Consider the following 57,671-nt stretch of genomic DNA (forward strand, 5'->3'; position numbering starts at 1 on the left):
CTGACCTTGTCAAACGAGGCAATCGCTATCTCCGTTATTACTTAGTTGAAGCCGCCAACTCGGTGAGGCGCTATGATGACGAATACAAAGCCTTTTACAAGAAGAAGTATCAAGAAGTTCCTAAACACCAACACAAACGAGCCATCGTCTTAACCGCTAGAAAATTTGTGCGTCTGGTGGATGCGCTACTACGCAACCGCCAACTCTATACGCCACCAAGGAGGCCTATGCAAGATAGCTAGTATCTGCACATGTCCTTGGTCAAGCTAGTGAAAAATGTCATTTTTCGCTAGGTGTTTTTAGTGCACCCTAGTTTACTGAAAGTTAACTAAAGTTTTGACAACTTTATCTTGACTTTTTACCACTAGACTTTTTTAATAATATTTTAGGAAAAAAATTGACTATCTGCCAGCAAATATGAAGCAGGATAAGTAAAATTTAGGCTACTAGCAGTTGCCTATTATTGTAAAAACGTTACTTTATCAACATTCTTAGGGTTGCGAAAGAACTTTCTTTAATTTATACTCAAAATCATGCCGGCTCATCATAACAACATGTTCACAATTAGTGCATTTGATTTTTATATCGGCTCCGATTCGTATGATTTCCCATTTATTTGCCTTTTTTCCAGTTGCTTTCACTGTACAGGCATGGGGCTTTTTCATTTCAACTAAACTGCCAATTTCGTAGCTAGACATTTATTTTACTCCTTCATTAAGATTGACTCAGGTCAAAATAAGGCAAAGGACAGGATCCTCTTTACCTTTTATAAATAAATATAGCGTTTTTGAGCTTTTAAAGTTATCTTTTCGGTAGTGACTATTTCGCCATCAATTTCAATCAAGGTATCTTTTGGCATCTTTAAAGACACTTCTTCTATTTTTTCATGATGAAGATAAGGGGATTTTTGATGTTTTTTCAAAACAAGGGCTAACAAAATTCGGATACGTCGGCTAAAAGTCTCACCTCTAGCATAAATAAAATCCAATTTTTTGTCAAAAACACTGGCAGTCGGCCAAATCATAATTCCCCCGCCAAAGTAAGTGTTGTTAGCCAGCGAGAAGAAAAAACTTTTATTATAATGCTTAATGCTGCCACAGCAAGGTAAGTTAATCTGCCTAAACGATATTTATTAAGAATTGTTTTTAATGCTGATCCTTCAGCTTTGTGGATAACTCGGGCTGCAAAACCGACATCCAAACTATTTAACAAAAGACCCTTTTCATATACAAATACTGTCATCTCTCTTACGCTTCTACTTTGAATTAAGGTAAGCATAGAATTTAAATTAGATGGTATAGCTAAGGCACGCGCAAAATCATTTCCTGAGCCAGTCGGATAATAAGCAAAGGGGATATTCTCAGGCAAATAGTAAAGCACCTTTGAAAGTGTCCCATCTCCCCCAATAATCAAAAGAAAGTCTTTTTCCTGAAAGTCTTGAAGAATTGTGTTTACCTGTCTGCGCTCATCATCTTTATAGCGTGTATAAAAACTTTTTATATCTTGCGCTGATGACAGCTCCTTGATCTGCTCAACAATTAATCTGGCCTGATGGCAGCCCGCATGAGGATTAGCAATAATATAGATTGTCATAATAATTGTTATTATAACAAAAAAACTCCCATTAGGGAGCCTCTTAATTTGTACGCACAGGCGTAATCAGCTGAACAAAATCTTCTTTGTTATCTGTAGGGGTTAAGGTAAAGGGACGGACAGGAGAGATAAAGCGAATAAGGACTTCTTCACTTTTAAGAGCTTTTAGTGCCTCAATTAAGTAAGTTGGATTAAAGCTGATTGTCAAATCACTTCCTGACTGGCTGACAGTATCTAACTCTTCATTGACCTTACCGACTTCAGGTGAATTTACATGGGCTGAAACGCTATTATCCACGATTTCAAGTTTTACTGTTCCGTTTTGAGTAGCATTTGAAATAAGATGGGCCCGTTCCATAGCAGAGCGCAAATCAGCGGTATTAAAAGTAACTTCTGTTTCAAATGTTTTTACTAACAGCCGGTCAGTATCTGGGTAATTTCCTTCAAGCAGACGTGTATAAAAACTGATATGTTCACTTCTGAAAAGTATCTGACTGGCTGAAAAGAAAACTTCTACAGTTTCAATATCATCAGTGAAAACTCCGGCAAACTCACGTAATGACTTACTTGGGATAACGACATCAAAATCACTGGCTGCATTATCTAACGTAACCTGACGCTGACTCATGCGATGTGAATCTGTAGCAACAGCTTTAAATACTTTATTATTGAGCATAATATGCACACCGGTTAAAATAGGCCGGCTTTCCTGCAGACTGGCTGCAAAAGCTGTTTCAGAAATAATTGACTTCAGCAATTTTGTCTCTAAAACAAGAGGATTGTCAGTAGCTATTTCTTGAAGGCGCGGATATTGTTCCACATCTTTCCCTTTGAGTGTAATTTCTGATTTTCCGCTGGTCAGAACAACCTGATGGTGGTCAATTTCTCTAAATTCTAAAGTTAGATCCGGCAAGCTAGAAATAATGTTAATAAAAAAGTTTGCCTCTAAGAGGACAGCCCCTGGTGAAGTAATTAACAGACCAGCATTCTCATCTGAAACCGGAATAGTATTTTCAATTGAGATTTGTCCATTTGAGCCTGTTAATGTGATATCGTGAGTATTGACTTCAATTTTTACAGTGGAGAGGATAGGAATAGCATTTTTTGAGGCTATAGCTCTTTTTGTAGCATTTAGAGCTTGAAGAAAAAGAGTTTTATTTATTGAGAAATTTATCATGAGAACTCCTTTATTTTATAAGTATTAATTTAGTAGTAGTAGTAGTAGGTCCTGTGTATATAGTGCATAAAGCAGGTAAATAGAGTTGTTTCTAAGGATAAAACTTGTTCACAACTTGTGGAAAAAACAAGCAGAACCAAGTCCTTTATCCACTGCTATTTTATTTTGTTCTTTATCGTTTCAATCTCAATGCGCAGGCCGTCATCTTGGGAAATCATATTTTTTATTTTGTTATAGGCATGGAGCACAGTTGAGTGATCCCGTCCGCCAAACTCTTTGCCAATTTTCGGAAGGCTGTTGTCAGTCATCTCACGGGCAAGAAACATAGCTACCTGACGGGCCAAGACAATATCCTGAGTCCGTTTCGTTGCTTTAATTTCTTTTACAGTAACCCCATAAAATTTACCAACTTGGCTTTGGATTTCTTCAATCGGTATGACAGTGATTCTGTTAGGACTGTCCTGTTTACGCGCTCTGATGGCTTCTGCAGCAATATCAACAGTTATTGTATCAATCTGTTTAAAGTTTGCTACTAGACTGATATCCTTCAGGGCACCTTCCAAATCTCGAACATTGGAATCGAACTGTCCTGCCAAATATTCGATAGTATCTTGAGGAAATATGAAATTATATTCTTGAATTTTATTAGTTAAAATAGCTACACGCGTTTCAAAATCAGGAGGAGTGATATTCACTGTCAGTCCCCATTTAAAGCGCGTGACAAGCCTCTGCTCCAAATCATTGAGGTGATCAGGTGTGCGATCGCTTGTCAAAACAATTTGTTTATTATGGTTATGAAGAGTATTAAAGGTATTAAAGAATTCTTCCTGTGTTCCCGATAATGTTTTTTTGGCCAGTGACTGAATATCATCAATCAGAAGGATATCAAGATTTCGAAATTTTTCTTTTAATTCATCCATTGTGTCCAAACGAATATGAACAACAAATTCATTGATAAAATTTTCCGCTGTAATATATTTTATGCGAGCATTTGGCTTATCCTGCAAAACAGAATTTCCAATCGCATTCAGCAGATGAGTTTTCCCAAGACCCGGCCCTCCCCATATAAAGAGAGGGTTATAGGTTGTTCCCGGAGTATTTGCGACAGCAATCGAAGCAGCCACCGCCCAGCGGTTTTCATCTCCCTGAATAAAATTGTCAAATGTATATTTTGGATTTAAGTCTGATTGGATAGGTGCTAAAGTAGCTGGCGCAGAATAACTTCTGCTCTGCTCTGAAACAGGCTGCTCTTCTTGAATGGCTGCTTGCTCATCGTAAACATATTCGACCGAGATTTCAGCGTTAAAAATTTCAAAACCGGCTGTTAAAATAACAGGCTTGAGATTTTTTTCCCAAAATAGCTCTTTCATGCGGTCAAGATAAATAATGGCAACTTGATTTTCAATTTTTATTAACTTAGCGTCCAAAACAAAAAATTCATAAGTTGCCTGTTTTAATTGACTTTTAGCCAGTTCTAAGATCCTATTCCAAAAAATTTGTTCATTTTCAGTTTCAGTCATTATAGGTTCCTCTTGCGACTCATTCTCCCTTCATTCTATCACAAAAAAATAAAGTTTTCCACAAGCTGCTAAAAAAGAATGCACAATGTCAATAAAAGTTATCCACAGAATGTGGAAAAGGAGCTGATATCAGGTGATAAAAGCATTTAAAGGTTTGTTATACTGTGGATAGATCTGTCATTATAGCCTTCTCTATTCACACACTAAGAAAGGCTGTCTATAATTCTGTTGAATTCTTCTTCTGACTGAAAATAGATTTTTAAAACACCTGCTTCTTTTTTTTGCATTGAGAGAGAGACCTTTGTTCCCAGTAATTGAGACAGTTCTTCTTCTTTATTTTTTATGAAAAGGTCTTTTTCAACTTGTTTTTGTTTTTTTGTAGATTTAAGTGCTTTTTCGATTTGTCTGACACTTAAGCTTTGTTTGATAATTTTCTCAAACCACTCATTTTGTAATTCAGCATTTTCGACTGTTAACAAGACTCTGGCATGCCCCTGAGATAATTCTTTTTTTTCTACAGCCTCAATTATCTGTTCAGGAAGATTTAACAATCGAATTGTATTAGTAATATAGGGCCGTGATTTTCCCATTAAACGAGCCAGTTCATCGTGGGTCATTCCGTCTTTTTCGATTAATTGCTGATAGGCCTTAGCTTCTTCGATTGGATTAAGATCGGAACGCTGCAGATTTTCAATAACAGCCTGCTGCATGCTTTCATTATCAGAAATTATTTTCACAATTACCGGAACTTTTGATAAATGTGCTAATTTAGCAGCTTTCAGCCGCCGTTCCCCAGCAATCAGTTCATAACCGAATATCTTTGATTTTCGAACAATAAGAGGCTGGATAAGCCCATTTGCTTTTATAGAAGCTGAAAGTTCTAGCAATTCTTTTTCATCGAAATGAATCCTTGGTTGATACGGATTTGGGATAATATCATCAATAGCAACCCATTCTAACTTTTCAGTCATAGCACTCCTCAATATCAAATAAAAAAGTGGGAAGCTGAAGCAATGTAAACAATGACTTCTTCCCACCCACAATTACTGTTTATTTTTAATTAAAATGAACCGCAGTCTATCGCGAAGTTTTCTCTTAATTATGACAAATCCTGAGTGGTTTTTGTCAGGTCAATTGTTACAGTCTTCTTATCGTTTCCGCGATAGAAGGTTACTTTGACAGAATCACCAATCTCATGATCGTAAAGAATACTTTGAAGGTCACTGGTAGAAGTAACTTCTTGTCCGTCAATTTCAGTGATAACATCGTACTGCTCTAATTTGCCGCTGGCTGGCATGTCAGATTGCACAGAACCAACCACAATGCCGTTTGTTACACTTTCAGGAATATTCAGCTTATTAATAACACTAGTTGATAAATCACTTAAATTAGCCATAGAGATACCTAGAGCCGGACGAACAACTTCACCGTTTTCTTCAAGCTGATTAATAATTTTTACAACATCATTGGAAGGAATAGCAAATCCCATCCCTTCAACAGATTCACTGTTTGATGTTGAGGAAATCTTGCTTGAATTGATACCGATAACCTGTCCTTCAATATTAATCAAAGCACCGCCGGAATTACCTGGATTAATCGCTGCATCTGTTTGAATAGCATTTGTCGAAATTGTTTCACCACTATCGTTAGTAAGTGTTACAGTACGGCTCAGACTGGATACAATTCCTTGAGTAACAGAATTAGCATAGTCTGTACCTAATGGGCTGCCAATAGCAATAGCAATTTCTCCGACATTAATTTTAGAAGAGTCGGCAAAATCGGCTACAGTCGTTACATTTTCAGAAGAGATTTGAACAACTGCTAAATCAGAGTAGGTATCTGCACCAACCAGTTTTCCTACCACTTTTGTTCCGTCAGCCAAAAGGATTTCAATCTGCTCTGCTCCGTCAATAACGTGATTATTGGTGACAACGTAGGCTGAATCTCCGTCTTTTTTATAAATGACACCGGAACCTTCACTGAAAACTTGCAAATCTGAATCATTGTCTGATGCTGAGTTGCTGTCTCCGCCAAATATATCACTGTACATATCTGAAGAAGATGCTTTTTGGTAGTTAACTACAGAAACTACAGCATTTTGGATTGTTTTAACAGCCTCTGTTGTGTCAGTAGTATTATTGTAAGTCACATTGCTTGTTTTTGTTGTAGTGCTTACCGGGTGATTGTTGAGATAATTTGTAACAGTTGCTCCTAAAATTCCACCAATAATTCCGGCTATTATAATCAGTAATGGAAGCAACCAGAACTTTATTTTTTTCACTTTTATACCTCCGCCTCTCTAATATGGACTTAAAAAATATCAAAACTGGCTTAATTATACCTTAAAAAAGCGAAAAAAGAAAGTATCCACAAGTTGTGGATAACTTTTTATTAATGTTAATTTTTAGCGATAAAACAACCAAAACAAATCCCAGTCGGCACATTAAGCAGTGTGGATAAGATGTGAAAAGTTCAGTAGTATGCTAAAATAGACTCATGAAAATAAAATTGATTACCGTTGGCAAGTTAAAAGAAACTTATCTAAAAGATGGAATGGCTGAGTACCTAAAACGCTTAAAGTCCCATACCAAAGTTGAAATAATAGAACTGCCTGATGAACCGATTGGCAATAAGACCAGTCCGGCTGAAAAACAAAAGATTTTAGAAAAAGAAGCAGAAAGAATTATTTTAAAACTAGGTGCGCGTGATTATGTCATCGCTCTGGCTATAGAAGGTCAAGAGCTTTCTTCCGAGGATTTCAGCCAGCTTTTTAAAGATATTGCTTTTAAAGGTTATTCAGATATTACTTTTATTATCGGCGGCAGTTTAGGTTTAGCTCCTGTTATTAAGAAAAGAGCTGATTTTTTGATGAGTTTCGGCTTGCTCACTTTGCCGCACCAGCTGATGCGGTTGGTACTGACAGAACAAATTTATCGTGCTTTTATGATTCAGCAGGGAAGTCCTTATCACAAATAGCAAAAAATGTTTCACGTGAAACATTTTTTATGCTGTAAAATAGAACCGCAAAAAGCAAATTTATAGTTAATGACTTTCTCTTTTTCCCGATTCTTAAGCCTTAGCTGAATAAGTATATCATGGTTGCCGCACGATCTAAGCAGATTTTTACAATTAAACAGGACATAATCTACTGGGGATTTAAAAACCAAAAGGTTCGGAACATGAGTTCCGAACCTCTTTTTGATCTCAGCAGGATTCGAACCTGCGACCGTTCGCTTAGAAGGCGAATGCTCTATCCAGCTGAGCTATGAGACCCTCAGCTTGTATATTTTACCAAACTATCAGCTCCTGTGTCAACAAAAAGAAAAAATTTATAAAAAGTATAGACAAATCATTTTATTTTGATATAATAGTAAGAGTGTTGAGGAAAAACACTTTTAAAAATTTGGTCCGTTGGTCAAGGGGTTAAGACACCGCCTTTTCACGGCGGTAACACGGGTTCGAATCCCGTACGGACTATCGAAAGAATACTGCGGGGCAGTTTTTCTTTATCCGGCATAGCTCAGTTGGTAGTAGCGCATGACTGTTAATCATGATGTCGTAGGTTCGAGTCCTACTGCCGGAGTGATAAGACAAGCCAAGTAGTAACTACTGGTTTTATATAAAAGAGTTAGGTGAAATCAATCACCTAACTCTTTTTTTAAAATATAAATGCTGTTAAGAAATAAAGCAAATAGAAATCTGCTTTTGCTAGGAGGGGCAGAAGGCCTGCGTAGCTCATTTGCAAAATCATACTTAAAAATTGCTTTTTGAACCGTTTCTAGGTCCTGTGCGATTGTGCTTTTTGATTAGGAACGCATACAGCACAAATCCGATTAAGCCAAGGCAAGAAAGCCCCAGCCCTTCTTTAAAGCCATTTGGAATAAAGGATAAGGTTACGGTCCCTTGTCCTTTTGAAACATTAACTTTCATAAAACCATTTTGTGCTTTGGAAAGTTTTACTTTTTTCCCGTTTTGGATGGCAGTCCAGCCTTTATCATAAGGAATAGTAAACAATAATGAGCTGTCTTGGTCTGCTGAATATCTTGCTGTAACTTTATTTGCCTTTGTTGTCACATGGACTTTTTGATCATTGATAATAGTCATTGCTTCTTGATAATTGTTAAGGTTTAAGGCGTAAAAGTTAGGATGATCAAAAGAAACTTGTTTATTTTCTGGGAAAGTAAAGCTGATGTCCACACTCTGTTCATTTGCAAAGGCTCCGATATCAAAAAAACTGTAAGCATTATCGGTTGTATAGTAATAGGATCTGTCATTAACATTAATTATCACAGTGTCACTGCTGTCATTTACAAAATCAATATTGGGCATGCTGACATAAAGCTGACTCTGTTCAGGAACATTGACTCTGTAGGTAATTGTCGTCATTTGATTTTCACTAGAAACGGTTATTCTGTTTCCAAGACTGTTTCCCTGTCCTATCATTTGTGCCGGAAGCCGGTTGAAATAATGATAAGAAAGACCAGTAAGGCGATTGAGTAATTTGGTTTGATTATCTAAGGTATTGACAGTAAAAGAAATATTCTTATAAGGTTCTTGCGTTAAAAAGGCCAGCTGGGCTGCGAATGCATTCTCGTATAAAAACACACCGTCTTTTTCAGTCAGTAAGGTAAACCCAAATTTGTTGATAAGATTTTCAGAAAGGTTATACTTAACGCCTAAAAGACTGTCCATAATCAATGTGTTATTTTGGTAGCGAAGGTTAAGATTGGTCCCATCAGATTTGTAACCTAAGCGGTCCAAGGTTGAACTGGAAGCCCGGTTGCGGATAGAAGAAAACTGTGAAATGCCGTTATAATTAAACTTCATACTGTCATTTCCAGTTTGCGGAAGAAGTCTTTCCATACGAAAGAAAGTGTTGTTCTGCTCTTCTGCGTAGTTTACAAGACTGTCAATGCCAGAGCTGTTTTTTTGATAGCCTTCACGTGAAGGAAAGACCCACTCATTTCCTAAAGCATTAATTTGATAGTAAGTGTTTAAAGAAATTTCAAAAATTGTAAACAAAAGTGTAAAGCTGAGCATTAAGGGGTAAGGGAGCTGTTTTTTTGAAAAACTTATCAAAATAATAGCATAAGCTGTGAGAAAAGCTAAGGTTAAAATGAAATGAATAGGCTGTAAAAAATCGTAACGACTGCTGAAAAAAAGAGTTGCTCCGAAGCCAGCCGCTAGAAAAACAAGAGGGAAAAGATAGTGTTTAAAGGTAATTTCAGAAATTCTGGAAAGACTTTCTGCTGCCAATAGAACAATAAAAAACGATAACAGCCAAGCATACCGATGTAAAAACATATTAGGAGCATGCATTCCCTGCCATAATAAATCTAAAGGTTCTAAATAAAAGCTGATGATAAAAAAGAAGAATAAAGCAGCATAGGCTACTCGTACTGATTTTTTGATAGATTTTATGGTAAAAAAGAGAAGAGCAAATATGAGTGGAAATAGCCCTACATAGATCATAGGGATAGCTCCAAACTTAGTAGTATCATATGCGCCAACGATATTTTTAGCAAAGAAGTCCAAATACCAAGAATTATCTGTCAACCATTTTGTCAAACTGCTGTACTCTTCACCATGCGTTGACAGGTCTAAATAGGTAGGCAGCAGCATTAATGAACTTGACAAGGTTGACAAGATTGACACAACTGTAAAGTCTCTGATTTTTCTTAGGACAGGTTTAGCTTGAAGCTGCCAAGTCAGCTGAACTAAAAAATAGAGAGTCAGAAAGATAGCGACCATATAGCCAAAATAGTAATTTTGAATAAATAAAATGGTCAGACTGACATAGTAAAGAAGACATTTTCTTTTTTCCATCAAACGATTCAGTCCGAGAATAATAAGTGGCAGCAGCATAAAAACATCCAGCCACATGATAATCTCAGTTTGACTGACAGCAAAACTCATTAAGGCATAAGAAGTGGATAAAATTAAGCTGATGATTTTTTTATTTTTAGGGTAAAGTCTGATTAAACTAAAGTAACTGCTTAAACCGATTAGGCCAAATTTAATGATAGTAAAAAGGTAAATGGCATCTGCCATATTTTCTAAATTAAAGAAGTAAACAAAGGGGGACAGAAAACTGCCTAGATAATAACTCATCAAAGCATAAAAGTTAAGCCCCAAACCACTGGTAAATGTATAAAAAATACTGTCTTTTCCATGCAAAATGTTTCGCAGATTCTGAGCAAAAATAACATATTGGTGAAAGCCATCGCTTGCTAAAATAGTTGTCTCACTCCCCCAAAAAATATTTTGACTGAGCAGAACCAAAACTATAATGGAAAAAGGAAGTAAGAAACTGGCTGAATAATAAAGAACAGTACTGTATTTTTTTAAAATAGTCATCATATCCTTTCCTTATCCTACATTACTGCGATTTTAGGAGAAATGCTCTTGCTGCTATTTGATGAATCAGGCTGACTGTTTGCATCCAAAAACTGTTTTTTTAATTACAGAGGAAAATAATTCTTACTTCCAAAGAGTTTTTATTCTATTTTGCAGTTCAGTGTTTTCAAGAAATTCGTCATAACTTTCATCAACACGGTCTATGCTGCCGTTTTTGGAAATAACGACGATATGGTTAGCTAAGGTTTGAATGAATTCATGGTCATGGCTGGTAAAAATAATGGATTCTTTAAAATCTTTGAGACCATCATTGAGGCTCGAAATAGATTCCAAATCTAAATGGTTTGTTGGGTCATCAAGTACAAGAACATTAGCTTTTAGAAGCATTAATTTTGCCAACATCACGCGCACTTTTTCTCCCCCTGAAAGGACATTAACAGATTTGTTAACTTCATCTCCAGAAAAAAGCATGCGTCCCAGAAAACCACGAAGAAAAGTGTTATCATTCTCTTCTTTGTCAGCAAATTGCCGAAGCCACTCAAGAATCGTTTCATCAGAAGCAAAAATTTTTGAATTATCTTTTGGTAAATAGGAGCGGCTGGTAGTAATCCCCCACTTTACAGTTCCTTCATAGTCAATATCATCCATTAAAGCACGCAGAAGAGCTGTAGTTTGTATGTCATTTTGGCCAATTATAGCTGTTTTGTCTCCAGGCCGAAGAATAAAACTGATATTATCAATGACTGTTTCACCATCCATTTTGACAGAAAGATTCTCAACAGTCAGTAAATCATTGCCTATTTCACGTTCGGACTGGAATTTGATAAATGGGTATTTACGGCTTGAAGGTACAATTTCTTCCAGTTCAATTTTATCCAGCATCTTTTTACGGGATGTCGCTTGTTTGGATTTTGACGCATTAGCAGAAAAACGTGCAATAAATTCCTGCAGCTCTTTAATTTTTTCTTCTGCTTTTGCGTTACGGTCAGCCTGAAGGCGAGCAGCAAGTTCTGAAGACTCTTTCCAGAAATCATAATTGCCGACAAAAATTTGAATTTTTCCAAAATCGAGATCAGCCATATGTGTACAAACTTTGTTGAGGAAATGGCGATCATGGGATACCACAATAACAGTGTTTTCAAAATCGATAAGGAAATCTTCCAGCCAAGTGATAGATTGAATATCGAGCCCGTTTGTAGGTTCGTCAAGCAAGAGCACATCAGGTTTGCCAAAAAGAGCTTTTGCCAGCAATACTTTTACTTTATCACTGTTTGAAAGTTCACTCATATTTTGATAATGCAGTTCTTCTTTAATATTAAGATTTTGCAAAAGCTGAGCAGCTTCATTTTCAGCTTCCCAGCCGCCGGCTTCTGCAAACTGTTCCTCTAACTCAGCAGCACGGACACCATCTTCTTCAGAAAAATCACCCTTTAGATAGATAGCATCTTTTTCTTTCATAATTTTATAAAGCTGTTCATTTCCCATAATGACAACGTCAATTGCACGTTCGTCTTCATAGTCAAAATGATTTTGCCGAAGTACAGACAGTCGCTCGTTGGGATCCAGTATAACTTGCCCTGTTGTTGGTTCCACATCTCCGGCCAAAATCTTTAAAAACGTCGATTTTCCGGCCCCATTAGCACCAATCAGTCCGTAAGTATTCCCCGCTGTAAAATTAATATTGACTTTATCGAATAATGTTCTGTCACTGAATCGCAGTGACACATCTGATACTGCTAACAATTTTTCACCTCTTATTTCTTTTATCTTATATCTTATCCATTCTACAGAAAAAGATTAGCTTTTTCAAGATTTCCGCGTTTTTGCTGTATTTTTGTGTTTATACAAATGTAATATGTACTGCTCTATTTCATTTTATAAATGTTGGCCTAACATCTCAGCCAGGTTATGTTATAATATTACTATTAGAGCTTAGGAGTATATCATGACAAAACCTATTATTCTTACGGGGGACCGTCCGACAGGGAAATTACATTTAGGCCATTATGTTGGCAGTCTTAAAAATCGTGTGCTTTTGCAAAATGAAGATAAATATGAGATGTTTGTTTTTTTAGCTGACCAGCAAGCTTTGACGGATCATGCAAAAAATGCAGAAAAAATTCGAGAATCTATCGGCAGTGTTGCTTTAGATTATTTATCTGTCGGTCTTGAACCGGATAAATCGACGATTTTTATTCAAAGCCAAATACCAGAATTAGCTGAATTAACTATGTATTATATGAATCTGGTTTCATTAGCGCGGCTGGAACGCAATCCGACAGTAAAATCTGAAATAGCGCAAAAAGGTTTTGGTGAATCTATTCCGACAGGTTTTTTGGTTTATCCTATCTCTCAAGCAGCAGATATTACTGCCTTTAAAGCAAATTATGTTCCTGTTGGAAATGATCAGAAACCAATGATTGAGCAAACACGTGAAATTGTACGCAGCTTTAACCACACTTATCAAACTGATGTTTTGGTTGAACCAGAAGGTATTTTCCCTGAAAATGAATCTGCCGGCCGTTTGCCTGGCCTTGATGGCAATGCCAAGATGTCTAAATCGCTGGGAAATGGGATTTATCTTAGTGATGATGCCGATACCCTTAGAAAAAAAGTGATGAGTATGTATACTGATCCCCAGCATATTCATGTTGAAGATCCTGGAAAAATTGAAGGAAATATGGTTTTTCATTATTTGGATATTTTTGCTCCAGAGGAAAACAAAGCAGAAATTGGATCAATGAAAGAACATTACCAAAGAGGAGGGCTTGGTGATGTTAAGACAAAGCGCTATTTGCTTGAAATTTTAGAAGCCGAGCTAGCTCCTATACGTAAACGCCGGTTGGATTATGCTAAAGATATGGGAGAAGTCTTTAATATGCTTAAAAAAGGAAGTGAAAAAGCCCGGTCCGTTGCAGGTCAGACTTTATCTGAAGTGAAAGCGGCAATGGGGATTAATTATTTTTAAAAACAGTTTTTAATGGGACGAGGCCAAAAATCGGTAGATATCAGAAACTGATTTTCGGCCTTTTCTTATTTTCAGGTTTGGGATAAAATCATTTGCTGGCTTATTTTATTAAGGGTTCGCTCCTGTTTTTTAGGGTAAAAATTGAGGGTGACAGTTAAAAAATATGTTGAAAAAGGTTGGACATCTTTTATTTCAGGTTTTTAATTACAATACTAGGTAATTTATCCTTTTGAAGAATTTGATTATATCTTTAAAAAGTGTTGACAAATCATTTTAGCGTGTTATGATAGTAGCAATAAAAAAGGCTGTTCTAGCCTAAATACAGAAGAAAAGAGGATTGTTAAATGTCAAATTGGGACACAAAATTTTTAAAAAAAGGGTATACATTTGATGATGTTTTGCTTATTCCAGCTGAAAGCCATGTTCTTCCAAATGAAGTCAGCTTGCAGACCCAGCTTGCAGATAATTTGACATTAAATATTCCTATTATCACAGCAGCCATGGACACAGTCACTGATAGCAAAATGGCTATTGCTATTGCTCGTGCCGGAGGTCTTGGCGTTATTCATAAAAATATGTCTATTGAGCAGCAAGCAGAGGAAATACGAAAGGTTAAGCGCTCGGAAAATGGTGTTATTATTGACCCATTCTTTTTGACTCCTGACAATACGGTTGCTGAAGCAGAAGAACTAATGCAGCGTTACCGTATCAGCGGTGTTCCGATAGTTGAAACGCTTGACAATCGTAAACTGGTTGGTATCATTACCAATCGTGACATGCGTTTTATTTCTGATTATGCACAACTGATCTCGCAGCATATGACAAGTGAAGCGCTCGTTACTGCACCAGTAGGGACCGATCTTGAAACAGCAGAGCGTATTCTTCATGAACACCGAATTGAAAAACTGCCTTTGGTTGATGAAAATGGCCGTTTATCAGGCCTGATTACTATTAAAGATATCGAAAAAGTTATAGAATTTCCGCATGCTGCTAAAGATGAATTCGGCCGACTTTTGGTTGCTGGAGCGGTGGGCGTCACTTCTGATACTTTTGAAAGGGCAGAGGCCTTGTTTGAAGCCGGTGCTGATGCGATTGTAATTGATACAGCCCACGGGCATTCGGCTGGTGTGCTTCGTAAAATTGCTGAAATTCGTGCAACTTTCCCTGATAAGACTTTAATAGCAGGAAATATTGCTACTGCTGATGGAGCCCGTGCCCTGTATGATGCCGGAGTTGATGTTGTTAAGGTAGGTATTGGTCCCGGTTCAATTTGTACAACACGGGTAGTTGCTGGTGTAGGTGTTCCTCAGATAACAGCTATTTATGATGCAGCTGCTGTTGCGCGTGAATATGGTAGGACAATTATTGCAGACGGCGGGATTAAATATTCCGGAGATATTGTAAAGGCACTTGCAGCCGGCGGTAATGCTGTCATGCTTGGGTCAATGTTTGCAGGAACTGATGAAGCCCCAGGCGAAACAGAAATTTTCCAAGGGCGTAAGTTTAAAACTTACCGCGGAATGGGATCGATTGCAGCAATGAAAAAAGGTTCGAGCGACCGCTATTTCCAAGGATCTGTCAATGAAGCAAACAAGCTTGTTCCGGAAGGAATTGAGGGCCGTGTAGCTTATAAGGGTGCGGCAGCAGATATCGTTTTTCAAATGCTTGGCGGTATTCGTTCAGGTATGGGATATGTTGGTGCAGCAGATATTAAAGCCCTACATGAAAATGCTCAGTTCATAGAAATGTCAGGCGCTGGTTTGATTGAGAGTCACCCACATGATGTTCAAATTACTAATGAAGCTCCCAATTATTCTGTCCACTGATTGTTTAACAGAACACTCAGAAAAAATTTATAAAAGCCTCCATTCTGCTGATAAAACAGAATGGAGGCTTTTACGTTGGAACAGGTTTTGTTTCTCTCAAATTTTGTCATAGTTACTTTTGTCGATTAACCGGCTCAATCGATTTCTAATAAAAAAACCTGCCTGTAAAATAAATGTTGTTACCTCACTTTTTCAATGCAGTAAACGCAATTAAACCTTTTTTAAAAATGAAAAAGATGATATTATAGAAAAGATATGAAACAATTTATATAGTAACATTACATCGTTTTAAAAACTTTGCTAAAGCAGGTTTTAAAGTTTTTCTTTACAGCAGGTTGACAGAATAAGTAAAAAACTTGACAAAGTTTTTGGAAATGTAAAGTAAGAAGGAGAAAAGTGCAAGGAATTTTATATGCTTTAGTCCCTATGATTGCTTGGGGAAGTATTGGATTTATTAGTAATAAGATTGGCGGAAGCCCTAGCCAGCAAACTTTTGGAATGACTATCGGTGCCTTAATTTTTGCTTTTGGTGTCTGGCTGCTTGTACAGCCGCAGTTGACATTAACTCTATGGTTTTTTGGAATTTTAGGAGGTGTTTTGTGGGCAGTCGGTCAGAGCGGGCAGTTTCATGCAATGCAGTATATGGGGGTTTCTGTAGCTAATCCCTTATCAAGCGGTTCACAGCTGGTCATTGGCAGTTTAATTGGTGCTTTCGTTTTCAATGAGTGGACTGAACCTGTACAGTTTGTATTGGGAGCAATTGCCCTTACGTTACTTCTTGTTGGTTTTTATTTTTCTAGTAAACGTGACGCCGAAAATCCATTGATTCAGCAAGAAAAAGGGCAATTAAGTGATTTTTCAAAAGGCTTCAGAGCTTTGGCCTATTCAACAGTCGGCTATTTATCTTATACAGTTCTTTTTAATAATATTATGGCCTTTCCGGTTCTCTCTGTTATCTTCCCAATGGCTGTCGGGATGCTTGTGGGAGCACTCGCTTTAATGAAATTTCAGGTAAAACTGACAACTGCTGTTTTAAAAAACAGCTTAGTTGGAATTCTATGGGGATTAGGAAATATCTTTATGCTTTTTGCTGCAGCTAAGGCAGGTCTCGCCATAGCCTTTAGTTTTTCTCAGCTTGGTATTGTCATTTCAATTGCAGGGGGTATCCTTTTTTTGGGAGAAACAAAAACACAAAAGGAGCTACATTGGCTTTTGATTGGTCTTTTCTGTTTTATCTCAGGTGCTGTTTTACTTGGTATTGTAAAATCATATTGATTTTTTACAATTCTGTCAAGATACTTAACAAAAGTTGCAAAAAAGTTTACTGCTTTTTTTGATAATCCTTTATTATAATGGGGTAAAATTGTAAATTCTTGTAAATAAAACTGTCAATAAATTTTACACAATGTTTACTGATAAGTTAAGGGGCTAAAGCATATGCTTTAACCCCTTAAAAATTATTGCTTAGGACTTCTGTCCTCCTCTTCTTTTATCTGTCCCTCTTCAATCATAAATAGTTTCAAATTATCGGGCAGTTTTGCTAGATGCTCTAGGCTAGTCGTAGTAATAAAAGTTTGGACATTTTCTTTTATTCCCTGAAGCAGTTTCATCTGGCGCTGATTATCTAATTCACTCATAACATCATCAAGGAGCAGTATTGGGTTATCTCCTGTAACAGCTTTTATAAGTTCAATTTCTGCCATTTTAAGCGATAAAATAAGACTTCGATGCTGTCCTTGACTTCCAAAATCAGCATTCATGTCATTGATAAAAAATTCTAAATCATCGCGATGCGGGCCGATGCTGGTGTTTCTTTTAGCAATATCACGTGTCTGATTTTTTTGCAGATGTTTGACAAATGCTGCATAAGTCTCAGAATAATCACTAAAAGGGACAGAAGATGCATACTTAATGCGTAAACGCTCTAGACCATCAGAAATAATCTGATGATGCTTGCCCGCTTCTTTTTCTAAATCGTTGATAAAATCAGAACGATGATTCATAACTCGGCTGCCATAATCGGCTAATTGCTCATTGAGGACTGTCAAAAAATCATAATCAATTGTCTCTGCAGTTTTTAGATAAGTATTTCTTTGCTTTAGGACATAATTATAATGCGATAAGTCAGATAAATAGATGGGTTTTATCTGACCTAAATCAATATCCATAAATTTACGCCGCAGACTGGGTGCCCCCTTAACCAACTGTAAATCTTCAGGTGCAAATAAGACCACAGTCATTGTTCCTACATAATCGGAAAGTTTGGCTTGCTTGAGATGATTGACTTTAGTAACCCGTCCTTTATCAGACAGACTGATTTCCAGAGGAATTTGCCCATCAATCCGTTGAATATTACCTGAAATGAGGGCTTCTTTTTCATTGAAATAAATGAGTTCTTTATCAAAGCGTGTTCGATGGCTGCGAGTTAGTGATAAAAAATAAATAGCTTCCAAAAAATTTGTTTTTCCTTGAGCATTTTTTCCGATAAAGATATTCAGACCAGAGGAAAATTGGGCTTTAGTATCCCGGTAATTTCGGTAGTTTTTAAGTTTTAATTCTTTAATCCACATGTTTACATTCCCGGAAAGCGGACAGGTTTATCGCTGTTGGCAGATGTCGCCTTTTTGTTTGCAGCTTTGTGAGTGTTTTTTTGTCTTCGTTTATTTTTTTGGTTAAGTGTCTTAACTAAATCAGCCACACGTTTCTTTTCTTCCTGCTCCTTTTCATATTTGATTTTTTCTGCTTCATCTGGTTCAGCAATTGTAATTGTGATATTGTCTTGCGGAATAGTAAGCACATCACCTACACGAATCTTTTTACCGCGGCGTTTCTCAATTTGACCGTTAAAAAGAACAGTTGTTTCCTCTAAGAAAAGTTTTACCGCTCCTCCGCTTTGAATAAGACCTGCTTTTTTTAAAAGTGCCTGCAAAGTGATATAATCTGTAAAAAGTTTGTATTCCATAGTAAGCCTTCCCATTTTCTAATCCAAGTAATTATAGCATAAAAATGATATAATTTTAGCTAGTAAAGTTTTTTATTAAGGAAATAATATGAAAATAGCTCAGGGTGTCCATTTACATCTTCTTAAAAATCGTAAATTTAAAACTAACCATATCACTTTCCGGTTTTCTGGTAAACTGGAAGAAAAAACAGTAGCACGGCGTGTTTTAGTAGCGCAGATGCTGGCAGCTGCCAATGCAGTTTATCCAACGGTTCAAAAGTTCCGTGAAAGGTTAGCTGATTTGTATGGAGCTGATCTGTCAACTAAGGTGTCAACTAAAGGGCTTGTCCATATTGTAGATATCGATCTTGTTTTTATCAAAGATTCCTATAGTTTGACAAGAAAATCTATCTTAGAAGAAATGCTGAATTTTTTAGGGGCTGTCCTCTTTGCTCCCCTTGTGTCTGTAGCCCAGTATCAAAGCAGGATATTTGATGTTGAGAAAAAGAATATGCTCCACTATTTAGAAGCTGATGATGAGGATTCTTTCAGCCGCAGTTTTTTAGCTTTAAAGAAATTATTTTTTAATCAGTCAGATTTAAAGTTTTCCCAGTATAGCCGATCAGATTTATTAGCTAGTGAGACGGCCTTTACGGCTTATCAGGAATTTCAGAAAATGATTAAAGAAGATTTGCTGGATATCTTTATTGTTGGTGAATTTGATGATTATCGCATGCTTCAGCTAATCACAAAGTTTCCTTTGGAGGATAGACAGAAAGATTTACAGTTTAGTTATCGACAAGTTTATAAAAGCATTACACAGGAAAAGATTGAAAGGCGTCCAGTTGAGCAATCGGTTCTGCAATTAGGCTATCATGTTCCTATTCAGTATAATGATCCTAATTATTTTTCACTCCTTGTTTTGGAAGGAATTATTGGAGGTTTTGATCATTCTAAACTTTTTATGGCAGTACGTGAGAAAGCTGGTTTGGCTTATACAATAGGCTGTCAATTAGATATTTACACTGGATTGCTTAATGTTTACACAGGTATTGACAAGAATAACCGAAATCAGGTGCTTAAAATTATTAATAAACAATTTGCCGATCTTAGGATAGGGAGTTTTTCCAGTTCTTTAATCCGGCAGACTAAATTAATGTTGACAGAAAGTGTCAAGCTGTCCGAAGATGATACAAGTGCCATTATTGAAAGAACTTATAACCAGCATTATTTAAATATAAACAAACAAGCCGAATATTGGATCAGCAAGTTTGAGTCTGTTAGCAAAGAAGATATTGTAAATGCTGCAAGCCAAATTAGGTTACAGGCAGTTTATTTTTTAGAAGGAGGACAGTAAAGTTGGTCACCTTAAGAAAATGGACCTATTCCAACAGCAATGAGCTGCTTTATACAGCAAAGTTGACAAATGGATTACAGGTTTTTTTGCTGCCTAAAAAAGATTTTAAAGAGTCCAGCTGTACATTAGTAAGCTTTTTTGGTTCGCTTGACACAAAGTTGACAGTTTCTGGGCGAGTGAAAAGGTATCCTGAAGGAGCTGCTCATTTTTTAGAGCATAAGTTATTTGAAGATGAGCAAGGAAAAGATACTGCTTTGACCTTTTCAAAAAATGGAGCTTACAGTAATGCTTTTACAACCTTTGACAAAACATGTTTTTATTTTTCAACAGCTGATTTTTTAGAAAAAAATTTACAATTGCTGCAAAAATTCACCTTGTCAACTTCCTTTACAGAACAGTCAATAAAAAAAGAAAAGGACATCATCCTTCAGGAAATCACAATGTATCAGGATGATGCAGATTACAGACTTTATCAAGGTATCTTGCAAAATCTTTATCCTAAAACCCCTCTTGCCAGCGATATCGTCGGAACGAAAGAAAGCCTTAACCAAATTTCGGTGAAAAATTTGAGAGAACTCCATTCTATTTTTTACCATCCTCGTAATATGGCTTTAGTTGCAGTAGGAGATTTTAAGCCTTACCGTATATTTAAAAGCATCCAAGAAGATCAAGAGAATCTGACATTGAAGCGTCAGCCGCTGGTTTTTAAATCTCAGCTGTCTTATTATCCGGTGATAAAAACGAAATCTGTAACGATGAATCTTTCTGTACCTAAATTGGCAGTAGGGTATAGGGGAAGAAAACCTGCAATAAGCCATTCTTTATTACAGCAAAAAATAGCTTTGAGGTTATTTTTTACTATGCTGTTTGGCTTGACATCTTCGACCTATCAAAGTTGGTATGAAGAAGGGCGTATTGATGATTCGTTCATAATCGAGGTTGAAATGCATCCAGAATTCCAATTTGTTCTGTTAACGCTCGATACGAAGGAACCAATCGCTATGTCGAATAAAATCAGACAGAAAATAAAACAATTTAAACAGGAGACTGACTTTTCAGAAAGCCATCTGGGGCTTGTTAAGAGAGAATTATACGGCGAGTTCCTAAAGAGTTTAGACTCATCTGCTTCTTTATCAGATCGTTTTGCAGCCGAGCTGCCGCTGCAGTCGTTAAAAGAAAATTACCTCAGCATTCCTGATATTTTAAACAGATTGGATTTAAAGACAGTAATGGCTGTTGGCGAAAATTTTTTGTCAGGGGCACAAGCGTCTGATTTTACAATATTTCCAAAATAATCGTGTACTGAGTAAAAATTTGGTATAATAAAAGGTAATTACTGCAATTTTAATATAAGAGGGTTAGTATGAGTAACAAAACGATTGGAGAAATTTTAAAAGATGCACGTATTAGGCAGGGCCTCTCTTTAGAAGATGTTGAAGCCAAAACGGATATCCCTTCTCATCATTTGCTGGCTTTGGAATTAGATCAGTTCAATTTAATTCCGGATGAAAAAACTCTGAACTATATTCAAAGATATGGGGAAACAGTTGATTTACATCCCATTGCTTTAAAACAGCAATACCGTGAGCAAATTCAGCATCAGGAATCTGAAACAGATCATTTTGCAGAGCCGGTTGTTTTAAAAGATGCTTTTAATGCCGAAGAAGCAGTTCCAAAAGAAATAGAAGAAATAGCGGAGACTGATAGTCAGTCAACAGAAACTGTGATATCAAATACCGATAAAGAACCGGAATTATCGACTGGGACTGAAACAAAGACTAGTTTTGCTAACAGAAGCCGCCGTTATGACTATGATGATGAATCTTACGATGAGCCGTCCCGCTGGCCGATTATTATTTTAAGTTTGGTGGCCATTTTGATATTGCTTTTTGTTGGTTACACTGTTTGGCATCAGCTTCAAGGCAATCGTCAAACTTCACAGGCTTCTCAGTATTGGTCCGTCAGCAGCTCAACTGAACAAGAAACGACTTCTGTTTCGACAGACAGTCAGGCAACTTTAAGTGTAGAAGGAAGCGGCAGAGCTCTTACAGCTTATTTGAGCAATGCAAGCGATCCTGTCGAAATTGTTGTTTCATTGTCAGGAGCAGAAAGCAGTTGGTTTTATGTCAGCAATTCAGAGATGAGTGAAGATGGGGTAACACTAAACTCGGCAACACCTTCTTATACAGTAAGTTTACCCGCTTCCACAGCTACCGCAACCATCACTCTCAGTGTTGTCCAAGGTGTAACCATCACTGTTGATGGACAAGTCCTTGATACTTCCGCTTTGACGGGTTCAGATTTAAGCTATATTACATTAAATATCCAATAAGGTGAAGAAATGAAAAAAGAAAACATTCCCAATCTGCTTACTATTGGACGAATCTTTATGATTCCGGTGTTTATTTTAATCCTTTGTTTTTCACATACTCTGACAGGTCACTTTATAGCAGCCTTGATTTTTGCTTTGGCCAGTGCTACAGACTACCTTGACGGTTATTTAGCCCGCAAGTGGCAAGTTGTTACTAATTTTGGCAAATTTGCTGATCCTTTGGCTGATAAAATGCTAGTCATGAGTGCTTTTATCATGTTGATTGAATTAAATCTACTGCCTGCCTGGATCGCTGCTGTCATTGTCTGCCGCGAGCTTGCGGTGACTGGCCTGCGTCTGCTGCTTGTAGAAAATGGCGGAACAGTGCTTGCTGCGGCTCTCCCCGGGAAAATTAAAACTTTTTCTCAGATGTTCTCTATTATTTTTTTATTATGCCACTGGACTTTATTAGGTACGATAACCCTATATATCGCTTTAGTTTTTACAATTTATTCTGGTTATGACTATTTTAAAGGGGCGAGCTTTCTTTTTAAGGATACCTTTCAGTAAAAAATGACAAACAATATTATTGAAGTTAACAATCTTTACTTTAAATATACTGATGAACAAAAAGATTATACATTAACAGATTTATCGTTTCACGTGAAACCTCAAGAGTGGTTGTCTGTCATTGGACATAACGGTTCCGGTAAATCAACTGCTGTACGGCTCCTCACAGGTCTTCTGGAAGCTGAGTCCGGTGAGATTTTTGTTGACGGTGAACAGTTAAGTTCAGAAAATGTTTGGGATATTCGCCATAAAATCGGTATGGTTTTCCAAAATCCGGATAACCAGTTTGTGGGTGCGACAGTGGAAGATGATGTGGCTTTTGGCCTTGAAAATAAGGGGATTCCTTATGAAATCATGAAAGAGCGTGTCAAACAGGCTTTGGAATTAGTGGGGATGTCAGCTTATATGTCTCGTGAACCTGCGCGGCTTTCCGGCGGACAGAAGCAGCGTGTTGCTATTGCCGGCGCGGTTGCCATGCAGCCGAAAATTATTATTTTAGATGAAGCAACCAGTATGCTTGATCCAGAAGGACGTACAGAGCTTATAAAAACGATAAAATCTATTCGAAAACAATACGATATGACTGTTATTTCTATCACCCATGACTTAGATGAAGTAGCACTGAGCGACCGTGTTTTGGTTATGCAAAACGGTCAGATTGAATCAATCTCTACTCCGAAAGAATTATTTGCACGCGGTGAAGAACTCTTAACGCTTGGTTTAGATGTTCCTTTTACCTCAAATGTAATAAAAGCGTTGGAATCAGAGTCATATACTTTTGGCGATACTTATTTGACAGAAAAGGAATTAGAAAATAGGCTATGGGAATTACTCTCAAAAATGTAAGTTATACTTATCAGGCAGGGACCCCTTTTGAAGGGCGTGCCCTTTTTGACATTAATCTTGAAATTAGAGATGGTTCCTACACTGCTTTTATTGGTCATACGGGTTCCGGCAAATCAACTGTTATGCAGCTGCTGAACGGCTTGGCTGTCCCGACTGAAGGTTCGGTTACGATTGACGGGATGACCATCACACCTGATTCCAAAAACAAGGATATCAAGTCTGTTCGGAAAAAGGTGGGGCTGGTTTTTCAATTTCCGGAGAGCCAGCTGTTTGCTGAGACTGTCTTGAAAGATGTGGCATTCGGCCCCCAAAACTTCGGAGTTTCATTGCAGGAAGCAGAATCCTTAGCTAAGGAAAAGTTAGCTTTAGTAGGAATAGCAGAAGAACTGTTTGATAAAAACCCGTTTGAATTATCTGGCGGGCAGATGCGACGAGTGGCTATTGCCGGCATTCTGGCTATGGAACCCAAAATACTAGTTCTGGATGAACCGACAGCAGGGCTTGATCCCAGAGGACGCCGTGAGTTGATGCAGCTTTTTAATCGCTTGTATCAATCGGGCATGACCGTTGTTTTAGTGACTCACTTAATGGATGATGTTGCTGATTATGCTGATTATGTTTATGTTTTGGAAGCAGGGAAGCTGGTCCTTTCAGGCAGCCCGAAAAATCTTTTCCAAAAAGTCAGTTTGTTAGAAAGTAAACAATTGGGGGTGCCAAAAATAACAAAGTTTGCCCAATCATTGGCTCACCGCGGCTTACCTATGGAAACACTGCCAATCACAATTGATGAGTTTAAAGAGGTGCTTAAGCATGGATAGACTGATTATTGGCCGTTATATTCCCGGAGATTCAATTATACATCGTCTGGATCCCAGAAGTAAACTTTTGGCCATGATAATCTATATCATTATTGTTTTTTGGGCCAATAATTTTTTGACGAATCTTTTAATTTTTATTTTTACTTTGTTGACAATCTTGTTGTCACAGGTGAAACTGCGTTTTTTTCTCAATGGCATAAAGCCTATGGTTGGTATTATTCTTTTTACGACTATTTTTCAGATTTTTTTTACACAGGGAGGCACGACGCTTTTTCAATTTTGGTTTCTAAAGATTTCTTCTGGTGGTTTGAGTCAGGCTGCACTAATTTTTATGCGGTTTGTTCTTATTATTATTTTCTCAACACTCATCACTTTGACGACAACACCGCTCAGTCTTGCTGATGCGGTAGAATCATTGTTGCAGCCATTTGCTAAATTCAAAGTCCCAGCTCATGAGATTGGACTAATGCTGTCTTTGAGTTTACGCTTTGTACCGACATTGATGGATGATACGGTACGTATTATGAATGCGCAAAGAGCTCGGGGGGTTGATTTTGGTGAAGGGAACATTTTCCAAAAAGTTAAATCAATTATCCCTATTTTGATTCCTCTTTTTGCTTCCAGTTTTAAGCGTGCTGATGCCTTAGCTGTTGCTATGGAGGCGCGTGGCTATCAAGGCGGAGAAGGGCGAAGCAAGTACCGTCTTTTACACTGGCAGCTGAAAGACAGTCTTGCATTGCTCACTTTGCTGATTTTAGGTCTGTTATTGTTTATCTTAAAAACAGGCTAGGCCTCTTATGTAAATAGAAATTGCTATTTTAGAATGTATCGAATGACCGAAGAAAACGTCTGTAGGCGTTTTCTTTATTTTTTATCAATCAAAATGTAATAATTTTAATTAAAGTCCAAAAAGACGGTAACATTAAAAGGATATGATGGTAATAATCCTCAGTAAGAAAAGGAGTTAATGATGCAACTAAAAACAATTTTAGGAAATAAAAGAAAGTCAATAACCTTAAGCTTGACAGGAGTGATGGCTGCTGCCACACTTGCTGTACCAATTATTATCAGTGCCGACTCTTATACTGTTCAGTCGGGTGATACACTGTCAGCTATTGCTGCAGCCCACAGAACAACTGTAGATGAATTAGCTGCAAAAAATGGCATTACGGATGCCAATGCTATCAGTGTGGGGCAGACCTTATCAGTTGATGATTCAGAAGATAGTGCAGCACCGGAAGAAAATACCGACAGTTCAGCTTCAGATACAGCCTTAAGTGCTGAAGATGCTGCAGCTAAAGAAGAGATTGCTCAGCATGAGTCTGGCGGCAATTACACAGCAGAAAACGGACAGTATTATGGCCGTTATCAACTGAGTATTTCTTACCTGAATGGCGATTTATCAGCAGAAAATCAAGAGCGGGTAGCCGATGCATATGTTTCTGAGCGTTATGGCTCTTGGTCAGCTGCACTCGCATTTTGGAACGCCAATGGCTGGTACTGATAAAAAGTCGAAAAGTCAATGACTTCCGCTGTAAAAACAGTTATAAAAGAATAAAGCAAAGTCATTTTTAATGGCTAAATGGGCTTTATTCTTTTTTGTTTTCTTAAAACAATACAATTGTAATATTTTTAATATAAATAAAATTGAAGGGTAACAATTAAATTATAATATGAGATTTGGAAAAATGAAAGAGGTGCACATATATGTATAGTAGGCTTGCGAAAGCAAAACGTCAGAAAAAAAGATATACTATTTTAGGAGCCTTGCTCATTGCTGCGAGTGCTGCAGGAACAGCCTTTGCTCTTACAAAAACAGAGAGTGCTTATACAGTTACTGAGTCACAAAAAAATATTGTTGGCGCAATCGGCAGTGAATCTCTGGTTACAACAGCATCCGCAGAAGAAATCCAAGAAACATCAGAATTAGAAGAAGCTTTGGACAATCAGGACCAAGATACAGCTCCTGTAGAAGAGGAAGCTGTACCTGAAGTGATATCGGAAACTGAAAATGCTGTTACTGAAGCTGCTCCGGTTAATACTACTGCTGTATCAGCACCCTCAACAAGTGTAACAAATGGGAATACAGCCGGTGCAGTAGGCAGTGAAGCAGCAGCACAAATGGCAGCTGCTACAGGTGTTCCACAATCAACATGGGAATATATCATTGCCCGTGAGTCAAATGGCGATTACACAGCCTCAAACACATCGGGTGCTTCAGGTCTCTTCCAGACTATGCCGGGCTGGGGTTCAACTGCAACGGTTCAAGATCAAATTAACTCAGCGATTAATGCTTATAATGCTCAGGGCTTATCGGCTTGGGGCTACTAGTGAAAAAGTACTGACATTAAAAAGTCAGTACTTTTTTTATATTGTCAGGAGAATGGCAAATTTTATCAGCACCGCTGTTAAGTAAATCGGCCTCCAGTCCACTTCCCCAAGTGATACCCAATGTTTTAATACCAGCAGAAATTCCTCCGATAATATCAAACTTTGTGTCGCCTATGATAAGAGCCTCGTTCTGATTGATATTTTCAGATAGCAAACACGCTCGAATAACATCATCTTTTTTAAAACGGTGGGGTGTAGCGCCATAAATAGCTTTAAAAAATTTAGACAGTCCCAATTCATCTAGCATAAACTGGGCCATCGATTCATTTTTGCTGGTTGTCACATACAGTTCATAATTTGCTGCTTTAAGGTCTGTCAGCGCCCCATAGATTCCTTGGTAAACAAAGACATCGTGAACACCTTTTTCTTTATAATATAATCGAAAATAAGCAATAGCTTTTTTCACTAATTCTTCTGATCTAAATAGGTTAGAAAAAGTTGTTTCAAGCGGTGGACCAATAAAAGTTGACAGAACCTTGTCATCAGGGACAGTAAGATTTAGTTGTTCAAAAGTGTAGCGAAAACTGGATTTTATCCCTGAGCTTGAATTGACTAAGGTTCCGTCTAAATCAAATAAAATAGATTTCATGACAATCTCCTGTAAAGATAATGTAAACATGAAGTCAAGGTATAAAAGAAGTGAGGCTGTTTAAGCTGTAAAACACTTCAACTAGCTGACTACCTTTATCAGTATAGCAAAAATATGTGCTTACTGTCTAAATAATGGAGTTAGTCTTCAAAAAATAATAGTTTGATGCTTATCTATTTCATGTTATAATAGTTAGGCACTTTATTTAGTGTATTCAAAATCGACCTTCAAATCGACTTTTGGACAGCTAGACCCTTCAAGTCTATGTTGAAAAATCAAAGGCCAAAAGATGTACCTGGATTTTCTTTTAAAACCTTCTTCGGTAATAAAAATTGCAGACAGAAGTTTGTTCAGTTGGGATTTTCCTATTTTTTCTTTCTGGTTCTTTGTATCTTATTTGATGGGAGGAGTTATCTATGGATAATTCAAAAATACGTGTTGTTGTTGGGATGAGCGGCGGTGTCGATTCGTCGGTAACGGCTTTACTTCTAAAGGAACAAGGCTACGATGTTATCGGCGTCTTCATGAAAAATTGGGATGACACAGATGAATTTGGTGTTTGTACGGCGACGGAGGATTACAAAGATGTCGCTGCGGTAGCTGATCAGATTGGCATTCCTTACTATTCTGTTAATTTTGAAAAAGAGTATTGGGACAGAGTATTTGAATACTTTTTAGCAGAATATCGCGCCGGACGTACTCCAAATCCAGATGTTATGTGTAATAAAGAGATAAAATTTAAAGCTTTTCTTGATTATGCTTTGACTTTAGGAGCTGATTATGTAGCAACCGGCCATTATGCTCAAGTATTCCGCGATGATACTGGCAGCGTTCATATGCTGCGGGGTGCTGATAATAATAAAGATCAGACGTATTTTTTAAGTCAGCTGTCACAGCAGCAGCTGCAGAAAGTGATGTTTCCGCTGGGGCATCTGCAAAAATCTGAGGTGCGTCAAATTGCTGAACGGGCTGGTTTGGCGACCGCTAAAAAGAAAGACTCTACCGGAATTTGTTTTATTGGTGAGAAAAATTTCAAAGAATTTCTCAGCCAGTATTTACCTGCACAGAAAGGGCGGATGCTAACCATTGATGGCCGTGATATGGGAGAACACGCCGGGCTTATGTACTATACAATCGGCCAGCGCGGCGGTCTTGGTATCGGCGGTCAGCGCGGCGGAGATAACGCTCCTTGGTTTGTTGTTGGAAAAGACCTTTCAAAAAATATTCTTTATGTAGGTCAAGGTTTTCACCATGAAGCTCTTATGTCAACTTCTCTTGACGCTTCTATGATTCACTTTACAAATGATAGACCTGAAGAGTTTACAATGGAGTGTACAGCTAAATTTCGATATCGTCAACCTGATAGTCAAGTTACTGTCAAGGTTAAGGGTGATAAAGCAGAAGTATTCTTTGCCGAACCACAACGTGCTGTTACCCCTGGTCAAGCTGTTGTTTTTTATGACGGCCAAGAGTGTTTAGGCGGTGGAATAATTGATGTGGTTTACAAAGAAGAACAAATTTGTCAATATGTATAGTTGATAGTCGTGTAAAGTTTGTATCGTAACAGCAGACTAAACTAAAGTTTTTTTATTCAATTTTATTTTGAATAAAATTGAATTTTCCAGTAAATTTTGCTACACTGTTTTTAGCAATAATCATGATGGTCAAAGCTCATGAGGATTGTGCGTTTTTTGACGTACAATTTTCTAGAGGTTTGGCTATTTTTATGCGGAATTTTATCGGCATAGGAGATTTAAATCGGCAGTGCTGTCTGTTTTTAGCTGATACTTTTTATTATAATTTATCCCTGAAGAATTTTTCAACTGCACGTACTGCAAAGTAAAAAAGGAGAAATAATGACCCAAGAATTTACTGAAGATTATGATGTTATTGTGATTGGTGCTGGGCATGCCGGAGTCGAAGCTAGTTTAGCTGCCAGCCGTATGGGCTGTAAAACCTTGCTTGCAACTATAAATCTTGAAATGCTGGCATTTATGCCATGCAATCCATCTATAGGTGGCTCAGCCAAGGGAATTGTTGTCCGAGAGATTGATGCGCTTGGCGGTGAGATGGGAAAAAATATTGACAAAACCTATATTCAGATGCGAATGCTGAATACTGGGAAAGGTCCTGCAGTGCGTGCTTTACGGGCTCAGGCTGACAAAGCGCTTTATGCTAGAACAATGAAGCATACAGTTGAGCAGCAGGAAAACCTTACTTTGCGGCAGACAATGATTGAAGAAATCTTGGTTGAAGACGGCAAAGTGTTAGGTGTACGGACAGCAACTAATCAGAAATTTTCTGCTAAAAGCGTAATTGTAACTACAGGAACAGCTTTACGCGGAGAAATTATCTTAGGAGATCTTAAATACTCTTCGGGGCCGAACAATAGTCTGCCTTCTATCGGCCTTGCCGATAACTTACAAGAATTAGGTCTTGAGATCGGGCGTTTTAAAACTGGGACTCCGCCCAGAATAAAAGCTTCTTCAATTGACTATGCTGAAACAGAAATTCAGCCAGGGGATAAAAAAGCAAATCACTTTTCTTTTTTATCTGATGATGCGGACTATTTACAGGAACAGATTCCTTGCTGGCTGACCTATACGAATCCAAAGAGTCATGATATTATCCATAAAAATTTACACCGTGCCCCCATGTTTTCAGGTATAGTCAAAGGAGTTGGGCCAAGATACTGTCCTTCAATTGAAGATAAGATTGTCCGTTTTGCAGATAAAGAACGCCATCAGCTTTTCTTAGAACCAGAAGGCCGTGAGACAGAGGAAGTATATGTTCAGGGGCTGTCAACTAGTCTGCCAGAAGATGTTCAAAAAGAGCTTCTCCATTCGATCAAAGGTCTGGAGAAAGCAGAGTTGATGCGGACGGGCTATGCTATTGAATACGATGTTGTTCTGCCGCATCAGTTGCGAGCTACTCTTGAAACTAAGGTCGTTTCAGGTCTTTTTACAGCAGGCCAAACTAATGGGACGTCTGGTTATGAAGAGGCTGCCGGTCAAGGTCTTATAGCAGGGATTAATGCGGCTTTAAAAGTTCAAGGTCAGCCGGAATTTATTTTGAAGCGAAGTGATGCCTATATAGGGGTTATGATTGATGATTTAGTTACTAAGGGTACGGCGGAACCTTATCGACTTTTAACTTCTCGTGCTGAATATCGTCTTATTTTACGGCATGACAATGCGGATATGCGTCTAACTGAACTTGGCCGTAAGATTGGCTTAGTTGATGATGAGCGCTATCGTGTTTACAAAAGACGTAAACAGCAATTTGACAAAGAGTTGACAAGACTGTCAACCTCTAAACTAAAACCTGTTCCTGAAACCAATGAGCGAATTGCTGAGATGGGCTTTAAACCCTTGACAGATGCCTTGACAGCTAAAGATTTTATGCGGCGGCCAGGTATTAATTATGATCTTGTTACAAGTTTCATTGGAGCTGCTGATGAATCTTTGGATGACAATGTTATCGAACTGTTGGAGACAGAAATAAAATATGAGGGTTACATCAATAAAGCTCTTGATCAGGTTGCTAAAATGAAACGTCTGGAAGGAAAACCGATTCCTAAAAATATTGATTGGGATGCCATCGATTCTATTGCAACAGAAGCACGGCAAAAATTCAAGAGAATTAATCCGGAAACAATTGGTCAGGCCAGCAGAATATCCGGTGTTAATCCTTCAGATATCAGTATTTTGATGGTTTACCTTGAAGGAAAACAGAAAAGCAGGCCCTAAATCTTAAAAAAACCGATGGTAAATAGATAGGTCAGCCCTATTTTTTAGACTTGATTTATGCTATAATGAATCAGTTAAGAGGTTTAAAATGAGAAGATTTCGTTTTGCAACTATTCATCTGATTATGATCGGTCTGATACTCTTTGGTATTTTGGCTATCTGTGTTAGGCTTTTTCAAAGTCAGACAGCTGTTTTAACAGCTATTTTCCTTACACTGGTGTTTGTTGTTGCTCTACTGTACTACCAAAAGGAAACATATGAGATTTCTGAGCTGGAGCAGATAGAGCTGCTGAATGATCAAACTGAAGTTAATTTGAAAAATTTGCTGGAGCAAATGCCTGTAGGGGTCATCCAATTTGATTTGGCTAGCAATGAAATTGTTTGGTTTAATCCTTATGCTGAGCTTATATTTACCACCGAAAACGGTGATTTTGAATATCAGTTTGTTAAAGAGGTCATTTCCAATAAGCGCAATGGCTCAGCCAGTCAGTCTTTTGAAAAAAGCGGCAATAAGTATTCTACTTATTTAGATGAATCAATTGGTATTTTTTACTTTTTTGATGCATCTATGGGCAACAGACAGCTCGGGGATGTCAGTTTGCTGCGCCCTGTCATCGGCATTATTTCAATTGATAACTATGATGACGTAACAGATGATTTATCTGATGCAGATGTTTCGCAAATTAACAGTTTTATTGCTAATTTTATTTCCAATTTTACTCAGGAAAAAAATATTTTTTACCGTCGTGTTGATATGGATCGTTTTTACTTTTTTACTGACTATTCTGTTTTAAGCGATCTGATGGCAGCGAAATTTTCTGTCTTAGAAGCCTTTCGTAAAGAGGCTCAGGAAAGGCAGCTGCCGCTGACATTAAGTATGGGCATTTCTTACGGGGATAGTGAACACAACAAAATCGGTCAGGTTGCTTTACAGAATTTGAATATCGCTCTTGTTAGAGGGGGAGATCAGATTGTTATTCGAGAGAACGATGACCAAAAACAGCCTATGTATTTTGGCGGCGGTTCAGTTTCGACAGTCAAACGTTCCCGAACGAGAACGCGTGCTATGATGACAGCCATTTCTGACAGGCTTAAAACAGTTGACAGTGTCTTTATTGTCGGACATAAGCATCTTGATATGGATGCATTAGGTTCTGCTGTCGGCATGCAGTTTTTTGCCAGCAACATTACTGAAAATGCTTATACTGTGTACGATCCTTTTGATATGAATCCAGATATTTCCAGAGCTGTAGCAAGACTGCAAACTGAGGAAACAAGTCAGCTGGTTTCAGTTGAGCAGGCTCTAAATATGCTTACTCCTCATTCTTTGCTGATTATGGTGGATCATTCCAAAGCGTCACTGACATTATCAAAAGAGCTGTATGTGCAGTTTAAAGATGTTATTGTTGTTGATCACCACCGGCGTGATGAAGATTTTCCTGACAATGCCATTCTTTCTTTTGTTGAAAGCGGAGCAAGCAGTGCCAGCGAACTGGTAACAGAATTGATTCAGTTTCAAAATGCTCGAAAGCGGCTGAATAAGATTCAAGCCAGTGTTTTAATGGCTGGTATTATGCTGGATACCAAGAATTTTTCAACACGCGTAACCAGCCGTACATTTGATGTGGCCAGCTATTTAAGAACCTTGGGCAGTGACAGTGCAGAAATTCAGAATATTTCCGCTATTGATTTCGAAGAATACCGAATGATTAATGAACTGATTCTCAGAGGTGAGAAAGTCGGCGATCATATTCTTCTGGCGACTGGTTCTGATCAGGCTGCTTACACTAATATTATTGCTAGTAAGGCAGCAGATTTGCTGCTTTCAATGGCCGGTATTGAGGCTACTTTTGTTATTACCCGCAATACTGCTCAAGTAACCTCTATTTCAGCTCGCAGCAAAAATCAGATAAATGTTCAGCGGATTATGGAGAGCCTTGGCGGCGGCGGTCATTTTAATTTAGCAGCCTGCCAGCTGCCGGATTTAACAGTCAGTCAGGCAAGGGAACAGTTGCTTGAGCTACTTGACAATGAATTAGAAGATAAGGAGGCGGGAGAAGAATGAAAGTTATCTTTTTAGCAGACGTTAAAGGTAAAGGGAAAAAAGGTGAAATCAAAGAAGTTCCAACAGGTTATGCCCAAAATTTTCTCTTAAAAAAGAACTTAGCAAAAGAAGCAACAAAGCAAGCTATAAGCGAGCTAAAGGGGAAACAAAGGTCTGAAGCAAAGGTTCAGGTAGAACAGTTGGCAGAAGCAAAAGCGATTCAGACTAAACTTAGTCAGGAAGAAATCCGTGTTCAATTTTCGGAAAAAGTTGGTCCGGATGGCCGCACCTTTGGTTCCATTACAGCAAAAAAAATTGCAGAAGCGCTGGATAAGCAGTTTGGGATTAAAGTAGATAAACGCCATATTGAATTGGAGCAGCCTATTCGCGCCCTCGGCTTAATTGAAGTTCCTGTAAGACTGCATAAGGAAGTCAGAGCTGAAATTAAATTAGCCATCAAAGAAGCATAAGAGTTGCTTTTCTGGGCTAATCGAGAGATTTTGATACAAAGACAAAGAACACTATAAGTTTCAGAGTATTGAAACGGCTGAAATCTTAGTAAAAAGAGTATGGTCAAACCTAGCTGCTGTCGAAGAAAAGCTGTAGGTTGCAGCTTATCTTACTGAACCAGCTAGAAATGATTTGAAGGACCAAATTTTTATTGCACCCTTCTAGTCGTCCTGACAGAGGTGCGTCTGCGAAATCGCAGATTTCGGACTTACCGTCAGCCGTAGCCGTCTGAAGGCTTTGTCGTCTTAGCAGCCGACCGCACCCTTCTAGTCGTCCTGACAGAGGTGCGTCTGCGAAATCACAGATTTCGGACTTACTGTCATTTTCGTTTTGCTTTTTTAGTGGACTTTGTGTTTTGATTATAGGGGGTGACAATATTGGCAGAAGGACCGGAATTAAGGGTTCAGCCGCAGGATCTGTTGGCAGAGCAATCTGTTTTAGGCTCTGTTTTTATTTCTCCGGAAAAACTGGTTGCTATCAGGGAATTTGTTGAACCGGATGATTTTTATAAATATTCCCATAAAATTGTTTTTCAGGCAATGATTACTTTAAGTGATCGCAACGAGGCCATCGATGCAACGACGGTCAGAACTGTCTTGGACGATCAGGGAGACCTCCAGAATATTGGCGGCCTTTCTTATATTGTAGAACTTGTTAACAGTGTGCCCACCAGTGCCAATGCAGAATATTATGCTAAAATAGTAGCTGAAAAAGCTATGCTGCGCAATATTATCTCGCGGCTGACGGACACTGTCAACCTGGCTTATGAAGGGACACGGGTTTCTGAGGATATTATTGCAGACGCTGAGAAGGCTCTGGTTGAAATCAATGAGCACAGCCACCGCAGCGGTTTTCGTAAAATTTCAGAGGTTTTGAAAGTTAATTATGAAAATCTTGAGATCCGTTCCCAGCAGACAACGGATGTTACAGGTCTGCCAACAGGTTTTCGTGATTTAGACCGGATTACAACCGGTCTGCATGATGATCAGCTGATTATTTTAGCTGCACGGCCTGGCGTTGGAAAAACTGCCTTTGCACTAAACGTTGCTCAAAATGTTGGAACAAAGCAAAACCGTCCTGTTGCCATTTTTTCACTGGAAATGGGGGCAGAGAGTTTGGTTGACCGAATGCTGGCAGCAGAAGGGATGGTTGATTCCCATGCACTGAGGACAGGGCAGCTGACCGATCAGGATTGGAATAATGTGACGATTGCACAGGGGGCTTTGGCCGAAGCTCCGATTTATATTGATGAAACATCTGATATTAAAGTTACTGAAATCCGTGCTCGTGCCCGCAAACTGTCTCAGGAGCTTGAAGGAGGTCTGGGCTTAATTGTCATTGATTATCTGCAGTTAATTACCGGCACTCGTCCTGACAACAGGCAGCAGGAAGTTTCAGAAATTTCACGTCAGCTAAAAATTTTAGCTAAGGAGCTGAAAGTTCCTGTTATTGCTCTCAGTCAGCTGTCCCGCGGTGTAGAGCAGCGCCAGGATAAAAGACCGGTTTTGTCTGATATCCGCGAGTCCGGATCTATAGAGCAGGATGCGGATATCGTAGCTTTTCTTTATCGTGATGATTATTACCGTAAAGAAGGTGAAGCTTCTGAGGAGACACTTGAGGATAATACTATTGAAGTTATTCTTGAAAAGAACCGTAGCGGTGCGCGTGGGACTGTAAAATTAATATTTCAAAAAGAGTATAATAAATTTTCTAGTATAGCTCAGTTTGAAGAGCAATAACAAATGGCTGTTTTTGAGAAGCCAGATTGATATTACAGCGGGGATAAGCCTATTCCCTGATTAAGGAGAAATTTGATGAGTGATGCATTTGCAGATGTTGCAAAGATGAAAAAAATTAAAGAAGACATAAAAAATCATGAAGGGCAGCTCGTTGAGCTGACTCTTGAAAATGGCCGTAAACGCGAAAAAAATAAAATTGGCCGTCTGATTGAAGTTTATTCTTCTTTGTTTATTGTTGAATACAAGGACGAGGCAACAGTTCCCGGCGAAATTGAAAATACCTATGTCGAGTCTTATACTTATTCTGATATCTTAACTGAAAAAACTCTAATCCATTATTTTGATTAAGGAGGGTTGTAAAGTGGGAGTCATTATAGGATTATGCGGACTTGGTCTGTTTGCCTGGTTTTGGGTAGCTTACTACAGAACTTTATCAGAAGAGGATAAAGAAAGACTGAAGTTTGGTGAAAAAGGCTGACTCAGCCAAGAAACAGCTTGTTGGTCAGAAGTTTTTTCTTGATATAGGCCTTTACAAGCTTTTTTTTCTGTGTTATACTGTTCTTTGTGTGAAATAGCAGCAGAGAAGGTATGAAGCTCGTCAACAGTTGCTCTGTAGTGGAAAAATCTGGTTTTGCCGCTGACTGTGCCTGTCAATTGGAATAAGAACAGCCAGATTTTGTTAGAGTAGCCTTTGCTGTTGAGGCGAAGGGTAACTGCACGAATCAGGACTTTCTTTTAAACGTTATTTCCTGCAAAAAAACTTTTTTGAGGAGGACATCATTATGTCACGTTATACAGGACCATCTTGGAAAAAATCACGCCGCTTAGGGCTATCCCTTACAGGCACGGGCAAGGAACTGGCTCGCCGCAATTATGTGCCAGGTCAGCACGGTCCTAACAACCGCAGTAAATTATCAGAGTATGGTCTGCAGCTGACAGAAAAACAAAAACTTCGTTTTTCTTACGGTTTAGGTGAAAAACAATTCCGAAACTTGTTTGTTCAAGCTACTAAGATCAAGGAAGGAACTGTCGGTTTCAATTTTATGCTTCTTCTTGAACGCCGTCTTGATAATGTTGTTTATCGTCTGGGGCTTGCAAGAACACGCCGTCAGGCTCGTCAGTTTGTTAATCACGGACATATTCTTGTTGATGGCAAACGTGTAGATATTCCTAGCTACCGTGTTGAGGTAGGCCAAGTTATTTCAGTACGTGAAAAGTCGGCTAAGGTTCCAGCCATTCTGGAAGCTGTTGAAAGCACATTGGGACGTCCGTCTTTTGTAAGTTTTGACAGTGAAAACCTTGAAGGTTCTCTGACACGTCTGCCTGAGCGTGATGAAATCAATCCAGAAATCAACGAAGCGCTCATTGTTGAATATTACAACAAACAATTGTAATGTAAAATCAGCCAAAGAAGAGCAGCAGCTCTTCTTTTTTGTTTTTATAATGGCTGTGTGAGTAACTCTATCTATAAATAAAGGAAAATGATAATGTCAATAATAACCGTCTTATTAACTGCAGTCGTTGCTTTGGAGCACCTCTATATTATGTATTTAGAAACAGTGGCCACTCAGTCGGCAACAACCAGCCGTGTTTTTGGTTTAACAGAGTCTGAATTATCACGGCAGTCCGTTTCTGTTCTCCTGAAAAATCAGGGAATTTATAATGGCCTGCTGGCTCTCTGTCTCCTCTATGCACTTTTTATTTCTTCAACTCTTGAAATAGTAACACTTTTAGTGCTCTTTGTGATTGGAGCTGCTAGTTACGGTGCCTTGAGCTCAAGTAAAAAAATTCTCTTGACTCAGGGAGGGCCTGCTCTTTTGGCTTTGCTTAGTATTTTAATTTTTCGCTGACAGTAGCCTTGTCCTGTCCGAAGAGATAGCCGTTTTGATAAACAAACAGCCAGAGACTTCAGTCTCTGGCTGTTTTATCTTTGCCTTAGTAGGTTCTTTAGATTAATTCATATTTGTGATAGCACTTTTACCGGGATCCGCATGGGCAATCCGACTGGCGGCTGCAGCTGCCAGAGCGCCAACAATATCATCTAAAAATGTATGGCAGCGGCTGCTGTTTTTACTATCCAGTGTCTTGATAATACCCGGTTTTATTTTATCGATATAGCCGTAATTTGTAAACCCAATGGACCCGTAAACATTGACAATAGAAAGAGCCATAATTTCATCAATACCGTAAAGCCCTTCATCTTCCATCAGAATATCGTTTAAAGGCTGAGAAAGCTTCCCTTCTTCAGCCAGCTTATCCATTTCAATGCCGGTAATAATTGTATTTTGTACTTCTCGTTTGTTTAAGACAGTGTAAACACTGTCAATACATTCCTCAATACTTAAGTTTTTAATATAGGGATTCTGTAAAAAGAGGACAAGCTCTGCAATATCTTTAATGCTCACTCCTCGTTCTTTTAAAAGCTCTAATGCTTTACTTTTAAGTTCTCTATCTGATTTCATGGTTTCCTCCTCATTAAAAAGTAGAAAGCTCCTTCTATATAAAAGAGCAAAGAAAAATAGGCATTTCTGCTAAAATGACAAGAAACAGGACAGTCTCTCAAACTATCAGTTCCCTCATTTCTGCAAGTATTTAGGACAGGTTTAATGCATCTGTCTATAAAAATGATCAGCCAACAAATGGCCTGACTGATCCTCCGGCAGACAGCGACATTCTATGTTTTTCACTCCAACACTATTTTACCAAAATTTAAGGGTCAATGTTATTCTTTTGTCTGTTGGCTGCCTGTAAGAGAATTGACTGCAGTTTGACTTGCTATAGGTAACGATAGATGCAACCAAAGCTCACTTGACTGATTGGTTGTGATATAATGTAATACAAAAAAGGAGAAATTATGATACGTACAGTCGGTTTAGTCAGTTTGTCAAGCGGTATGCTTGGCGAAAAATCAGTTCAGTATGAGCTGGACTTAGGGATAAAACGGTTAAAAGGTCTTGGTTTGGGCGTTACCATTCTGCCGCACGCTCTAAAAGGCATTGCTTATTTAAAGAATCACCCGGAAAAAAGAGCGGAAGATCTCATCAGGGCCTTTACAGATGATAAAATTGACTTGATTTTGTGCGCTATCGGAGGAGACGATACTTACCGTTTGCTGCCGCATTTGTTTTCGGATCATCAACTGGCCCAGGCGGTGAGACAGAAAGCCTTTTTAGGTTTTTCTGATACAACAATAAATCATCTTATGCTACATAAATTGGGGATAAAAACCTTTTATGGACAGTCTTTTTTAGCGGATATCTGTGAGTTGGCCGATGATATGCTGCCTTATTCTTTCCATTATTTTAAAGAGTTAGTCGAAACAGGCCGTATATCAGAAATTCGTCCCAGCAAGTATTGGTACGAAGAACGCTTGGATTATAGTGAAAAAGCTTTGGGCACAGAAAGAACCGTTCATAAAAATCAAGGTTTTGAGCTGCTGCAGGGTGCTGCTAAATTTAAGGGGGAAATTTTAGGCGGCTGCTTAGAGTCGCTTTATGATATATTTGATGGTTCACGCTATCCTGATACAGTTGATTTGTGCCGGCAGTACCAGCTGTTTCCTTCTCTTTCTGACTGGCAGGGAAAAATTTTACTTCTTGAGACAAGTGAGGAACGACCAAGCCTTATAATGTATCAAAAAATGCTGGAGAAACTGAAAACGACCGGAATCTTTTCTGTAATCAGCGGGCTAATTGTTGGAAAGCCAGTAAATGAGTTATACTATGAAGATTATAAACGGATTCTGCTTGATACAGTAGCTGACAGAACCCTTCCCATTCTTTATAATGTCAATATCGGGCATGCCGCGCCCAGATGCATCATCCCCTTTGGACTGATGGCAGACGTGGATGCTGACGAACAGGTAATTCGCTTTCCTTAACAGTGGCAAGCACTTTATGATAGCAGTTTCGGTAAGCCTGTAGCTTTTAAATAGTGGCTGTCTAAAGCTTTACTTATATGTTTGTGAATTTTAAGGAGAGAACAATGCAGGAATCATCACTTTTTGAAGAAGAAATGGATATGGCCGCTCCTTTGGCCAGCCGTGTCCGTCCGCAGGATTTAGACCATTTTGTCGGTCAAAAGCATCTTGTCGGATCTGGAAAGTTTTTAAGAGAAATGATTGATAAAGATCAGATTTCATCTATGATTTTCTGGGGGCCGCCCGGTGTGGGTAAGACTACTTTAGCTGAAATTATTGCTAAAAAAACAAAATCAAGGTTTATCACATTTAGCGCAGTCATGCACGGTATCAAAGAAATCCGTAAAATTATGAACGAGGCAGAAGAACATCGCCTCTTAGGAGAACGGACGATTGTTTTTATCGATGAAATCCATCGTTTCAATAAAGCGCAGCAGGATGCTTTCCTCCCTTATGTTGAAAAAGGCAGTATAATTTTGATTGGTGCAACAACAGAAAACCCTTCTTTTGAAGTCAACTCTGCCTTGCTGTCGCGAACGCGTGTTTTTATTTTAAAACAGCTTGAGGAAGCTGATATCATCGATTTGCTGGAAAGTGTTTTACAGTCCCAACAGGCCTTTCCGGAGCTTAAGATTGACATAAAATCTCATTTATTAAAACAAATTGCTATTTATTCTAACGGAGATGCCAGAACGGCTCTCAATACCTTAGAGATGCTGATTCTTAATGGTGATAAAAGAGGACGTCAGGTTACAGTCTCGGAAGACCTGCTTGAAGAGCTACTGGATAAAAAGACGGCTTATTATGATAAAGACGGCGAAGAGCATTATAATATTATTTCAGCTCTCCATAAATCAATGCGCAACAGTGATCCGGATTCTGCTATTTATTGGCTGGGGCGAATGATTGACGGCGGTGAGGATCCGGTCTACATTGCACGCCGCTTAATCCGCTTTGCTAGTGAAGATATCGGCTTAGCAGACAATAGTGCCTTAAATCTGGCTATCAATACATTTCAGGCCTGCCGCTATATCGGTCTGCCGGAATGTGATGTTCATCTGACGCAGTGTGTGATTTATCTTTCCTTGGCACCCAAATCCAATGCTGTTTATAAAGCCAGAACGGCTGTCAAAAAAGACATTAAGGAAACGATTGATGAGCCAGTTCCTCTGCATCTGCGAAATGCCAGCACTAAACTGATGAAAGAGGCCGGTTATGGGAAGGGCTATCAGCTGGCACATTTTTACGAAGACAAGCTGACAACGATGCCCACACGCCCTGAAAGTATCAGCAATCACACTTATTATAAACCAACACAAGAAGGCAATGAGGCTAAAATCAAACAGCGGCTGGACTATATCAAAGAGTGGAAACAAAAACATGACCCCCATTTTAGCAGCGAGAAATAGCTGTTAGCAGTTTTTAATTATTTGCCCCGGCTCGGTATTAAAGCCATTTCAAGGGCAGACACTGTTTGATCCCGTTTTCTATTTAGTTAACAGGGAACATTTAGTGTTATTATCAGCAGTCAGAGTGCTCGAATATTTGCTGCCAGTCTATAAAATGAAACCTGTCCAAACTTAAAATTGTGCTATAATAATAGACAGCATAAAAACACATTGCAGTTGGTAGTCTGCAAGCGTTAAAAAACGTCAGTAACCTTCCCTCCAGGTCGTCCCTTGCTAATTTCTTGAGGAACTGAACCGTGCGTAAACGCTGCGGGGAAAAGAGAGCCAACCTAGAATTTTGAGGATTCTTCGGTAGGTTCTTACTTTCCTTTTGTGTCTGCACGAGCTTGGTACCTTACATAAGGAGGGGACTGTATGAAATTAACAGTCTATTTTGATGGTGTTTTTTGGTCAGGGCTGGTAGAATATTCTGATAAGAAAGGCTACAAAGCTTTTCGTTATGTATTTGGAAAAGAACCTAAGGACGAAGAGGTTCTTGATTTTATTTACTTCTCTCTAGGGAGACTGCTGAATCGCTATGATCATCTTGAAGGACAGAACCCCATTTCTAAAGCAGCAAAAAGGAAAAAGAATCCTAAGCGTCTGCAGAGAGAAATAAGCAAAGCAAAAAACAAACCTGCTGTTTCAACTAAAGCTCAAGCTGCTATGCAAAAAATGCAGGATAACCTGAAAAAAGAGAAAAAGACCTTCAGCAAACAGCAGCGTCTAGCGGAGAAAGAGCGTCGCTATCAGTTAAAGCAGAAGAAACATCAGCAAAAAAGAAAGGGACACTAGAATAATCGCTTTAACAGAAAAAGGGGTGTCATACTGCTTTTCTAAAACGTATATTAGTTTCCCAAAAAAATCTGAGGCAGCAGGCTTCAGATTTTTTTTGAAAGATAAGAATAGCGGCTTCACATTTTTATTGGATAATCGATTTAAAATGCTACCTTTTATTTGGAACATGTTTGTAGAGCTAGCTAGGTGGCTTATTTAGCAGAAAACAGTAAGGGGGAAATACTTATTGCTTTATATTGCAACATGTGTGCTTTTGCAGTTTTTAAAAGATAAGGCTATTTGTGTCCTCTTGCCCAAGAACTTTCTGAACCTATATTGACAAATAAGATATAAAAGCAGCTAACTTTATGCAGCGCCGCAAAGAATGGATTTTTGTCTGTTCTAGGGGCGCTGTATTATTTTGTTGAGGAAGCTGTCGCTTTTCTTGGCTGTCTCAGTTAAAATTTTGGGGACTAAGTGTTGACAAAATACCACAAGAAGGCTACAATCTATTTAGAATATTTTCTAAATAGATTGAGAAAGGAGTGGGAAGATGCGCTTTGCAACAACTTTTAAAGCCCTATCAAATCCTGTCAGACGAGAGATTCTGGAGATTTTAAAAGCCGGCAGCCTGCCAGCAGGGGAAATATCCGCTCAGTTTGATCTTTCAGGAGCAACTATTTCCCATCATCTCAGTGTGCTGAAGCAGGCCGACTTGATACGAGAGACAAAGGAAAAAAATTTTATCTACTACGAACTTAATACGTCAGTAATAGAGGATATTATGACATGGTTGATTGATTTAAAGGGGGACAGCGATAATGAAAATTAATAGAAAAGTGTTAATTCTCAGTTCACTCATTATTCTTTTACCAGTTGCGGTTGGTATCATTTATTGGACGAAACTGCCTGATACTATGGCTACACATTTTGATTTTACAGGAAGAGCTAATGGTTTTAACAGTAAATTATTTACCGTTTTCGGTCTGCCTCTGCTGCTTTTAGGGACACATCTTTTTGTGGTTTATTTCACCTCCTATGACCCTAAAGCGAAAAATATCAGCTCTAAACCGGCTTTGCTTATTTATTGGATTGTTCCGCTGACCTCACTCTTTGTGATGGCTGCTGTTTACAGTTCCTCTTTAGGTTTCCTGATTAACCCGATGCTTCTGTCCGGATTGTTACTGGGGAGTCTAGCTTTAGGTATTGGCAATTATATGCCAAAAATCAGGCAGAACTATTCAATCGGTATCAGACTTCCATGGACCTTAGATGATGAGGAAAACTGGAATAAAACACATCGACTGGCTGGGAAAATATGGGTTATCTGCGGGTTTATTATCTTTACAGAAAGTTTTCTGCAGCTTTTTTTCCCGTATATACTGACTGCGGCATTAGCTGTTATGATCTTGGTGCCGACTGTTTATTCTTTTAGGCTGAATCGTTTGAAGGTGAATAATGAAAATGACTGAAACAAAAACATTCAAGCGCTACCTCCTCTCAACATTTGTTCTGGCATGGCTTTTACAGATTGGTGCTGGGATTTTTTATCAAAACGGACGCCATCTGTTTTTTACCATTCTGTTGCTGTTGGCTATGTACTGTCCCTTTTTAGGGGTGCTGGCAGCTAAAGTTCCCTTAAAAGAGATAGGGTGGCAGATCCCTTTAAGAAATAACAAATGGCTGTTTTTCCTGACTGCATGGTTTTTACCAGTGCTTTTAGCGGCTTTAGGGGCAATATTGTATTTTGCTGTTAAACCTCAGGCCTTTGATGCAACAGCTCCTTATATTACATCACAATTCAGTAGAGAACAGCTGACAGCTTTAGAGGCAGGCGGGCTGACACCCTTTATTCTAGCCTTTCTGACCTCACTGTCTGCTACTCTTTTCGCACCGTTTGTCAACATGTTATTGGCACTTGGGGAAGAAGTTGGCTGGCGCGGCTTTATGCACAGCTATCTCAAAGAAAAGTTCGGTCTAAAAAGAGGGGTTATCTATTCTGGCTTGATTTGGGGCATTTGGCACTGGCCGATTATGTTTTTTGGCTACGAATACGGGACAGACTACTGGGGCTACCCTGTAGTTGGCTGCCTGCTCTTTCTTGTCTTTACAACAGCTTTTGCTGTCCTGCTGGACTGGATCTTTGCCAAAACCGGAAGTATATGGGCCCCCTCTCTCATGCACGGTTCAGTTAATGCGGCAGTATTTGGCCTGTATTTTTTAAAACCCGCTTTTATGAATGACCTGATTTTCGGCCCGCTTCCAATAGGATTACTGGGAGGCATTCCTTTATTATCATGCAGTATATGGGTTTATCTGAAATATTATTACAAAAATCATGAAAACTAATCTTCCTTATTATGGAAACAGTATAATTGTCAACCTTAATAGTTGAATAGTTGCTGACTGAGGTGGAAGCTAAAATCTTTTACATCGACGAGCCCGACAGTTTTATCGCTTTTATAGAGCTGGATGAGGAAATCAGCCGTTTCTTTAGCAGAGTGATACTGCTTGAAATGGTCATCATAGTTATAGCTGCTTGAATCACTGGCAACTTTGCCGAATTCTGTTTGAGTAGCAGCTGGAGCAAGCACTTTGGCCTGTAAGCTGTGGCGGTTGTTCTTCATTTCTAATGCCAGTCCTTCCGTAAAGGCACTGACATAAAATTTTGTTGCACAGTAAGTGACAGCATTATCTACCAGCATATAGCCTCCTCGGGAAGAAATATTGATCAGCTGACTGCTGTCAATGTCTTGGTAATCTCTGACATAAAGGCTGGATAATATAGTTAAAGCCTCAATATTCAGATGAATCATTGCAGAAGTTTTCTCTAAATTTTGATGAGCGACGCTGTCATAATTTCCAAATCCAGCATTGTTAATCCAAACAGTGATATGAAAGCCTTTTAAGCTGTTGTACAGTTGATAAGCATTGTCTGGGATTGATAAATCAAGGCTTTTTACAAGAATATCCAAATCTGGGTATTGCTGCAGCAATTCTTTTCTCAGTTCTTCTAACTGTTTTTGGCGTCTTGCGACTAAGATTAGATGAAAGCCAAGACCGGCGAACGCTTTTGCGGCTTCCAAACCGATGCCGGAGCTGGCTCCGGTGATGCATACATATTGTTTTAAAGTGACTGGCATTTTTAAATTCCTCCTTTTTAAGCTATACTAATTATAGTATCTAGAGTGTACTCTAGGTCAAGTCAAAAGGAGAAAAAATGCATTATTCAATTGGCAAAATGTCAAAACTGACAAAACTTAGTATACATACACTGCGATATTATGAAAAGGAAGGGCTCATAGTACCAAAACGCGATGAAGGGAACAGACGCTGTTACAATCAGAGTGATTATAGATGGTTACAGTTTATTCAGCGCTTAAAAAAAGTTGGTATGCCTATCAAAGAGATTAGACGCTACTCTGACTTGCGTTTAAAAGGCGATGCAACTTACTCTGAAAGATTGGAGCTGTTAAAGTCTCATTTAGACCTTTTAGACGGCAATATTGATAGCTTGCTGAAAAACAGAGAGAAACTGGTGGAGAAGATTGCGTTTTATGAAAAGGAGATTGATAGGCTGAAATAATCTCACTATAAGCAGTATAAAAAGCCTGGAAATGTTGTTTCACAGGCTTTTTGAGTTGGTTTGAATTTTTTGTCCTTTGTAAAAGGCAGTCACTTCTTTAACAAATGTTTTCGGCTTAAAAGAATGAATGACATGATTGGCCGAAATTTTTTTATAAATAGTTTGTGGTGCCAAGTCTGTAATGTGTTTGACATCATGCTCATCTAATGCCCCAATCAGCCCGTAACGTTCATCTCTTTTCCAGTCTCCATGTAAGAAAAGGATAGGGCAGGCGGTCTGTTTTAAGGCTTCTTCGTGATTGATTCCCTCATAAAAGCGGCCGTCTACGAAAGCTCTGGCAAAATCCGGATCAAACATGGATAGAGATTTGATCAGTAATCTTAAACTATCTGGAAAGGCAACTTCTACCGGCATATTGGGATGAGCATTCTGAAAACGTCTGATTTTCTTAGAAAGCCAGTTGACAAACCAGTCTGGGATTCTTTTTATCCGTTTGTCAGAGGCCGGTATTTCCATACCTTTAAAGTAGTCTGCCAAGTCTCTGTCTTCAATAGTGCCAATCTGCTCAACAAGATGTTTCAAGCCGTTATAGACAAATCTGTCCTCTTCTTTGAAACGCGGCATTTCCGCCGAAAAAACAGGAGCATCCTCCAGCACAATGGAAGACACCTTGTCAGGGATATTGGCTGCACACCACAGTGCTAAAATCCCGCCGGAAGAATTTCCGCTAATCATTACAGTTTCTTGAATAACATTTTCAATGAAAGCTTTTAAATCGGCTCCTATAATTTTCCACGAATAATGTCCCGGTGTCCATGTTGATTTTCCGTGTCCTCTGATGTCCATAGCATAGACATGAAAATGCTGTGATAGCGGCAGCAGGACTTTTTTGTAGCTCTCCCATGTCCCCATTTGAGCAGGAAGCAGCAGCAAACAGGGGCCCTTGTTCGGTCCGACGATATAGTTCAGTAAAACTTCCCCCGTGTCATAGGTGTTTTCAGTGAAGCCTGCTTGAATTAGTTTTTTATTTGTGAGCTGTCCTGATAGGTAGATGTATGGGTTTTGATAAGAATAAGTCATTTGCTTTCCTCCAGATTATAGCTGATATCTGTCGCTGTAGTTCAGAAACAGCTGCTTTTTTATCTGTTCTTAGCCTTTAAAGTTATTGAGAAGTGCTTGGAGATCTTGTCTGGCTTCTGGTGTGGTCCCTTTAAGCTGGCCTAGCATATCCATCAGTGCAGAGGTCTTTTCCGCAATCTCTTGGTTGGTTCGGTTGATATTGGTCACAATCTCAGATAGCGGTGCCACTTCTTCCTCTTCAAAGGTATCCACATAACGGGGGATGTTGAGGTTGAAATCATTTTCCTTAATCTCTTCAAAGCTGGCCAGATGGGCAAACTTATCTATATTTTGGCGATTTTTGTAAGCCTCTAAAACCTTCTCGATGTGAGCATCCGTCATCAGATTTTGATTTTTTCCTTTGTCAAATTCCTTGGAGGCATCGATGAAGAAAACATCACGGTCGGTGCGGTTTTTCTTAAGAATAATGACTGTAGTTGGAATGCTGGTGTTAAAAAAGATATTTGACGGCAGGCCAATCACCGTATCAATGGCCCCTTCTTCCAAGAGGTGCTTCCTGATTTTGCCTTCAGCATTGCCTCGGAAAAGAACACCGTGCGGCAGGACGATAGCCATGACACCCCCATCTTGTTTCAGATGGTAATAACCGTGCAGCAAAAAGGCAAAATCTGCTTTGGATTTAGGCGCCAAGGCTCCAAAAGCTGAAAAACGGGGATCTTGCAAGAAACCACTGTCTGCTGACCACTTAGCTGAGTAGGGCGGATTCATCAGAACGCCATCAAAGTTGGTCGGCTCTGTCGTTGGCCAGTCTTCATCCAAAGTATCAGCGTTGTGGAGATACTGGTTTTCAATTGGCACCCCATGCAGAATCATATTCATGCGCGCCAGATTGTAGGTTGAGGTGTTGAGCTCCTGACCAAAGTAGGAAATGGTATTTGGCTCTTGGCTATACCGTTTGGCATTCAAAAGCAGAGAGCCAGACCCCATGGTCGCATCGTAAAGGGTAAAACCTTTCTTATCTTCGCGTCCTAAAAGGGCGATTCTGGTCATGAGTTTGGCGACGGGCTGAGGGGTGTAAAACTCCCCTGCCTTCTTACCTGAGTCTGTCGCAAACTGGCCGATTAAGTATTCATAGGCATCCCCCAGCATATCACCAGCGTGCCCAGCGACATCGAGAGCTGCCAACTCTTTCATGACTCCAGAGATGGTCTGGTTTTGCTTTTGCGGGGTTGCGCCTAGCTTTTTAGAATAGAGGTCAATGTCCTCAAAGAGGTTTTCAAAGAGCTCATCGTCCTGCTCGATATTGCGGAAACCCTGTGCCAAATCCTCCAGCTGGAAGGTCCCTTCATTGACCCGATTAACCAAGGCTGTAAAGGTCAAGTCCGGCGCAATAGCATAGCTCATCTCATCCTTGATCACAGCGACCAGGTCCGCATGGGTCTCCTCGTCCTCATAGTAACCCCGATAAAGGGACAGGGCCTCCTGCAAGTCCTCCGTCGGCTCTTCCATGGTCTCCGCCACGAAAAAGAGCATCTTATCTGATAAGTACTTGTAAAAGACCATGCCCAAGAGGTAGGACTTGTAGTCATTGGCATCCATCTTAGAGCGGAGCACATCCGCTGAATTCCACAACGCCTGATAGAGCGCTTGGGAGGTTTGTGTTTGTTCCATGTGTGTTCTTTCTATTGTTTAAGTTTGTTGTCAAATGGCAGAGCTGTTCAGTTGGTCAAGTTAATAAGATAATCAATATCCAATAACGTCACTGGAAATTAGCTCAATTGTCTCGTCAGGAATCTTATCAATTTTCAACAAGTAAACCTTGTTTTGTCTAGGATTGAAAATTCCCAGTTTATCTATCATCTGAAATTCATCATAAATTGAATTGACACCCATAAGGTAATAAACAAGTAATTGAAGGGTCTGGTCTTTATTGATATCACGTTTTGACACCTTAAAATCCCACAAGGTATCTGCTGTCAAGAAATCACCATCACCACTATCAATAGTGTCAGTATAGCCACCTTCAAAACTGAAACCATCTTTCTTAACTGGTCCAAATTTTTCAAGAAATGCCAGGCTCCTCTCAACCATAATCCGAATATTGTCAATAGTTGCCTTATCTGGACTAATCTCCTCAACTGGCTTGTACCTTGCTCTGCCCAACCTATAAACAACATCGAAACCAGATAATTTACATGCATTAATGATTGAAGAATCATCAAGCCCAATAACTCCATCTAAAAGTTTAGAAGCTATTTTATGCTTTTCAATTAATATAGCTCCTGCCAAAGAAACCCTAAAAGCCTCTTCTTTTGCAGCACCATTCATGAATCTTGTCAGATAATCAACACAGATTCCAATAAGGACTGCATGAAGATTTTCAACCTCATTCAGTTCTTTACCATCTGTTAACTCTTGAACAGCAAACATTTTTGAAGGCAGATAACCACCTCTAGGCTGCTTGATTGCACTAATCCTTTGCGTAACTGATACCATAAGTTTATCCCTCAATTTTGTTATTAGAATTCTTTGTTTTCTAGTCTGATAACGTTAAGATGGCTGTACCCAATCTTTTACTTATTTCATTGTTCTACATTTGTGAATAGAGGCTTAGAAAAACTCACTCTATTTTCTCCCTCACTTTTTTAGCATTTGGATTGTCTAAATCATAGTCATTCAGTATCTTAGTATAAAAATCTGTTAAATCCGGATCTCCTAAAATCCTGCCAACCTGTCCGTTGTCAATGGCAATTTTCAAGAGAGTTTCTACTTCGTCATCACTCCAATTATCAAATTTCGACAATCTTTTTATGATACCATGCGTTTGCAAAAAATTCGTACTATCATCTAACTCACTGATAAGTTCTTTCTTTTCTAAAGAATAGTCTTCTTTTATGTTACCATCGACCTGTGATTTCATTTCAGATTCCAGACCATAATGAATTCTCTGGAGTTGCTCGTTATAAACGGTTTTATCAATGATTAATTTGACTAGCTTATCGAGTTCTGAGCCGACACTGTAATCCGCTGAAGCATAATAACTAATTCTGTTATCTCTCATCATTTTGTAGACTTTGGTTTTATCTTTTTTATCTGGATTATAAACACCAATAGAATACCCATCTTTAGAGTTAACTAATTTCATACAAGGAATATCTGTGTCACTGTCACCAATGTAAACCATATTTCGGAACGGAACTCTTATGTTTTCAGGAGCAAAATAATCATTTACCGCTTGGTCATTAACATTCAAGACACCTTTTGATATTCTAAATAAAAATTGAGTTTTATTGGTATAGTTTACGACCTGTGCAGGCCAAACTGCAACTCCTTTATCATTACAATAAAATGATGTTGCGTATATTTTTTCAAACTCTCCTGCAATACTTGTCCCTTCAATCATCTCTTTCAAACCTGATGAAATAATATAGTGCTCAATTTTTACACCTTTTTGCAGGCCATAAGCATTAATTCTACCGAACCATTCCTCAACACCAGGAAATAACTTAACTTTTGAACCATGGTTTGCTAGTTCATGTTTAGTGAAGAGAACCTTACCTTCCGCTTCCTCCTTCATAGTAAGCATATAGGCAAGATTTTGATCCATATCATTTTCAGTTGCTCTTCCATTTGATTTTGTCCAAAATTCATTAACATCAAAGCCAATGGATTGAATATACCCCTGAGCCTGCATATCATCAGGTGACAAGGTTTTATCAAAGTCATAGCAAATAGCAATAACTGGTAAATCGTTCTTCTCTTTCAAAGTCATATATTACCTCTCTTTTTAAACAAACATTTCCTGCAAGAGTTTTTTCTTCAAAGTTTCAAGCTCTGCAATTTTGGTTTGCTGAGAAGCGATTAAGTCGTCAAGATTGGCGAAGAAAGCACCGATGGCACGTTGTTCAGTTAATGTTGGAACAAACAATGTTAGTTCTTCAACAGATGAATAGTTAACATAAATTTGAGTCCCTCCCTGTACTATCTTTTTCACCTTTTCTCGAAACGGTCCATTCAAACTAACATAAGCGAAAAATGAGTCAAATTCACTAGAGGGAGAAATAATCTCAGTTCGTTGATTAACTACAAAAACTCCTTCATGTTCAATATGTAAACATCGTCCAATAATTGTACCATTTGATGTTTTATCATTTAATACCATTGTCAATTCACCTTTGTGAACAATTCTGCTGTCAGTCACTTCATTTGAAATTGCTCTAATATTTTGATCGAAATATTTGTTGTCTACTCCATAACTTCCAATAGATATAACTTTATAAATACCTTTCTCATCAAAAAATTTTTCTATAGCTGTTCCTCCACGATGAGTTGAGAGATTTTTCAACTTCTTCTCCTCCCACTCGCCATCAAATCCATCTAAGCGGATTTCAGGCGTAGTCTGTCCTGCCTTTGGAAACATCTTGGACAGCATGGTCGCCTTAAAGGCTTGATAGTTGGCCAAATTATCCTTATAGGCAGATAACAGCTCGTCAAGCGTTTGGAAGAGAGTGCCGATCGCGGATTGTTCGGGGAGGGAGGGGAAATTAACAATTGCATTCTTTATATCATTTGAACTAATTGATTCAAACGTTGACCCTGTACTATATTTATTCCAGAATCCTGAAATATTCAATTTATCAAGCAAGTGGTAAATATAATTATTTCCTTTGATAGCTGCTACTCCGCGGCCAATTACCACTGGAAATTTCGTTATACCGACATCTCCAACTGGTGCTCTAACACTAAGAATAATATCGCCCGATTCTGCAGTCTTAGTAACTTGTGTTGTCCACACACGTGGAAAAACTTTCTTATCTTTTAAGTCAGCATTTCCTTGAACAAGAACATAGTCGTTAGGATTATTGGTATAATTCTGAGAATCTGGTGACTGTCCCATTATAACTGTTGCTTTATTACTAAGAATCTCTTGTTCCCATTCATTATCAAAACTTTTGAATCTTAGTTTTGGTATATTTTTCCTATTCATTATATTCCTCTTTTATTGGCTATCTAAATATCTTTTTAATTTTTTTCTTAACTCTGAGTCCATTTGAGACTCTTCCTTTTGTTTTTGCAAAGAATTAAATTTATAATCTAAATCATTTTTGAAAATCAGAGTGTAGTATAATGCAATTTGAATAGCGGATCCAAAAAGAGCTACAAAAACTATAAACAAAAAATATATATACCACTCATTTAAAAGACTGAAAATAATTTTATTTACGAACGATAATAATACAATTGAAAAACTAGATAAAAAACCATGATTTATCATCCGTATTAACTTTTTAAAATCTTTTAAAGAAAAATTTGTCAGAAATGAATCAACATTAGCTGATGTTAAAAATGTATATAGAGAGAAGTATATTCCAATAAATACAGTAGAAATTGTTACTAAATTCGAATTATTCGTATAAGAAATATCCTTAAACCATTGATAAAAATTGTTAAAGCTATTTGATATTTTAAAAAATAAAATAGTTACTGTAATAGAAAGAATGATTATCAACCAAAAGAATCGATCTATAAACCTAATTAATTTTGACAAGCGATGACATCCTTTCTAAAATTTTATTATTCAATTGTATTTGAAACTCTATAGTCAAAGTCGGAATCACTGCAAATCGTCAAATTACCATACTTTAAGTACTCATTATCTTTATCTGCATTTCTATCATCATAATAGTGCTCTGTCATTAAATTAGCCAACATCTCAAAACTAGAATATCTTTGAGTGGTTTTTTCGGTTACATGAAAACCATCAAATTTAAGATCGATTTCTTCGATGCTATGAGTTCTCGGATTTTTAAATTTTACTTTAGCAGATTTTAAATTTTTATCAGAAACATTCATTAATTTTAATATTTTATCAATCTTAGACACATTCATTTCACGTTTAAATCTACCTTTTTTAAACATTACTGTCGTAGTATTTATATCTAATTGATTAGATACTTCAATTAAATTACCAAATAATTTTTCTAAAAGAGTTTTATTCTGTTGATCAATATCAGGAAATAAATTTGACAGTTGGAATGCTTCATTATGTATAGTAACCGTTAGTGATTTGATACTTTCTGAAGCTGGTATTAAATCTCTTAAAGTTTCTCTAGTTATAGCCTCAAAACGAATTTTAAATTTATTATCATTTATTAATGGCTTTAAAAAACTTTCGAAGTATTCTTCAACCTGTTTTATTGTAGGCCCCAAAAATTTATTTTCCATTAAAAATAAATGTGAAGAGGGAATTAAGAGACATAAACTAGGTTCAAATAAATCACCATCAATTTTTTTTAATTCTTCCTCACCAATTTTACCTTCATATGGCTTATCTGTACGATATTTTCCTAACCAAAAACTTCTATTTTGCGTTAAAAATTCATGATTTTCTTTTGTTGTTCCGTCAATATTCTTACCAATTAGAGGTTGTCTTACCGTATGTAAAAATAATATATTTTGACTACCTAACTTAACCGTTCGCTCCACCGGATTTCTTTCACTCAGATAATCAATTAACTTTGACAAATCATAATTTGTTTTTTCCCCATTTTTATATAGAAAAACATTGTAATATTGAATTTTCATAAACTCTTTCCTTAATAATACTTACGCATTTTAATTTTATGCTTAATTATAGGCATATAAAATGAACATACCTTAAAAGATCGAAATCGAGATATCCAAACTGAACTCGCCTACGACTCTGTGGAAAAAGATAAAGTCTCCTAGATGCCTGCTGCATCAGCGTCAACTTTCCTATTTTTCTTTGAGTCGCTTAACGGTCTTTGTATCTTGATAACTGAACACAAACCTAATTCCTTCGGAAAAAAGATGACTTGTCTTGTTTGCAAGCAAACAGTGCCAATTCCCTATTTTTCAGTCAGGAATTTTCGCTAAAGCGAACCGGTTCTTTGTATCTTGAGTTACCTTCTCCCTCTCAGTGGTTCGATGACTTCTTCGATGAGTTTGGTGTAGTCTTTTTTGATTTGGATTTTGTATTTGAGGGGGTTAAGTGCTTCGGCCACTTCCGTTTTGTAATCTTTGTAGCGCTGGCTGCTGCTGAGTTCGCTTTCTCCCAGCTGCTTATCGGATCCTTTGCGGTAGTGCTTGACCAGATAGAGAAGCTGATCGTAGCCCATATACCATTTCTTAGCCAGTTTGCGGACCTCATTGTCAATAACTGATTCAATCATCTGGTCTAGAATATTGGCAATAGATTTGCCGCGATAACTTTCAGGGTCCATCTGAATTTCCAACCAAAGGTTGGCAATGATTTGGGCCAGCCCTGAATTGGTCTTGGAGAGATTAGCGATATAGCTGTCCACAGTTTCAATATCCTTAGTGCTCAGCTCTTTGCTTTCCCCGTCTGATTGAGGAATGAAGGCTTGTATCAGAGAAATAATGTACTCGTAGTTGATATCATCGACATGGACAGATTCTAATTCATACATAACATCAATCGGTTCATCACCGTTGTCTCCGTCTTCTCTGCGGCGCCTGATTTCATCAATGACATTTTGGTAAGTGCCAGTGTAACTTTCGATGAGCTCTTGATTCAGGCCTGTTTCCGCAAAGACTTGCTCTTGATTATACTCTGAATAAACTTGGATGGAGGCAAAGTATTTGTCAAATTCCTGATACGCTTTGGCAAATTTCTTGAGCAGCTCAGTGCTGGCGTTGGCGATATCGATGCCTAAATCGGGTTCATCCGAGATATGAGTTTGGAGATTGGCTAATTTTTCATCAAAGTTAGCGCGCTCTTCCGGCCATTCAGGAGCTAGGACGTCATTTTCGCCGCCGTTGGAATACAGGCGTAGGGCATTGTCTACAGCATCCTTGAAAAGATGAGGGGTCTGGAAGGTGATGATTTGCCCGTACTTTTTGGGGCCATCAAAGATACGATTGGTTCGGCTAAAGGCCTGTATTAAATCTTGAGGCTGCATAGGTTTGCGGTCGATGAAAATGGTCGAGAGGCAAGGCGCATCAAAGCCTGTTAAGAGACGGTTGACCACGATAACCAGATCCAGCTGTTCCTCACGAAAGAGGTACTTATCTTTCTTACGGGCTAAGCGGTCATTGACATCGCTGTTGAAGGCCCTAAGTTCAGATATAGTATAGTGGGTACCAAAGTTTTGGTTATAATCATCAATGGCAAGCTTCATCTTGTCTTGGTTGAGGGTCGAATCCTCATTATTTTCCGTCACAGAGTAGGTGATGGTCACCTTGGGAAAATCAGGCAGGACCTGTTTCACACGCTCTGAAATGGTAACGGACGTTTTTCCTTCCTTGACCCGCTTGATGAGGTCATAATATTTCTGCGCCATGGCAATGGATTTGACTGTCAAAATCGCAGCATAAGTCTTTCCGACACCATTTTGAAAGCCCAGTTGGCCTCGGGATTGATTGATGATAGCGTCCAAGACTGTCAGCATGTGGTCTTCAGATTCATAGATCTCATCGGGAATATCTTCTTCTGGCCTGTCGGTAATCAAGGTGTTTTTATAGTCAATGCGAAAGCCTAGAACTGCTTTATCATGAATGGCTTCTTTGACCGTGTATTCATGCAGCCGTGAACCGTATTGCTGCTGCGTTGTTTGGGCCAAATCACCGACTTGCCTGCGTTTGTTTTCTACAAAAATCGGTGTTCCTGTAAAGCCATACCAAAGACTGTTGATAAAAAATTTGGAAATAGTTTTTTGAGCCAGAGGGGTGACGGCGCGATGGCATTCATCCACAACAAAAGCAACATGAAGCTGTTTGATTTTACTGGCTTCACGCTTGTATTTGCCTTCTTCTATTTTGCGCAACATAGTGTTTATTTTTTGAATGGTTGTCACCACCACACGCCTATCATCAGCCGATAGGCGTTTCACTAATTGCTGGGTATTGTCCGTTTCATCAATGTCAACGATATCGTTAGCAGCATAGGAGAGAAAGCTTGATGTAGTTTGCTGGTCAAGATCTCGTCTGTCCACCACAAAAATGGTCTTTTGAATGGATGGGATCTGCAAAAGATTGCGGGCTACTTTGTAGGAGGTCAGGGTTTTGCCCGAACCTGTTGTGTGCCAGACATAGCCTGATTGTTGGTGTTTGCTGGCTGTCTGAATAGCTTCAATCGCATGAATCTGATAAGGCCGCAGCAGAATCAAGGCCTTCTTAGCATCGTCGATAATTGAATATTGCATGACCATTTGATGGGCACGCGGGATGGTCAGGACCTGATCGGCAAAAGCGAAAAGGTCAATGACTGGCTGATTATCTTTGTCCACCCACTTGGTCAGAAATTGATCATTGAGCTTGTTTTCCTTAGCAGCTGCAATATAGCGGGTTTCAGTTATGTTTGATGCTACAAACATTTGCAGGCTGGCATAGATGCCGCGGAATTTTTCTTCTCGATCGTACTTAACGATTTGGCGAAAGGCATCCATAAAGGGATGTTGATGATTTTTGAGTTCAATCTGAATCATAGGCAGACCATTGATGAGGAGCGTCACATCTAAACGCCTGTCTTGGTCGGCCGGAGAGATTTTAGGCCGTTCCACCTGATTGACAATCTCATATGATGAAGTTCCGCCTGCAATATTATCGCGCCAAATGACAGAAAGGCGTATCGTACCAAGACTGACGTCTTCACGTTGGACTTGAACCTTGGCGATACCGTTTTCCCCTGCTAGCCATTTGGCGGCTTCATAATAATTGACAAAGTTGAGCTGATTTTTAATCTGAGCTTTTTCCTGTTCGGTCAGAGGGACATCATTTAAAACAGCAACATTATTTTGCGCTAGTTTGGCAAAAAAATTATCCCAAAGCATTGCTTCTATTTTCAAATCACCCCGATAAGTCCATGGACTTTCACCTGATGAGAGCTGATCAATCAACTGTTTTTCAAATTTAGTTTCACCTGTGTATTGCATTTGGCTGGCTTCCTAATCTAAATCTATAATTCTATTTTTCATTATAGCATATGTTGAATGCCTCTATTCACAATTTCTAATAAAAAAATGATAAAAATGATTTAAAAACAGCGATAACGAACAGGGCTTAAGGCTAAGGAAATCGAGTGTGTTTATCTTCATATGATTAAGAAATAAAAAGATAGCCTGAGAAAAACCGTGGAAAAGTTTGAAAAATTGACGGTAGAATATTCCTTGTAAAAGCCGTGTTTTTTAAGGATAATAGTAATGATTATGATACAATGAATCTGATTGTATCAAGGGAGGTAAAAATGAGGACATATGAGGATAAAGATCAACTTAAGGAAGAAGTATTAAGGTCATATAAAAAGTATATTGCTGAATTTGATGACATTCCCGAAGATTTGAAAGATTTAAGAATCGAAGAGGTTGACAGGACACCGGCGGAGAATCTAGCTTATCAGGTTGGATGGACTACTCTATTATTAAAATGGGAATCAGATGAACTTAAGGGGCTAGAAGTTAAAACACCTACTGAAACATTTAAGTGGAATCAACTTGGGGAGCTCTATCAGTATTTTACTGACACCTATGCTGGTTTAACAATTAAAGAACTCACAGTTCTGCTTAGTAGCAATGTGTATGCTATATGTGACATGATTGATTCAATGGGGGAAGACGTTTTATTTAAACCTCATATGCGCAAATGGGCTGATGGAGCAACCAAGAATGCGGTCTGGGAAGTTTATAAGTTTATTCACATTAATACTGTAGCTCCTTTTGGAACATTCAGAACTAAGATTCGTAAGTGGAAGAAAATTGTTTTAAAATAATGCCATTAAAATTAAGAAAGCATGATGATATAGAAGTGCGGTTCAGAAGATGCCTGAACAGGGAGATAATGCTAAGCAGACAATGCCATTTCAAGCAAGAAAAAAGCCTAGAAACTATTGTTTCACAGGCTTTTCTTTTAATGTCTTATTTCACTTCAGTAAAAATCACGTGTTTGCGCAATTTTGGTGAGTATTTTTTCAGCTGAAGACGGTCCGGAGTGTTACGTTTGTTTTTAGAAGTCAGATACAAGCGTTCGCCGGATTCTTTGTGTTCAAGTGTTATATTGACGCGCATACGGTTTCCTTTCTATTTATTCAGCTGTTTTAGCTTTGGCGATTTGACGTCCTTTGTAGTAGCCCTTGAGGGATACACGGTGTGAACGTGAGTAATCTCCGGTTGTTTCGTCAAATTTTACAACTGGAGCTGTCAGTTTGTAGTGTGTCCGACGTTTATTTTTTTTCGCTTTTGATGTGCGACGTGCAGGTACTGCCATTTTCTTTATTCTTCCTTTCGAATGGTTTCTTTGATTTTCATCAACTTTAATATAATAGCACATCTTTTTTGTAAAGTAAAGTTACTTGACAGATTTTTTAGAAAAATAGCTCCGCTATTTTATAAAAACATGTTAAAATAGAGAAGACTAGGAATAAAGGAATTTAATTATGCAGTTACAAAAACCAAAGGGCACACAGGATATTCTGCCTGCAGACAGTGCTAAGTGGCAGTATGTTGAGGCAGTTGCGCGTGAAACCTTTAAAAAATATCATTATGGCGAAATTAGGACACCGATATTTGAACATTATGAGG

Annotated in this window: 52 protein-coding genes, 3 tRNA genes and 2 pseudogenes (1 of these 57 running past the window's edge); 33 read left to right on the forward strand and 24 right to left on the reverse strand. The window is 38.5% G+C overall.

What is annotated here, in order from left to right; genetic code table 11:
- Positions 1–242: pseudogene (locus AB3329_RS05985) on the forward strand (IS110 family transposase); the annotation flags it as partial.
- A gap of 249 nt (positions 243–491) precedes the next feature.
- On the opposite strand, the gene AB3329_RS05990 reads toward AB3329_RS05985, so the two are convergent.
- The 6 genes and pseudogenes from AB3329_RS05990 to AB3329_RS06015 form a co-directional block, all read right to left on the reverse strand.
- Positions 492–698 (reverse strand): DUF951 domain-containing protein, encoded by a 207-nt coding sequence (locus tag AB3329_RS05990; protein WP_368394859.1) that lies wholly within the window; start codon positions 696–698, stop codon positions 492–494.
- 68 nt (positions 699–766) lie between these two features.
- Positions 767–1,593, reverse strand: a pseudogene (locus tag AB3329_RS05995) (diacylglycerol/lipid kinase family protein).
- A 43-nt stretch (positions 1,594–1,636) separates the two neighbouring features.
- A complete protein-coding gene (gene dnaN / locus AB3329_RS06000) occupies positions 1,637–2,770 on the reverse strand; it encodes a DNA polymerase III subunit beta (protein ID WP_368394860.1) in 1,134 nt (377 codons plus the stop codon).
- 155 nt (positions 2,771–2,925) lie between these two features.
- The gene (gene dnaA / locus AB3329_RS06005) at positions 2,926–4,290 is read right to left on the reverse strand and encodes a chromosomal replication initiator protein DnaA (RefSeq protein WP_368394861.1); all 1,365 of its coding nucleotides are present in this window, start codon (positions 4,288–4,290) and stop codon (positions 2,926–2,928) included.
- A 203-nt stretch (positions 4,291–4,493) separates the two neighbouring features.
- Complete coding sequence (locus tag AB3329_RS06010) at positions 4,494–5,261, reverse strand: ParB/RepB/Spo0J family partition protein (protein ID WP_368394862.1); 768 nt, start codon at positions 5,259–5,261, stop codon at positions 4,494–4,496.
- 128 nt (positions 5,262–5,389) lie between these two features.
- A complete protein-coding gene (locus AB3329_RS06015) occupies positions 5,390–6,571 on the reverse strand; it encodes a S1C family serine protease (protein WP_368394864.1) in 1,182 nt (393 codons plus the stop codon).
- Positions 6,572–6,786: 215 nt separating this feature from the next.
- Between AB3329_RS06015 and rlmH the strand changes: the two genes are divergently transcribed.
- Positions 6,787–7,266 carry a 23S rRNA (pseudouridine(1915)-N(3))-methyltransferase RlmH gene (rlmH, locus tag AB3329_RS06020; protein WP_368394866.1) on the forward strand — a complete coding sequence of 160 codons (480 nt, stop codon included), beginning with the start codon at positions 6,787–6,789 and terminating at the stop codon, positions 7,264–7,266.
- Between the two features lie 223 nt (positions 7,267–7,489).
- On the opposite strand, the gene AB3329_RS06025 is transcribed toward rlmH, so the two are convergent.
- Positions 7,490–7,563, reverse strand: a tRNA-Arg gene (locus AB3329_RS06025).
- A gap of 132 nt (positions 7,564–7,695) precedes the next feature.
- On the opposite strand from AB3329_RS06025, the gene AB3329_RS06030 reads away from it, so the two are divergent.
- Together AB3329_RS06030 and AB3329_RS06035 are read left to right on the forward strand one after the other, a co-directional pair.
- A tRNA-Glu gene (locus tag AB3329_RS06030) sits at positions 7,696–7,767 on the forward strand.
- Between the two features lie 32 nt (positions 7,768–7,799).
- A tRNA-Asn gene (locus AB3329_RS06035) sits at positions 7,800–7,873 on the forward strand.
- 170 nt (positions 7,874–8,043) lie between these two features.
- Here AB3329_RS06035 and AB3329_RS06040 read toward each other — a convergent pair.
- On the reverse strand, positions 8,044–10,650 hold the full coding sequence (locus AB3329_RS06040; protein WP_438272898.1) for a YfhO family protein: 2,607 nt from the start codon (positions 10,648–10,650) through the stop codon (positions 8,044–8,046).
- Between the two features lie 120 nt (positions 10,651–10,770).
- The gene (locus AB3329_RS06045; protein WP_368394868.1) at positions 10,771–12,390 is read right to left on the reverse strand and encodes an ABC-F family ATP-binding cassette domain-containing protein; all 1,620 of its coding nucleotides are present in this window, start codon (positions 12,388–12,390) and stop codon (positions 10,771–10,773) included.
- A gap of 202 nt (positions 12,391–12,592) precedes the next feature.
- Here AB3329_RS06045 and trpS point away from each other — a divergent pair, with 202 nt between their 5' ends.
- From trpS to AB3329_RS06060, 3 genes are all read left to right on the forward strand, one after another.
- Entirely contained in the window at positions 12,593–13,615 is a 1,023-nt protein-coding gene (trpS, locus tag AB3329_RS06050) for a tryptophan--tRNA ligase (protein WP_368394869.1), read from the forward strand.
- 344 nt (positions 13,616–13,959) lie between these two features.
- Positions 13,960–15,441: an IMP dehydrogenase gene (gene guaB, locus AB3329_RS06055; protein ID WP_368394871.1), complete on the forward strand. Its 1,482-nt coding sequence runs from the start codon at positions 13,960–13,962 to the stop codon at positions 15,439–15,441.
- A gap of 396 nt (positions 15,442–15,837) precedes the next feature.
- The gene (locus AB3329_RS06060) at positions 15,838–16,716 is read left to right on the forward strand and encodes a GRP family sugar transporter (protein WP_368394872.1); all 879 of its coding nucleotides are present in this window, start codon (positions 15,838–15,840) and stop codon (positions 16,714–16,716) included.
- Between the two features lie 182 nt (positions 16,717–16,898).
- Here AB3329_RS06060 and recF read toward each other — a convergent pair whose 3' ends face one another.
- Positions 16,899–18,011 carry a DNA replication/repair protein RecF gene (gene recF, locus AB3329_RS06065; RefSeq protein WP_368394873.1) on the reverse strand — a complete coding sequence of 371 codons (1,113 nt, stop codon included), beginning with the start codon at positions 18,009–18,011 and terminating at the stop codon, positions 16,899–16,901.
- 2 nt (positions 18,012–18,013) lie between these two features.
- Positions 18,014–18,403: a S4 domain-containing protein YaaA gene (gene yaaA, locus AB3329_RS06070; RefSeq protein ID WP_368394874.1), complete on the reverse strand. Its 390-nt coding sequence runs from the start codon at positions 18,401–18,403 to the stop codon at positions 18,014–18,016.
- 88 nt (positions 18,404–18,491) lie between these two features.
- Between yaaA and yfmF the strand changes: the two genes are divergently transcribed.
- The 9 genes from yfmF (at position 18,492) to AB3329_RS06115 (ending at position 26,615) form a co-directional block, all read left to right on the forward strand.
- Positions 18,492–19,739: an EF-P 5-aminopentanol modification-associated protein YfmF gene (gene yfmF, locus AB3329_RS06075; protein ID WP_368394875.1), complete on the forward strand. Its 1,248-nt coding sequence runs from the start codon at positions 18,492–18,494 to the stop codon at positions 19,737–19,739.
- 2 nt (positions 19,740–19,741) lie between these two features.
- The gene (gene yfmH, locus AB3329_RS06080; RefSeq protein WP_368394876.1) at positions 19,742–21,034 is read left to right on the forward strand and encodes an EF-P 5-aminopentanol modification-associated protein YfmH; all 1,293 of its coding nucleotides are present in this window, start codon (positions 19,742–19,744) and stop codon (positions 21,032–21,034) included.
- Between the two features lie 68 nt (positions 21,035–21,102).
- Positions 21,103–22,071, forward strand: coding sequence for a helix-turn-helix domain-containing protein (locus tag AB3329_RS06085; RefSeq protein WP_368394878.1), 969 nt, complete (start codon positions 21,103–21,105; stop codon positions 22,069–22,071).
- 9 nt (positions 22,072–22,080) lie between these two features.
- Positions 22,081–22,620 carry a CDP-diacylglycerol--glycerol-3-phosphate 3-phosphatidyltransferase gene (gene pgsA / locus AB3329_RS06090; protein ID WP_067064639.1) on the forward strand — a complete coding sequence of 180 codons (540 nt, stop codon included), beginning with the start codon at positions 22,081–22,083 and terminating at the stop codon, positions 22,618–22,620.
- A 3-nt stretch (positions 22,621–22,623) separates the two neighbouring features.
- Positions 22,624–23,466: an energy-coupling factor ABC transporter ATP-binding protein gene (locus AB3329_RS06095; RefSeq protein WP_368394879.1), complete on the forward strand. Its 843-nt coding sequence runs from the start codon at positions 22,624–22,626 to the stop codon at positions 23,464–23,466.
- A complete protein-coding gene (locus tag AB3329_RS06100; protein WP_368394880.1) occupies positions 23,442–24,284 on the forward strand; it encodes an energy-coupling factor transporter ATPase in 843 nt (280 codons plus the stop codon). The genes AB3329_RS06095 and AB3329_RS06100 overlap by 25 nt, the downstream gene beginning before the upstream one ends.
- A complete protein-coding gene (locus tag AB3329_RS06105; protein WP_368394881.1) occupies positions 24,277–25,074 on the forward strand; it encodes an energy-coupling factor transporter transmembrane component T family protein in 798 nt (265 codons plus the stop codon). Before AB3329_RS06100 ends, AB3329_RS06105 begins: the two co-directional genes overlap by 8 nt.
- A 180-nt stretch (positions 25,075–25,254) precedes the next feature.
- Complete coding sequence (gene apf, locus AB3329_RS06110) at positions 25,255–25,788, forward strand: aggregation-promoting factor (protein ID WP_368394940.1); 534 nt, start codon at positions 25,255–25,257, stop codon at positions 25,786–25,788.
- 203 nt (positions 25,789–25,991) lie between these two features.
- Complete coding sequence (locus tag AB3329_RS06115; RefSeq protein ID WP_368394882.1) at positions 25,992–26,615, forward strand: transglycosylase SLT domain-containing protein; 624 nt, start codon at positions 25,992–25,994, stop codon at positions 26,613–26,615.
- Positions 26,616–26,631: 16 nt separating this feature from the next.
- Here AB3329_RS06115 and AB3329_RS06120 read toward each other — a convergent pair whose 3' ends face one another.
- Positions 26,632–27,264, reverse strand: coding sequence for an HAD hydrolase-like protein (locus tag AB3329_RS06120; protein WP_368394883.1), 633 nt, complete (start codon positions 27,262–27,264; stop codon positions 26,632–26,634).
- A gap of 416 nt (positions 27,265–27,680) precedes the next feature.
- Here AB3329_RS06120 and mnmA point away from each other — a divergent pair, with 416 nt between their 5' ends.
- The 8 genes from mnmA to AB3329_RS06160 all read left to right on the forward strand — a co-directional run bounded on the left by mnmA (position 27,681) and on the right by AB3329_RS06160 (position 37,156).
- On the forward strand, positions 27,681–28,799 hold the full coding sequence (gene mnmA / locus AB3329_RS06125; protein WP_368394884.1) for a tRNA 2-thiouridine(34) synthase MnmA: 1,119 nt from the start codon (positions 27,681–27,683) through the stop codon (positions 28,797–28,799).
- 321 nt (positions 28,800–29,120) lie between these two features.
- Positions 29,121–31,013 carry a tRNA uridine-5-carboxymethylaminomethyl(34) synthesis enzyme MnmG gene (gene mnmG, locus AB3329_RS06130; protein WP_368394885.1) on the forward strand — a complete coding sequence of 631 codons (1,893 nt, stop codon included), beginning with the start codon at positions 29,121–29,123 and terminating at the stop codon, positions 31,011–31,013.
- Positions 31,014–31,101: 88 nt separating this feature from the next.
- Positions 31,102–33,078 (forward strand): GGDEF domain-containing protein, encoded by a 1,977-nt coding sequence (locus AB3329_RS06135; protein ID WP_368394886.1) that lies wholly within the window; start codon positions 31,102–31,104, stop codon positions 33,076–33,078.
- Positions 33,075–33,527, forward strand: a complete 453-nt coding sequence (gene rplI, locus AB3329_RS06140; protein ID WP_368394888.1) for a 50S ribosomal protein L9 — start codon at positions 33,075–33,077, stop codon at positions 33,525–33,527. Before AB3329_RS06135 ends, rplI begins: the two co-directional genes overlap by 4 nt.
- Positions 33,528–33,944: 417 nt before the next feature.
- Positions 33,945–35,306, forward strand: a complete 1,362-nt coding sequence (gene dnaB / locus AB3329_RS06145; protein WP_368394889.1) for a replicative DNA helicase — start codon at positions 33,945–33,947, stop codon at positions 35,304–35,306.
- Between the two features lie 75 nt (positions 35,307–35,381).
- Complete coding sequence (locus tag AB3329_RS06150) at positions 35,382–35,654, forward strand: Veg family protein (protein ID WP_067064620.1); 273 nt, start codon at positions 35,382–35,384, stop codon at positions 35,652–35,654.
- A 434-nt stretch (positions 35,655–36,088) separates the two neighbouring features.
- On the forward strand, positions 36,089–36,700 hold the full coding sequence (gene rpsD / locus AB3329_RS06155) for a 30S ribosomal protein S4 (protein ID WP_368394891.1): 612 nt from the start codon (positions 36,089–36,091) through the stop codon (positions 36,698–36,700).
- Positions 36,701–36,793: 93 nt separating this feature from the next.
- Positions 36,794–37,156, forward strand: coding sequence for a DUF1304 domain-containing protein (locus AB3329_RS06160; protein WP_368394893.1), 363 nt, complete (start codon positions 36,794–36,796; stop codon positions 37,154–37,156).
- A 102-nt stretch (positions 37,157–37,258) separates the two neighbouring features.
- On the opposite strand, the gene AB3329_RS06165 is transcribed toward AB3329_RS06160, so the two are convergent.
- Positions 37,259–37,768 carry a phosphatidylglycerophosphatase A family protein gene (locus AB3329_RS06165; protein WP_368394895.1) on the reverse strand — a complete coding sequence of 170 codons (510 nt, stop codon included), beginning with the start codon at positions 37,766–37,768 and terminating at the stop codon, positions 37,259–37,261.
- Between the two features lie 392 nt (positions 37,769–38,160).
- Between AB3329_RS06165 and AB3329_RS06170 the strand changes: the two genes are divergently transcribed.
- From AB3329_RS06170 to AB3329_RS06195, 6 genes are all read left to right on the forward strand, one after another.
- Positions 38,161–39,186: a S66 family peptidase gene (locus AB3329_RS06170; RefSeq protein WP_368394896.1), complete on the forward strand. Its 1,026-nt coding sequence runs from the start codon at positions 38,161–38,163 to the stop codon at positions 39,184–39,186.
- Between the two features lie 104 nt (positions 39,187–39,290).
- Entirely contained in the window at positions 39,291–40,634 is a 1,344-nt protein-coding gene (locus AB3329_RS06175; RefSeq protein ID WP_368394898.1) for a replication-associated recombination protein A, read from the forward strand.
- 414 nt (positions 40,635–41,048) lie between these two features.
- Positions 41,049–41,468, forward strand: a complete 420-nt coding sequence (locus AB3329_RS06180) for a YjdF family protein (protein WP_368394899.1) — start codon at positions 41,049–41,051, stop codon at positions 41,466–41,468.
- A 535-nt stretch (positions 41,469–42,003) separates the two neighbouring features.
- The gene (locus tag AB3329_RS06185; RefSeq protein WP_067064593.1) at positions 42,004–42,282 is read left to right on the forward strand and encodes an autorepressor SdpR family transcription factor; all 279 of its coding nucleotides are present in this window, start codon (positions 42,004–42,006) and stop codon (positions 42,280–42,282) included.
- The gene (locus AB3329_RS06190) at positions 42,272–42,922 is read left to right on the forward strand and encodes an SdpI family protein (protein ID WP_368394900.1); all 651 of its coding nucleotides are present in this window, start codon (positions 42,272–42,274) and stop codon (positions 42,920–42,922) included. Before AB3329_RS06185 ends, AB3329_RS06190 begins: the two co-directional genes overlap by 11 nt.
- Positions 42,915–43,799, forward strand: a complete 885-nt coding sequence (locus AB3329_RS06195) for a CPBP family intramembrane glutamic endopeptidase (protein ID WP_368394901.1) — start codon at positions 42,915–42,917, stop codon at positions 43,797–43,799. The genes AB3329_RS06190 and AB3329_RS06195 overlap by 8 nt, the downstream gene beginning before the upstream one ends.
- Before the next feature lie 35 nt (positions 43,800–43,834).
- Here AB3329_RS06195 and AB3329_RS06200 read toward each other — a convergent pair whose 3' ends face one another.
- Entirely contained in the window at positions 43,835–44,593 is a 759-nt protein-coding gene (locus tag AB3329_RS06200) for an SDR family NAD(P)-dependent oxidoreductase (protein WP_368394902.1), read from the reverse strand.
- A gap of 77 nt (positions 44,594–44,670) precedes the next feature.
- Between AB3329_RS06200 and AB3329_RS06205 the strand changes: the two genes are divergently transcribed.
- On the forward strand, positions 44,671–45,036 hold the full coding sequence (locus AB3329_RS06205; protein WP_368394903.1) for a MerR family transcriptional regulator: 366 nt from the start codon (positions 44,671–44,673) through the stop codon (positions 45,034–45,036).
- Positions 45,037–45,075: 39 nt separating this feature from the next.
- Here the strand turns inward: AB3329_RS06205 and AB3329_RS06210 are convergent, their stop codons facing one another.
- The 8 genes from AB3329_RS06210 to AB3329_RS06245 all read right to left on the reverse strand — a co-directional run bounded on the left by AB3329_RS06210 (position 45,076) and on the right by AB3329_RS06245 (position 56,030).
- On the reverse strand, positions 45,076–46,116 hold the full coding sequence (locus tag AB3329_RS06210) for an alpha/beta fold hydrolase (protein ID WP_368394904.1): 1,041 nt from the start codon (positions 46,114–46,116) through the stop codon (positions 45,076–45,078).
- 69 nt (positions 46,117–46,185) lie between these two features.
- Complete coding sequence (locus AB3329_RS06215; protein WP_368394905.1) at positions 46,186–47,787, reverse strand: type I restriction-modification system subunit M; 1,602 nt, start codon at positions 47,785–47,787, stop codon at positions 46,186–46,188.
- 72 nt (positions 47,788–47,859) lie between these two features.
- Positions 47,860–48,612 carry a hypothetical protein gene (locus AB3329_RS06220; protein WP_368394906.1) on the reverse strand — a complete coding sequence of 251 codons (753 nt, stop codon included), beginning with the start codon at positions 48,610–48,612 and terminating at the stop codon, positions 47,860–47,862.
- A gap of 124 nt (positions 48,613–48,736) precedes the next feature.
- The gene (locus AB3329_RS06225; protein ID WP_368394908.1) at positions 48,737–49,888 is read right to left on the reverse strand and encodes an HAD family hydrolase; all 1,152 of its coding nucleotides are present in this window, start codon (positions 49,886–49,888) and stop codon (positions 48,737–48,739) included.
- Positions 49,889–49,903: 15 nt separating this feature from the next.
- Complete coding sequence (locus AB3329_RS06230) at positions 49,904–51,103, reverse strand: restriction endonuclease subunit S (protein ID WP_368394909.1); 1,200 nt, start codon at positions 51,101–51,103, stop codon at positions 49,904–49,906.
- Between the two features lie 12 nt (positions 51,104–51,115).
- On the reverse strand, positions 51,116–51,664 hold the full coding sequence (locus AB3329_RS06235) for a hypothetical protein (protein WP_368394910.1): 549 nt from the start codon (positions 51,662–51,664) through the stop codon (positions 51,116–51,118).
- A gap of 26 nt (positions 51,665–51,690) precedes the next feature.
- Positions 51,691–52,701, reverse strand: coding sequence for a DUF6731 family protein (locus tag AB3329_RS06240; RefSeq protein ID WP_368394911.1), 1,011 nt, complete (start codon positions 52,699–52,701; stop codon positions 51,691–51,693).
- Positions 52,702–53,039: 338 nt separating this feature from the next.
- Positions 53,040–56,030: a type I restriction endonuclease subunit R gene (locus AB3329_RS06245; RefSeq protein ID WP_368394912.1), complete on the reverse strand. Its 2,991-nt coding sequence runs from the start codon at positions 56,028–56,030 to the stop codon at positions 53,040–53,042.
- A 311-nt stretch (positions 56,031–56,341) separates the two neighbouring features.
- Here AB3329_RS06245 and AB3329_RS06250 point away from each other — a divergent pair, with 311 nt between their 5' ends.
- The gene (locus AB3329_RS06250; RefSeq protein ID WP_368394913.1) at positions 56,342–56,863 is read left to right on the forward strand and encodes a ClbS/DfsB family four-helix bundle protein; all 522 of its coding nucleotides are present in this window, start codon (positions 56,342–56,344) and stop codon (positions 56,861–56,863) included.
- Positions 56,864–57,008: 145 nt separating this feature from the next.
- Here the strand turns inward: AB3329_RS06250 and rpmG are convergent, their stop codons facing one another.
- Together rpmG and rpmF are read right to left on the reverse strand one after the other, a co-directional pair.
- Positions 57,009–57,158, reverse strand: a complete 150-nt coding sequence (rpmG, locus tag AB3329_RS06255; RefSeq protein WP_002262412.1) for a 50S ribosomal protein L33 — start codon at positions 57,156–57,158, stop codon at positions 57,009–57,011.
- Positions 57,159–57,174: 16 nt separating this feature from the next.
- A complete protein-coding gene (rpmF, locus tag AB3329_RS06260; RefSeq protein WP_067064562.1) occupies positions 57,175–57,357 on the reverse strand; it encodes a 50S ribosomal protein L32 in 183 nt (60 codons plus the stop codon).
- 169 nt (positions 57,358–57,526) lie between these two features.
- On the opposite strand from rpmF, the gene hisS reads away from it, so the two are divergent.
- Positions 57,527–57,671 carry the beginning of a histidine--tRNA ligase gene (gene hisS / locus AB3329_RS06265; protein WP_368394916.1) on the forward strand. 1,136 nt of this gene lie beyond the right edge of the window, so 145 of the gene's 1,281 nt are visible here — the first part of the coding sequence; the start codon lies at positions 57,527–57,529; its stop codon lies beyond the right edge, outside the window.

The sequence above is a fragment of the Streptococcus huangxiaojuni genome, assembly GCF_040930515.1.
Taxonomy (GTDB): Bacteria; Bacillota; Bacilli; order Lactobacillales; family Streptococcaceae; genus Streptococcus; species Streptococcus huangxiaojuni.

Excerpts from the sequence above, each read along its gene's own strand:
- AB3329_RS05990 (WP_368394859.1), bottom strand. The coding sequence starts at position 698 with ATGTCTAGCTACGAAATTGGCAGTTTAGTTGAAATGAAAAAGCCCCAT.
- dnaN (WP_368394860.1), bottom strand. The coding sequence starts at position 2,770 with ATGATAAATTTCTCAATAAATAAAACTCTTTTTCTTCAAGCTCTAAAT.
- dnaA (WP_368394861.1), bottom strand. The coding sequence starts at position 4,290 with ATGACTGAAACTGAAAATGAACAAATTTTTTGGAATAGGATCTTAGAA.
- AB3329_RS06010 (WP_368394862.1), bottom strand. The coding sequence starts at position 5,261 with ATGACTGAAAAGTTAGAATGGGTTGCTATTGATGATATTATCCCAAAT.
- rlmH (WP_368394866.1), top strand. The coding sequence starts at position 6,787 with ATGAAAATAAAATTGATTACCGTTGGCAAGTTAAAAGAAACTTATCTA.
- AB3329_RS06040 (WP_438272898.1), bottom strand. The coding sequence starts at position 10,650 with ATGATGACTATTTTAAAAAAATACAGTACTGTTCTTTATTATTCAGCC.
- trpS (WP_368394869.1), top strand. The coding sequence starts at position 12,593 with ATGACAAAACCTATTATTCTTACGGGGGACCGTCCGACAGGGAAATTA.
- guaB (WP_368394871.1), top strand. The coding sequence starts at position 13,960 with ATGTCAAATTGGGACACAAAATTTTTAAAAAAAGGGTATACATTTGAT.
- recF (WP_368394873.1), bottom strand. The coding sequence starts at position 18,011 with ATGTGGATTAAAGAATTAAAACTTAAAAACTACCGAAATTACCGGGAT.
- yaaA (WP_368394874.1), bottom strand. The coding sequence starts at position 18,403 with ATGGAATACAAACTTTTTACAGATTATATCACTTTGCAGGCACTTTTA.
- yfmF (WP_368394875.1), top strand. The coding sequence starts at position 18,492 with ATGAAAATAGCTCAGGGTGTCCATTTACATCTTCTTAAAAATCGTAAA.
- AB3329_RS06085 (WP_368394878.1), top strand. The coding sequence starts at position 21,103 with ATGAGTAACAAAACGATTGGAGAAATTTTAAAAGATGCACGTATTAGG.
- pgsA (WP_067064639.1), top strand. The coding sequence starts at position 22,081 with ATGAAAAAAGAAAACATTCCCAATCTGCTTACTATTGGACGAATCTTT.
- AB3329_RS06095 (WP_368394879.1), top strand. The coding sequence starts at position 22,624 with ATGACAAACAATATTATTGAAGTTAACAATCTTTACTTTAAATATACT.
- AB3329_RS06100 (WP_368394880.1), top strand. The coding sequence starts at position 23,442 with ATGGGAATTACTCTCAAAAATGTAAGTTATACTTATCAGGCAGGGACC.
- AB3329_RS06105 (WP_368394881.1), top strand. The coding sequence starts at position 24,277 with ATGGATAGACTGATTATTGGCCGTTATATTCCCGGAGATTCAATTATA.
- apf (WP_368394940.1), top strand. The coding sequence starts at position 25,255 with ATGCAACTAAAAACAATTTTAGGAAATAAAAGAAAGTCAATAACCTTA.
- AB3329_RS06115 (WP_368394882.1), top strand. The coding sequence starts at position 25,992 with ATGTATAGTAGGCTTGCGAAAGCAAAACGTCAGAAAAAAAGATATACT.
- AB3329_RS06120 (WP_368394883.1), bottom strand. The coding sequence starts at position 27,264 with ATGAAATCTATTTTATTTGATTTAGACGGAACCTTAGTCAATTCAAGC.
- mnmA (WP_368394884.1), top strand. The coding sequence starts at position 27,681 with ATGGATAATTCAAAAATACGTGTTGTTGTTGGGATGAGCGGCGGTGTC.
- mnmG (WP_368394885.1), top strand. The coding sequence starts at position 29,121 with ATGACCCAAGAATTTACTGAAGATTATGATGTTATTGTGATTGGTGCT.
- AB3329_RS06135 (WP_368394886.1), top strand. The coding sequence starts at position 31,102 with ATGAGAAGATTTCGTTTTGCAACTATTCATCTGATTATGATCGGTCTG.
- rplI (WP_368394888.1), top strand. The coding sequence starts at position 33,075 with ATGAAAGTTATCTTTTTAGCAGACGTTAAAGGTAAAGGGAAAAAAGGT.
- AB3329_RS06150 (WP_067064620.1), top strand. The coding sequence starts at position 35,382 with ATGAGTGATGCATTTGCAGATGTTGCAAAGATGAAAAAAATTAAAGAA.
- rpsD (WP_368394891.1), top strand. The coding sequence starts at position 36,089 with ATGTCACGTTATACAGGACCATCTTGGAAAAAATCACGCCGCTTAGGG.
- AB3329_RS06160 (WP_368394893.1), top strand. The coding sequence starts at position 36,794 with ATGTCAATAATAACCGTCTTATTAACTGCAGTCGTTGCTTTGGAGCAC.
- AB3329_RS06165 (WP_368394895.1), bottom strand. The coding sequence starts at position 37,768 with ATGAAATCAGATAGAGAACTTAAAAGTAAAGCATTAGAGCTTTTAAAA.
- AB3329_RS06170 (WP_368394896.1), top strand. The coding sequence starts at position 38,161 with ATGATACGTACAGTCGGTTTAGTCAGTTTGTCAAGCGGTATGCTTGGC.
- AB3329_RS06175 (WP_368394898.1), top strand. The coding sequence starts at position 39,291 with ATGCAGGAATCATCACTTTTTGAAGAAGAAATGGATATGGCCGCTCCT.
- AB3329_RS06180 (WP_368394899.1), top strand. The coding sequence starts at position 41,049 with ATGAAATTAACAGTCTATTTTGATGGTGTTTTTTGGTCAGGGCTGGTA.
- AB3329_RS06185 (WP_067064593.1), top strand. The coding sequence starts at position 42,004 with ATGCGCTTTGCAACAACTTTTAAAGCCCTATCAAATCCTGTCAGACGA.
- AB3329_RS06190 (WP_368394900.1), top strand. The coding sequence starts at position 42,272 with ATGAAAATTAATAGAAAAGTGTTAATTCTCAGTTCACTCATTATTCTT.
- AB3329_RS06195 (WP_368394901.1), top strand. The coding sequence starts at position 42,915 with ATGACTGAAACAAAAACATTCAAGCGCTACCTCCTCTCAACATTTGTT.
- AB3329_RS06200 (WP_368394902.1), bottom strand. The coding sequence starts at position 44,593 with ATGCCAGTCACTTTAAAACAATATGTATGCATCACCGGAGCCAGCTCC.
- AB3329_RS06205 (WP_368394903.1), top strand. The coding sequence starts at position 44,671 with ATGCATTATTCAATTGGCAAAATGTCAAAACTGACAAAACTTAGTATA.
- AB3329_RS06210 (WP_368394904.1), bottom strand. The coding sequence starts at position 46,116 with ATGACTTATTCTTATCAAAACCCATACATCTACCTATCAGGACAGCTC.
- AB3329_RS06215 (WP_368394905.1), bottom strand. The coding sequence starts at position 47,787 with ATGGAACAAACACAAACCTCCCAAGCGCTCTATCAGGCGTTGTGGAAT.
- AB3329_RS06220 (WP_368394906.1), bottom strand. The coding sequence starts at position 48,612 with ATGGTATCAGTTACGCAAAGGATTAGTGCAATCAAGCAGCCTAGAGGT.
- AB3329_RS06225 (WP_368394908.1), bottom strand. The coding sequence starts at position 49,888 with ATGACTTTGAAAGAGAAGAACGATTTACCAGTTATTGCTATTTGCTAT.
- AB3329_RS06230 (WP_368394909.1), bottom strand. The coding sequence starts at position 51,103 with ATGAATAGGAAAAATATACCAAAACTAAGATTCAAAAGTTTTGATAAT.
- AB3329_RS06240 (WP_368394911.1), bottom strand. The coding sequence starts at position 52,701 with ATGAAAATTCAATATTACAATGTTTTTCTATATAAAAATGGGGAAAAA.
- AB3329_RS06245 (WP_368394912.1), bottom strand. The coding sequence starts at position 56,030 with ATGCAATACACAGGTGAAACTAAATTTGAAAAACAGTTGATTGATCAG.
- AB3329_RS06250 (WP_368394913.1), top strand. The coding sequence starts at position 56,342 with ATGAGGACATATGAGGATAAAGATCAACTTAAGGAAGAAGTATTAAGG.
- rpmG (WP_002262412.1), bottom strand. The coding sequence starts at position 57,158 with ATGCGCGTCAATATAACACTTGAACACAAAGAATCCGGCGAACGCTTG.
- rpmF (WP_067064562.1), bottom strand. The coding sequence starts at position 57,357 with ATGGCAGTACCTGCACGTCGCACATCAAAAGCGAAAAAAAATAAACGT.